Below are 48,856 nucleotides of genomic sequence, written 5' to 3' on the forward strand. Positions count from 1 at the left end.
GCCAGTCAGCTTAACTGACTGGCATTACGCTTTTAGCGGCGTTTTTTATATCCATAAATTACCAAGAGGTGTGTCTTGGCGATAATGATGGGCTAATTGTGCTTGTAATAATTCGGCGGTAGCTAACGCATCATTCAGCGCATTATGATTTTGGTACGCCGGCAATGAATAGCGCGTTCGTGAGTTAGCCAACCTAACAGAGTCTAGTTTAGTATTAAATAGCCGTCCAATTAGTCCCTGCCTTGCTTTTAATGCTCGTTTTTCTAATTCAAGGGTGTCAATCACCGCAAACTCAAGTCCTTCCCCTAACCGAGCCTTCAGTGCTTGATATAAAAAGTGTCGTTCAATTGGGGCAAAATGGACCACTATTACTTTGCCTTTAAGTGCATTTAATAACGGTGTAATAATTTCTGAAAAATCTGGCGCGTTAATTAACTCTGAATGAGTGATACCGTGAATAACAATGGACTCTTCGGCTAGTTTTTGTTGCGGCTTTACCAACCAGTGTTGACTGTCTCGACAATATATACGGCGGCTATCAAAGGGGATCAAGCCCACACTGACAATATCATCAGAACCATAATTTAGACCGGTCGTTTCAAAATCTAGTGCCACTAAAGGAACATCACTTATAGGCTTAGTTTCGTCAACAACTACATCTTGATAATAAGCTTGAATACACTGGTTTTGCGCTTCATTTTGTAGCTGTAAATACCGTTCACGCCAATCAACTTTATTCGCTACCATGCTATTTAATACCTGAGTTAGCAGAATATTTAAATTTAAGAAAGTTTTGCGCTTTATCTAAAATTGCAAAGGCTTCCTTTAAATTGCGCTGTTCAAATGGAGATAGCAGGTGCGGCTCTAAGTCGTTATCAGGTTCCTCATTGAGCTGCTCTATTTGCCAAGCTTGGTGGCGAATACGTACCATGGCTATATATTCTAAGGCGTCACGTAAATCTTGCGCTTTGCCATCCGGTAACAGTTTTGCATCAATAATATCCTCTAAACGCTCAAATGAGTTTTGTTTACGTGAGCCAACGGCAAGAGCATGAACCCTTATCACATCTGACAGAGGGGCTGTTCCGCGACGCTTCAAGTTCATTGAGCGTTTATGTTGACCATTATGTTCAAGTACAAAGTCCTTAAAAAAACCTAATGGCGGTGTGCGATTACGTGCATTGGCGGCCATATTAGCTAAAAAGCGTTTATTGTTACGCCCTTCTTTTGCAATAAAACGCTGCAGTTCTTGTGCCCATTTTACTTTTCCGTGAACACCATCTAGATCAAAGAATATCGCGCTATTGAGCAAAGCTTGCGGTTTAGGCTCTGCTATCCACCCTGCAAATTGCTGTTGCCATTGCTCTTTCGTTAAGCGCCATTTTTTAAATGAAGCCATGATTTCGCCATCACAATATTTATAGCCACATTGAGCTAATCCATCACAAACAAAATCAGCCAGCTTTTGGAAATAGTCATCATGTTTATCTTCATCAAAATTATTATCAAGAATAATAGCATTATCTTGATCTGTAACTATGAGTTGCTCATCCCGTGCCATCGAACCTAAAGCAATAAAACAGTAATTTATGGGTGGTGGGCCAAGTTGCTCCTCGGCTAAAGTTAACAAGCGTTGTTTGAACGTTCGGCCAATAACGGCCATTGCTGTGCCAATCATATGAGAGTTGGCATCTTCATTAACCATTCGTACAAATACATTTGGTAATTGCCTTGCATAATAAGCAAGATCTTCTACAGAAGGCTGCGCTAAAATCCCTCTGACAAGTAACAAGCTACTTTGGGACTCATAACGAAGAATATCAGACAAGGATATAACACCAATCGGTTTTTTCTTTACCACAACAGGGAGATGGTGAATGTTATCTCTAAGCATGGCTAAGACCGCTTCAAACACATATGCATTACTGTCGAGTAGAATCAGATCCGTTTGCATAATTTGTTGAGCGGGCTGTGCATAATCTAAACCAAGGGCAATGACTTTACTGCGTAAGTCACGGTCAGTAATAATACCCACAACTTGTCCATCATCGTCTTCAGGATCATCACTTATTGGCTTATCGACATCAGTGACTAAGACAGAAGAAACTGATTCGTCCGTCATTATTTGGGCAACATGTTGTATACTGGCATCCTTTGCTACCGTTACCACATCTCGGTGCAATAATGACTTTACTTTTGCAGTGGTCAGATCATTTCCATCTGCTTGCTCAACAATTGCTTGGTGTAATCTAACAGTACCATTGGCTTCAAAATAATCAGCAAACGCTTCATACTTATCACAGTACTCAGTAAAAATATCAATGTTAATACAATATAGCAGCGTGTCTTCAATGGCTTTGGCTGGGTAGCGAACTTTACGGTTCATTAGTAATCCCATTTGGCCGAATATACCACCGACGGTCAGGCGATTATCAAGCTCGCCATCGCGACGATACGTTTCTACAGCGCCACTGCGTATTACATATAAGTCACTGATATCATCTCCATATTCATGGATAACCGTTTCTGCGCGATAATATGAAACCTCAACTTGGCAGGCAATATGATTTAGGGCATCTTCTGGTAAGTCATCAAATGGAGCATACTCACTGAGGAAACTGGCGATATCAACGTGTTCGGCTTGCATTACACTGTCCGTTTATTAAAGCATTTTGTTGATTGTGAGCTTAATCGGCTATTTTTTCAAAGAAAAATAGCCGATCACCGGCTTAAAGTTTTTAGGCTTGCTCTAACTCCTGCGCTAACTGTTTCGTTTCATCACCACGAGGCTTAGTAAAACGCGCTAAACCAAGGTAAATAACCGGCGTTAAATACAAGGTAAATAATACCGCTAACGCTAAACCACCAAAGACAACCCAGCCTATTGCGTTACGAGCTTCGGCGCCTGCACCGCTAGACATAATAAGCGGTAATGCTCCTAGCAATGTTGAGATCAAGGTCATTGTGATTGGTCTTAATCTCACTAATGCAGCCTGTTCCACCGCCTTTCTAACTGTCATGCCTTGATCCCGTAACTGATCAGCAAACTCAACAAGTAAAATCGCATTTTTTGCGATAAGCCCTATCAGCATAACTAAGCCAATTTGTGAATAAATGTTGAGGGAAGTGCCTGTTAAATACAAGGCAAGTATCGCTGAAGTAATACCAAATGGCACCGTTATCATCACCACAACAGCACTATTTACATTTTCAAATTGCGCTGCTAATACTAAAAATACAATTAAGAAGGCCAGCACATAGGTCATGAGCACTTCATTAGAGGTTTCTTCAAAAGTTAATGCTTCACCTTTGAAAGCAAGACTAATTCCGCTAGGTAATGATTGCTCTGAAATATCACGTAATTGCGTAACAAGCTCAGCAATACTCATATCCGTTGGCAGTTCCATATCAAGCTCAATGGCACGGCGTTGAGCATGACGCTCAAGCTCTGCTGCAACCCCTTCTTCTGTTATATGCGCAACACTGCTTAACGGAACTAATTGGTTGTTTCTCGCACTGACATATAAATTGGCTAAATCACTTGGATCACGAATCGTCTGGTTTTGCGCTTGCAATATAATAGGCACAGATTGATCGCCAATATTTAAATCAGCAATATCATCCCCATTAATAGCAGCACGTAATGTTATGGCAATATCACTCAGTGCAACCCCAAGCTCTTCTGCTCGTCGTCTATCGATGTTCACCCTTAATTGTGGTTGCGATGGTTGATAAGAAACACGTACTGAGCCTACAGCTGGTAATGCTTGCTCAATCTGTGCGGCAAAGTCTTGCGCAGCAGCAAAAATACGTTTGTAATCTTGCCCCAATAAAGCAAGCTCAATGCCCCCACCTTGACCACGTAGATTTAAGCTATTAGAGCCATTAGGCCGACCAGCAGCGCCAGGAATAGCACCGAGTGGTTCACGAATTTTATCGATAATTTCTTGCTGTGTAAAATGACGCTCATCCCAATGTTTTAATGGAACAGTTATAAAAACAATATTTGGATCCCATTGACCCACCACTGTATAAATAGATTCAATCTCACCACTTTCAACATAAGGGAGTAGAATATCTTCCATTTGAATAGCTTGGCGGTCCATAAAGTTAAGGCCGACGCCATCTGGACCTCGAGAGAAGATTCTGATTTTTCCGCGATCTTCACTTGGCAATAATTCATTGTCTAAATTTAGATAGAGTGCACCAGAGCCTGCTGCGACCAATAAGGATGCAACAAACGTCAACCATGCGTGATCAAGCACCCAGTGAATAGTTTTAGAGTAAATACTCGCAAGCCAATGACCAAATTTTGCAAATGGGTGCCAGCCCCCCTGCTTTAATTTAAGTTTAGAAGTCAGCGCAGGCACTAAAGATAACGCAACAAAACTAGAAATGATCACTGCGCCGGCTAACACACCACCAAACTCTCTAAATAAACGCCCTGCTGTAGAAGGTAAAAACGCAATCGGCACGAACACCGCCGCCAATACGGCTGTTGTTGCAATAACAGCAAAAAATACTTCTCGCGTTCCAACCACAGCCGCTGCACGACGGCCAAGACCTAAACCCCGTTGCCTCTGAATATTTTCACTGACCACAATGGCATCATCCACAATCAAACCAGTAGCTAGCACAAGGGCTAATAAAGTAAGAATATTAATTGAAAAACCAAGCGCCCAAATTAATGCTAAAGAGCCCACTAAAGCAACAGGAATGGCAAAAGCAGGTACTAAGGTTGCACGCCATGAGCCAATGAATACCCATAAGGTAATCACCACCAACAAAATGGTTAATATTAATGAACTGATCACTTCGTCTACAGAACTACGAATAAACTGCGCGTCGTCAGAGGTGAGAGTAAATTCAAGTTCAGGAAATCGAACTTTCATTTTTTCAAGCAACCTAAGGACTTCATCTGAAATTTCAATAGTATTTGATTGTGCCTGTCGGATGACTTCCATCCCTATTACTGGCTTGCCATTTAAACGTACCATAGAGCGTGGATCAGCAGGACCAAAATACACCGCGGCTATATCACCAATGCGAGTATCTTCTCGTATTATGATATCTGCAACTTGTTCCGCCGTAATAGAGGTTGCATCTGCGCGTACAATAACTTGCTGATCCGTAGATTTTAAACTCCCGGCAGGTACATCAAACGGCGCTTGGCGCAGGACTTCAGCAACATCAGGGACGGTTAAATTAAAACTGGTGAGTTTTAGTGGGTCTAAACGAACACTTAGAACCCGTTGACGGTCACCATTTAATCGCACATCAGCTACACCTGGTATGGTTAAAAATTGTGGCGCTAAATCAACCTCGACCAATTCTGTTAAAGCTTCAAGGGGTAAGGATTCGCTCGAAACCGTTAACGATACAACAGCTTCGGCGTCGTTATCTGCTTTAATAATTGATACCCGCTCGACTTCTTCAGGGAGCTCTCGCTGTACACGTGCAACAGACTCACGCGTTTCATTTGCTGCATCATCTAAATTGATACCCGGTCTAAATTCAACAACAATACGTGCGTTACCTTCCTCACTTTGCGCACGAATGGTTTTAACCCCACTGACTCGGGCAACAGCCCCTTCAAGCTTACCTGTAACCTCAGTATCTACGGTCTCAGGTGAGCCCCCCGGAAACGAAGCAGAGACAGTGATCCTAGGGGTATCAACATCTGGTAACTCCCTGACTTCAACACCTGCAATTGCAGCTATACCGGCAATTATAATTAATAAATTAAGGACAACAATTAAAACAGGCCGACGTATTGCCATTGAAGGCAAATCTTGCATCATAGGTTGCTGTTTCATAGCTACTCCTGAGTGTGTGCAAGTGGCGATTGAAAACTAAGCGCTTGTTGTGCTCGTAAACGCTGTACACCTTCAACAACTAAAATATCGTCTTTCCCAAGTGACCCTGATACTAATAAGCGCCCTGCAAGACGTTGTTCAATTTTAACATCTACCCGTGTTGCTTTATCATCAACGCTTGTCCATACATAGGGTCCTGTTGCGCCCCACAATAAAGCGGCTTCTGGTACAGCAGCAAAACTTTGTCCTAACACCTCAATGTGAACACGAAAGCTCATACCAGGTAAAAACTCATTATTTGAATTATCTAGTTTTACTTTGACCCGTAGAGTACGTGTTTGCGGGTCAATTCGAGAATCTAAGTACGCAATTTCAGCATCCACTGACTGGCTGCTTTGCCATGGTAAAACATGCACACTGCCCTTGTTTCTTAACATACTAATAGCAGATTCAGGTGCATTAAAATTAATATACAATGCGCGAGTATCATCAATAGTAGCGATTGCTGTTTGCGGTGTGATCCGATCACCGACCTCAATATCAGTAAGGCCCATAATGCCATCAAAAGGGGCACGTACTTGACGGTCTTCAAACTCGGTTTCGGCTTGAGTAACAGTCACTTTAGCAAGTTCAGTTATTGTTTTAGCATCGTCTAAATCACTTTGAGGTACAGCTCCTTTTGCATGACTTTGCATTAGGCGAGTTTGAATACGTTGGCTATCTGCTAATTTTATTCTCGCTTCTTCAAGCGCAGCTTTTTGTCGACGAGAATCAAGCTCCAATAAGACATCTCCAGCAGACACTTTGTCGCCGGGTTTGAAATGAACCGCGGTGACTTTATCACCAACAGCTGGATACAGCGTAACAGAACGAATTGCTTCGGCATTTCCGACAGCTTGAACTTGTTCTTTTGCACGCTCCATTGTAACGTGTTCTACAATTACGTTAGCGCTATTCGCTTGAGTACTTACCCCAGTTAACGTACACAAAACACTAAATAAAAGAACTCGAAATTTCAAAAGATCACCTAATTAATTATTATTTCCATTATTCTACGAAGTGTAACAGCTCTGTGATCAATAAATAGATTAGTACGATTAAATGGCAAAACAATGAGGTGAAATAATAAGTTGATTTATTTAGGTACGGTTTATAAACGGGTTTTATTTATAAAAGGAATAAATGAAAAAGTAAACAAGAGTGCTAACCGGGGAATAAAACCAGCATGTGAAAAGCTGACCATTAAAAAGGCTCACTAATTAGCGAGCCTTTGATTAAAGAAAAACTAGGTTATTACCAACCTGTTTTTTCTTTAAGTGCTTTACCGATATCAGCAAGTGAACGTACAGTTTGTACGCCAGCAGCTTCTAGTGCAGCAAATTTTTCATCAGCAGTACCTTTACCGCCTGCGATGATTGCGCCAGCGTGACCCATACGCTTACCTTCTGGTGCAGTAACACCAGCAATGTAAGAAACAACAGGCTTAGTTACGTTAGCTTTGATGTACTCTGCAGCTTCTTCTTCTGCAGTACCACCGATTTCACCAATCATTACAATTGCTTCAGTTTGTGGATCTTTTTCGAACATTTCTAAAACGTCGATAAAGTTAGTACCAGGAATTGGGTCACCACCAATACCAACACATGTAGACTGACCAAAACCAGCATCAGTAGTTTGCTTAACCGCTTCATACGTTAAAGTACCAGAGCGAGAAACAATACCTACTTTACCAGGCTTGTGAATGTGACCAGGCATGATACCAATCTTAGTTTCACCAGGAGTGATAACACCTGGGCAGTTAGGACCGATCATGCGTGTGCCAGTTGCGTCAAGCTTAACTTTAACGTCAACCATATCTAGCGTTGGGATACCTTCAGTGATACAAACAATCAGCTCGATGCCAGCATCGATAGCTTCTAAGATTGCATCTTTACAGAAAGGTGCTGGTACATAGATTACTGAAGCTGTCGCGCCAGTTTCTTGTACTGCGTCACGTACAGTGTTAAATACTGGAAGACCAAGGTGCGTTTGACCGCCTTTACCTGGGCTTACACCACCAACCATTTGTGTACCATACTCAAGCGCTTGCTCAGAGTGGAAAGTACCTTGGCCACCAGTGAAACCTTGACAGATAACTTTTGTATCTTTATTGATTAATACAGACATTACTTGCCCTCCGCAGCAGCTACAACTTTCTCAGCAGCATCTGTTAGTGATTCAGCAGCGATGATATCAAGACCTGAGTTCTTAAGAACGTCACGACCAAGTTCAGCGTTAGTACCTTCTAAACGTACAACAACAGGAACGTTAACACCAACTTCTTTAACTGCACCAATGATACCTTCAGCAATCATGTCACAACGTACGATACCACCAAAGATGTTAACTAAAACAGCTTTAACATTGTCGTCAGAAAGAATGATTTTGAATGCTTCAGACACACGCTCTTTAGTCGCGCCGCCACCAACATCTAGGAAGTTAGCTGGCTTGCCGCCGTGTAGGTTTACGATGTCCATAGTACCCATCGCTAAGCCTGCACCGTTAACCATACAACCTACGTTACCATCTAATGCTACGTAGTTAAGCTCAAAGCTTGCTGCATGTGCTTCACGAGCATCTTCTTGAGATGGATCGTGGAACTCACGGATTTTTGGTTGACGGTAAAGTGCATTACCATCGATACCGATTTTGCCGTCAAGACAGTGAAGATTACCTTCGTCTGTGATTACTAACGGGTTGATTTCTAAAAGTGCGAAATCGAAATCGTTGAACATGTTGCCAAGACCCATAAAGATCTTAACGAACTGTTTCATTTGTGTTGGGTTAAGACCCAATTTGAAACCTAGTTCACGTGCTTGATAAGCTTGAGGACCAACTAATGGATCGATCTCAGCTTTATGGATAAGCTCTGGTGTTTCTTCTGCAACAGTTTCAATTTCAACACCGCCTTCTGTAGACGCCATGAAAACAACTTTGCGAGAAGCACGGTCAACTACTGCACCTAGGTACAATTCGTTGGCGATATCAGTGCAGCTTTCTACTAAAATTTTAGCAACAGGCTGACCATTCTCGTCTGTTTGGTAAGTAACTAAGTTTTTACCTAACCAGTTTGCAGCAAACTCTTTTACTTCGTCGATAGTCTTAACTAGCTTTACACCGCCAGCTTTACCACGTCCACCTGCGTGAACCTGAGTTTTAACAACCCACATATCGCCGCCAATTTTTTCAGCAGCTGCTGCAGCTTCTTCAGGTGTATCGCAAGCGAAACCTTGAGAAACTGGTAAACCATATTCGGCAAAAAGTTGTTTTGCCTGATACTCATGCAAATTCATGATGCTTTATCCAATTTTTTATACTAAAAGAGCTGAATATTTATGCAAATACACAGCTATCCCAAATTGCGCACTTAGTATAGATCCCAAGGCTTAACATGAAAACCCCAGTAAGACCAAAGGCGCAAAAAAAAAGCTGTGAATGTTGATTCACAGCTTAGATTTTATACAACTAGATTAAACATCTAGCAATAAGCGAGTTGGATCTTCAAGTAACTCTTTAATTGTCACTAAGAAGCCAACAGATTCTTTACCATCAATTTGGCGGTGATCATAAGACAGCGCCAAATACATCATTGGAAGAATTTCAACTTTACCATTTACAGCCATAGGACGGTCTTGGATTTTGTGCATACCCAAAATTGACGACTGCGGTAAGTTGATAATAGGTGTAGAAAGTAATGAACCAAATACACCACCATTAGTGATTGTGAAGTTACCACCGGTCATATCGTCAAGTGATAGCTTACCGTCACGACCTTTAAGTGCTAGTTCACGAATACCTTTTTCAATTTCAGCAACAGACAGCTTATCGCAATCTTTAAGTACTGGCGTCACTAAACCACGCGGCGTAGAAACAGCAATGCTGATATCAAAATAGTTGTGGTATACGATATCATCGCCATCAATTGAAGCATTTACTTCAGGGAAACGCTTAAGCGCTTCAGTTACCGCTTTTACATAAAAAGACATGAAACCTAAACGGATACCGTGGCGCTTTTCGAATACTTCTTGATACTGCTTACGAAGGTCCATGATTGGCTTCATATTAACTTCGTTAAATGTCGTTAACATTGCAGTAGAGTTTTTCGCTTCAAGAAGACGATTAGCAATGGTTTTACGTAAACGCGTCATTGGTACTCGTTTTTGCGTACGATCACCCATTGGTGCAGCTGGAGCAGAAGCTTCAGATTTCTTAGCCGCTGGTGCAGGTGCTTTTAAGAAGGTATCAACGTCTTCTTTAGTTACACGGCCGTTTTTGCCAGTGCCTTTGATTTTAGACGCATCTAGGCCTTTTTCAGCAATTAAACGACGAACAGATGGTGTTAATACATCTGAGCTGTCGCTAGAATCTGCAGCAGGTGCAGATTCTTCTTTTGCTGCAGGCGCTGCTGGAGCGCCACCGGCTTTAACTTTACCAATTACTTGCTCACCAAGTACTGTATCGCCTTCATCATGGATGATCTCACCCATAACACCGTCTTCTTGAGCAACAACTTCAAGAACAACTTTATCAGTTTCAATGTCAACTAAGTTTTGGTCGCGAGAAACCACGTCACCTGGTTGAACGTGCCAAGTAGCTACTGTCGCGTCTGCGACTGATTCTGGAAGTACAGGTACTTTAATGTCCACTTCTTTACCTTCTGATGCTGGAGCTGATGGCGCCTCTTTTGGCGCGCTTTCTTGTTTATCCGAAGCAGGTGCGTCGGCTTTAGCTTCGTCATTTGGTGCTGCTGCTTCAGCATCACCTATTAGACCGATAACTTGGTCGCCAAGTACCGTAGCACCTTCTTCTTGTGAAATTTCAGTGATCACACCGTCATTAGGTGCAACAACTTCTAAAACAACTTTATCTGTTTCAATATCTACTAAGTTTTGGTCACGGCTTACTTTGTCGCCAACACTCGCATGCCATGTTGCAACGGAAGCATCAGCAACCGACTCAGGAAGAACAGGAACTTTAATTTCTGTGCTCATTGCTTATCCTTTATTTTCAATAGTAAGCGCATCTGCAACGAGCGCTTGTTGTTCTTTAGTATGCACTGACATGTAACCACATGCCGGCGATGCTGACGCTTTACGCCCTGCGTATTTAAGCTTAGCACCCTGAGGAATTGCTTCTACAAAGTGATGTTGAGAACAATACCAAGCACCTTGGTTTTGCGGCTCTTCTTGACACCAAACAAAATCTTTCACATGTTGGTAACGCGACATAATCGCATCCATTTCATCATGTGGGAACGGGTATAACTGCTCAACACGTACAATGGCAATGTTATCAATTTCTTGCTTACGACGCTCTTGCAGTAATTCGTAATAAACTTTACCACTACAAAATACAACGCGTTCTACCTTAGCCGCATCAATATCATCGATTTCGTCAATCATATTGTGATACACACCTTCAGCAAGATCTTCTAAGCTAGAAGTCGCTAATGGATGACGTAATAAAGACTTAGGTGTCATAACAATCAATGGACGACGCAGTGGTCTCACTGATTGACGACGAAGCATGGCATATACTTGTGCTGGTGTTGAAGGCACACACACTTGCATGTTGTGATCAGCACACAGCTGTAAGAAACGCTCAAGACGCGCCGAGCTATGCTCAGGACCTTGACCTTCATAACCATGTGGGAGCAAGATTGTAAGACCACATAAACGGCCCCATTTTTGCTCGCCAGAACTTAAGAATTGGTCAAATACGACTTGTGCACCGTTGGCGAAATCACCAAACTGTGCTTCCCATAGTACTAATGACGTTGGCTCTGCTGTTGCATAACCGTACTCAAACGCCACTACTGCTTCTTCTGATAACACAGAATCGAATACTTGGAACGTACCTTGGTCTTCACTTAAGTGTTGTAACGGCGTGTAAGTTGCACCATCACTTTGGCTATGAACTACAGCATGACGATGGAAGAAAGTTCCGCGCCCTGAGTCTTGACCCGTTAAGCGTATATCGGTACCTTCACTTGCAATCGTCGCATACGCAAGTGTTTCAGCCATACCCCAATCTAATGCTTTTTCACCTGCTGCCATTAATTTACGATCGTCGTAAATCTTTTTAACACGTGATTGTGCTTTATATTGCTCTGGGTAGTTAGCTACTTTTTCGCCTAGTTCTTTTAATTTTTCAACTGAAACACTGGCGTCGTAATCAACACTCCATTCATGACCTACATATTTAGCCCAATCAGATGAATGTGACGTTTCAGGTTGAATCTCTTCAACAACACAATTGCCATCGTCTAAACCATTACGGTAGTCATCAGCAAGTGCTTTAATTTCACTTTCAGTAAACGAGCCTTCAGCCATGAGTTGATCGGCATAGATCAAACGTGGGACTGGGTGTTTTTTTATTTTTTGGTACATGATCGGTTGAGTCGCATTTGGCTCATCCGCTTCGTTATGGCCATGACGGCGATAACATACTAAGTCAATAACCACATCACGTTTAAATTTATTTCTAAAATCAAGGGCGATTTGCGTTACAAATGCAACCGCTTCAGGATCATCAGAGTTTACGTGGAAGATTGGTGACTGAACCATTTTTGCGATGTCGGTACAGTAATCTGTAGAACGCACATCGTCTTGTTTACTTGTTGTAAAACCAACTTGGTTATTTACAACAATACGAATACTACCACCACAACTAAACGCATTAGTTTGCGATAAGTTGAAGGTTTCTTGTACCACACCTTGACCAGCAACAGCCGAATCACCATGAATTGTGATCGGTAATGCTTTTGACCCCGTAGAATCATTTAAACGGTCTAAACGAGCACGTACAGACCCCATAACAACTGGGTTTACGATTTCAAGGTGAGACGGGTTAAATGCAAGCGCCATGTGAACATTGCCACCAGAAGTCGCAAAGTCAGACGAATAACCCATGTGGTATTTAACATCACCAGAGCTTAGCGTCTCTTTGTGCTTACCAGCAAACTCATCAAATAACTCTGATGGGTTTTTACCAAGTACGTTAACAAGCACATTTAAGCGACCACGGTGAGCCATACCAATAACGGCTTCTTGTTGGCCACTTTCACCTGCACGGTGAATAAGCTCTTTAAGCATTGGAACTAGCGCATCACCACCTTCAAGTGAGAAACGTTTTGCACCCGGGAACTTAGCACCTAAATACTTTTCAAGACCATCTGCTGCGGTAAGACCTTTAAGTATACGCAACTTTTCTTCTTTACTGAATGTTGGTCGTGATTGCACTGATTCTAAGCGTTGTTGTAACCAACGTTTTTCTTCAGTTGATGTGATGTGCATATACTCAGCACCTACAGAACCACAATATGTAGTTTTGAGTGCTTGATATAAATCACCTAAAGGCATGGTATCGCGCCCTACGGCAAACGATCCCACGTTAAATTCACGGTCAAAATCAGCTTTAGATAAGTCATGGTATTCTAATTCTAGGTCTCGAACGCGTTCACGCTGCCAAATACCTAATGGGTCTAGGTTGGCATTTTGGTGACCACGGAAACGGAAAGCATTTATAAGCTGGAGCACTTTAACCTGTTTAGGGTCACCGCTTCCACCTTCTGCTACCACTACTTCTCTATGCTTGTTTTTAGCAAGCGCCGCAAACTGTGAACGAACTTCTGAATGCTTTACGTCAACATCCACACCATCTACTTTTGGTAATTGTTCGAACACTTCTCGCCATTCTTCTGGCACAGAAGTCGCATCGTCTAAATACGCTTCATAAAGCTCTTCTACATAAGCAACGTTACCGCCGTTTAAATGTGAAGATTCTAGCCATGCCTTCATCACACCTTCGTGCATTTATAAGCCCTTTTCTTTAGCGCAGAAATTAATTGTTATATAACAAGATGGCTAATCTGAATTAGCCATCTTACATTTATACAATACTATTAAACCGAACGGTTTAGTAACATTGATTTGATTTGTCCAATTGCTTTAGTCGGGTTAAGACCTTTAGGACAAACGCTAACACAGTTCATGATACTGTGACAACGGAACACGCTGAACGCATCGTCTAAATCTGCTAAACGTTCTTCAGTTGCTGTATCTCGGCTATCAGCCAAGAAACGGTAAGCATGAAGAAGGCCAGCTGGACCTATGAACTTGTCTGGATTCCACCAGAACGAAGGACACGACGTTGAACAACATGCACACAAAATACACTCGTAAAGACCATCTAACTTATCACGCTCTTCGATTGTTTGAAGACGCTCACCCGCCGCTGGCGTGTCGTTAATTAGATAAGGTTTTACTTTTTCGTATTGAGTGTAGAACTGACTCATGTCAATAACAAGGTCACGTACCACAGGTAAACCCGGAAGCGGTCGAATTACAATTTTACCTTTGCCATTTTTTTGTAGCGTAGATAAAGGAGTAATACATGCTAAACCATTTTTACCATTCATGTTGACGCCATCAGAACCACACACACCTTCACGGCATGAACGACGGAAAGAAAGTGTTGGATCTTGCTCTTTTAAAAGTAAAAGTGCATCCAATACCATCATGTCGTGGCCTTCTTCCGTTTGCAAAGTATATTCTTGCATTCGTGGGGCATTATCAACATCTGGATTGTAACGATAAACAGAAAATTGTACTTGTGCCATCGTCTCGCTCCTAGTATGTACGTGCTTTAGGTGGAAATGCTTCGCGCAGTTTAGGCGCATAGTTTACATCACGCTTGCTCATTTCATCCGTATTAGGGTTGAAGATTGAGTGACATAACCAGTTCGTGTCATCACGATCTGGGAAGTCAAAGCGAGAGTGTGCACCACGGCTTTCTGTACGGAAGTTTGCAGCTACTGCAGTTGAGTAAGCTGTTTCCATAAGGTTATCTAGCTCAAGACATTCGATACGCGCAGTATTGAAATCTGATGATTTATCATCAAGACGCGCATGCTGTAAGCGTTCACGAATTTCTTTAAGCTCTTGTAGACCCGACGCCATAGAGTCACCTTCACGGAATACCGAGAAGTTAAGCTGCATACACTGTTGTAGGTCTTTCTTAATTTGTACTGGGTCTTCACCTTGACCTGGCGTTGAGTTTTCCCAACGATTAAAACGTGCAAGTGACGCTTCTAGATCAGATTCTGAGGCATCTTTTGATACTTCAACATCATTTAGGTAAGTACCAAGGAAGTTACCTGCAGCACGACCAAATACCACTAAATCAAGTAATGAGTTACCACCTAAGCGGTTTGCACCATGTACAGATACACAGGCAATCTCACCAACTGCAAATAAGCCTTCAACTACTTTCTCGTTACCATTAGCATCGATTTGTAGTGCTTGACCATTTACGTTAGTTGGCACGCCACCCATCATATAGTGACAAGTAGGAATTACTGGAATTGGCTCTTTAGCTGGGTCAACATGTGCGAATGTTTTAGCAAGGTCACACACGCCTGGAAGGCGTAAATTAAGCGTTTCTTCACCTAGGTGATCAAGCTTAAGTTTAATATGAGGACCCCAAGGACCATCACAACCACGACCTTCACGAATCTCTGTCATCATTGAACGGGCAACAACATCACGTGACGCTAAATCTTTGGCATTCGGTGCATAACGTTCCATGAAACGTTCGCCATCTTTATTTAAAAGATAACCACCTTCACCACGACAACCTTCAGTTACAAGTGTACCGGCACCAGCAATACCCGTCGGGTGGAACTGCCACATTTCCATGTCTTGCATAGAAATACCAGCACGAGTCGCCATACCAACACCGTCACCAGTGTTAATGTGTGCATTAGTGGTTGATGCGAAGATACGACCTGCACCACCTGTAGCTAATACAACTGCTTTAGACTTGAAGTAAACAACTTCACCGGTCTCTATTTCAATTGCAGTACAACCAACAACATTACCTTCGTCATTTTTAACTAAATCTAGCGCATACCACTCAGAGAATACGTTAGTTTTGTTTTTAACATTTTGTTGGTAAAGAAGGTGTAATAATGCGTGACCAGTACGGTCAGCTGCTGCAGCAGTACGTGCAGCTTGTTCACCACCGAAGTTTTTCGATTGACCACCGAAAGGACGTTGGTAAACACGGCCATTTTCAAAACGAGAAAATGGTAGACCCATATTTTCAAGTTCAGTAATAGCTTCAGGGCCTGTATTACACATATATTCGATAGCGTCTTGGTCACCGATGAAATCGGAACCTTTAACAGTATCGTACATGTGCCATTCCCAGTTATCTTCGTGTGAGTTACCCAAAGCAACTGTGATACCACCTTGTGCAGACACAGTGTGAGAACGCGTTGGGAAAACTTTAGAGATAAGTGCACAGGTTTTGCCTGATTCAGTGATTGCAAGTGCAGCGCGCATACCCGCACCACCTGCGCCAATCACGACGGCATCAAATTCACGAACAGAATATTTCACTTAAACACCCCATAAAACGATTAGACCAATAGCTACGTACGCTGCTGCCATAAGGTTTAAAATAAACCCTAAAACTGCACGCAACTTTGCGCATTTAACATAGTCTGTTAGTACTTGCCAAAGGCCAATACGGGTGTGAACCATTATGCAAACCAGGGTGATGAGAGTAAACCCTTTCATTGCTAGGTTTGAAAACAGGCCTTGCCATGCTTCGTAAGTGACTTCAGGCGTCGCTAAAAAATAGCCAATAATAAAAATCGCATACGCGGTAATTACTAGTGCCGTGGTACGTAATGAGACAAAATCTTGTACACCATCACGTTTAAGAGTTGCTTGATTTAAAACCATATCCAAACTCCTGCTAGTACAGAAGCAACAACGCCAAGTGCCATAGCAATTTTAGCGCTGAAGTTACCTGATTCAAGTTCTTCCCAATGTCCCATATCCATAATGATATGACGAATACCGCCGATAAGGTGGTATGCCAATACAGAAATGGTGCCCCAAGCTATAAATTTGGCAATGAATCCGCTAAACAGACCCTTGACGAATTCAAAACCTTCAGCAGAAGAAAGAGACTCAGACCAAGCCCAAATGACAAACGTTAAAGCAAAAAATAATGCAACACCGGTGACGCGGTGAAAAATTGATGCTTTAGCCGTTGCCGGCATAGATATAGTTGTTAGATCTAGATTTACAGGTCTTTGCTTTTTCACAGTTACTTGCCCATCTTGCCCACATAGGGGCTCATCTACTTGTTTTTCTAAAACCCATTAAAAAATAATTTTTTTAATGGAACTATCTAAGTAAACACTTTTAATACGAGTAAAGTTCACATTTATGCAAAAATTACATGTAAAAATAACATTTACCTACAGACAATACGGTATAAAACCTTTGATAGTATATATAGCCAAAGGTCTTTTTACAATTCTTGTTTAGTTAGAGACGTTTGCGAATTAGCCAATGGTATAATATTTAATCCTAGCAGAATATTTATTATACATTTGTGCATAATGTTTATAAAAATTGACTTTAACCCCCTCTTTCACGTTAAAATGAAAAGAATGTGCTTAAACAGATTCAGAACATAACAATCAGAGTTGTTATCTTAATAGGAGATAAATAGATGGCGGATAAAAAAGCCACAGTCCATATTGATGGTCTAGATCCAATCGAACTTCCGATTTACCAAGGTACTGCAGGTCAAGATGTCATTGACGTACGTACCCTAGGTTCACATGGCCACTTCACTTATGACCCAGGTTTCATGTCGACCGGTTCTTGCGAATCTTCAATCACATACATTGATGGTGGCAAAGGTATCTTGCTTCACCGTGGTTACCCGATTGAACAGTTAGCTGAAGGTTCAGATTACATTGAGCTATGTTACTTACTATTAAACGGTGAGTTACCAACTAAAGACCAATACACTGAATTTGCAAAACAAATTACTCACAGCACCATGCTTGATGAGAAAATTGCAAATTTCTTCCAAGGCTTCCGTTTTGATGCACACCCAATGGCAATGCTTTGTGGTGTTGTTGGTGCTTTGTCTTCTTTCTACCATGAAGATCTTGACATTACTGATGCAAATCAGCGTAAAACAAGCGCAATTAAATTAGTTGCAAAACTACCTACTATTGCTGCTATGGCTTACAAAACAAACATTGGTCAACCATTTGTTTACCCACGTAACGACCTAAGCTACGCTGAAAACTTCTTACACATGATGTTCTCTGTACCAGCTGAAGAATACAAAGTTAACCCAGTAACAGCTAAAGCAATGGATAAAATCTTCATGCTTCACGCTGACCACGAACAAAATGCGTCAACGTCGACTGTTCGACTTGCTGGTTCTTCAGGTGCTAACCCGTATGCATGTATCGCTGCAGGTATTGCATCTCTTTGGGGCCCTGCACACGGCGGCGCTAATGAAGCATGTTTAAACATGTTAGAAGAAATTGGTTCAGTTGATCGTATTGACGAATACGTAGCTAAAGCAAAAGATAAAGCGGACCCGTTCCGCTTAATGGGCTTTGGTCACCGTGTTTATAAAAACTTCGATCCACGTGCTACAGTAATGCGTCAAACGTGTCACGAAGTATTAGAAGAGCTTAACATTCAAGATCCACTGCTTGATATTGCTATGAAGCTTGAGCAAATTGCCCTTGAAGACCCATACTTTGTTGAGAAGAAACTTTACCCTAACGTAGATTTCTACTCAGGTATCATCTTAAAAGCAATCGGTATTCCTACAAGCATGTTCACTGTAATTTTTGCAATGGCACGTACTGTAGGTTGGATCACGCACTGGGACGAGATGCTTTCTCAACCTGGTCATAAGATCAGCCGCCCACGTCAGCTTTATACTGGTCACACACACCGTGATTACGTATCTACAGACAAGCGTTAATTTTTATTAATGCTAAAAAGGTCGCTTTTGCGACCTTTTTTGTGTTTAATAGTTGAGAATTATATTAAAGCTATTACAATCCCTGCTACTTTTTATTGTTTGGTTTTTCTATGTTTGCTGTTGAAAAAATTCGTGCTGATTTTCCCATTTTAACGCAACAAGTAAACAATCAACCCTTAGTTTATTTAGACTCTGCTGCAACGTCACAAAAGCCCCAGTCAGTCATTACAGCGACGGAACTTTTTTACTCACAGCAAAATGCCAATGTTCATAGAGGTCGCCATTCACTGAGTGAACAAGCAACCACAGCCTACGAACAAACGCGTGATAAAGTTGCTCAATATTTCAATGTGCAAAGCCGCGAAATTGTTTGGACTAAAGGCGCCACAGAAGCACTTAATCTCATTGCCAATGGCTTAATTGAGCAACTTGATAAAAATTCAAGTATCGTAATTACCCCGCTTGAGCATCATGCAAACATAGTCCCATGGCAACAATTAGCACTTAAAACCGGTGCAAAATTACACGTATTACCGCTTGAAGCAGATGCAACATTGAATATTGCAGCCTGTGTTGAATTTTTAAAAAAAGTAAAGCCAAGTGTACTTACACTCACTCATGCATCAAATGCTCTGGGAAATATAACAAACCTAAGCCCGCTACTCAGTGCTGTGAAAGAATTTAACACCATCACTGTTGTTGATGGTGCTCAAGGTGCCATGCACCTACAGCCTGATTTAAATAAGCTCGACTGTGACTTTTATGTATTTTCTGCTCACAAAATGCTAGGCCCAACCGGCGTTGGTGGCTTGTATGGTAAATATGAGCGTTTAAATGCCTTACAGCCCTATCAAACTGGTGGTGAAATGATAGAAACGGTGAGTCTTTTGCAAAGCACATTTCGCAATGCACCTGCTAAATTTGAAGCCGGTACACCTAATATTGCAGGTGTAATCGGTTTTTCTGCCGCAATAGATTACCTCGCTGCGCTTGATAAGAATGCAGCCTACGACTATGAACAACGGCTATTTAACTATGCGGTTAGTAAATTAAATGATATCAATGGCATCACAATTTACAGTAATTTAGAACATAATATTGGCACCATTTGTTTTAATTACAAAGACGAACACCCATTTGATATTGCGACCTTACTTGATGGATTTGGTGTTGCCGTTCGCAGCGGCCACCATTGTACCCAACCTTTAATGGCACATTTAGGTATCAACGGCAGTGTACGAGCAAGCTTTTGCTTTTATAATACTCACCAAGATATTGATATTTTCATCAACGCACTGCACGAATGCATCGCTTTATTAGATTAAAAGTAGATAAGCAATGAATAAAACGTTTAAAGAACTCGCTCATACACTAAATAATTCCCCCGCATGGCAACAAAAATACCGTGAAATCATGCTACTTGGTAAACAATTACCGACAATGCCTGACGTTTTAAAAACATCAGATGCACTTGTACCCGGCTGTGAAAGTAAAGTTTGGCTGTATTTAGAGTTTGATCTGCAAGAAAACTGTTTAGTTATTATTGGGGATTCAGATACACGTATTGTAAAAGGACTGCTTGCGCTCATATTATCTTTATATAATGGCTTAACACCGAGTCAAGTGTTAGCCATTAATGCATTTGAAGAGTTTGAAAAGCTTGGTTTAATAAGCCACTTAAGCCCTTCACGAGGTAATGGTATCAAAGCCATTGTCGAACGTATTCAAGCAATGGCTGAACAAAAGTCGCTTTAAGCTTTAGCGAATCGCTGCTTTTTATCTAGATATTTACGAACCGCTTTGGCTGCTACAAAAAAGCCAAAGCTTCCTGTGATCATAGTCACTGAACCAAAACCGTTATTACAATCCATATTCATCGAACCATCTGCGTTTTGTTTTGCGTGGCACACACTGCCATCTGAACCTGGGTAAACTAATTGCTCTGTAGAATAAACACAATCAATATTAAATTTACGCTTAGGGTTGCTACTAAAGTTGTACTGTTTACGTAAAATATAGCGAACTTTAGCAAGCAGCGGATCTTGGGTTGATTTTGCTACATCACCAAATGTTATTTGACTTGGATCCGTTTGCCCGCCTGCACCACCGGTAGTGATTATAGGCAGTTTATTACGCTTACAATGAGCAATAAGTGCCGCTTTTTCTTTGACTGCATCAATACAATCAATTACATAATCAAAACCTTGGATATGCTCGCGAATATTATCCACTGTAATAAAATCATCAATGACTTCAATTTCACATTCAGGGTTAATAAGCTGACAGCGTGCTTTCATTGCATCAACTTTAGCCTCACCAACAGTGCCTGTTAGCGCATGAATTTGGCGATTTACATTAGTTGCACATATATCATCAAGGTCTATCAGCGTTAGTTTACCAACACCTGTTCGTGCTAATGCTTCTGCAGTCCAACTGCCGACACCACCGATACCAATAACACAAAAGTGCGCATTTTGAAGCCATGCGAATTGTTGATGTCCATATAAGCGTTTTATTCCACCAAAACGAATATCTGTTACAGAGTCTGTCATTTACCAATCCAAGTTCCATGGCTGTTGCCATGTGTGAAAGTTATCATGTTTAATTAATTGCCCATAAAGGGCGTCGCTATTTGGTTTGCAAATAAACTTAAATCGCTCATTTTTCCAGGTAAAGCACAATGCATAAGCATGTAAATAGGTACGCTGGGATTCAGTACCACCATACAATGCATCACCTAAAATCGGTGCTGCAATACTTTTCAATGCAACGCGCAATTGATGTGTCTTACCTGAGTACGGCTTTAAAATATACCCGCGTAAATTAGCTGCAACACTAAATGAATAAAACCGTGTGATTGCTGGGTTAGTATGGGTTTTTAAAAGCTTAAAGCTACTGCGGCGAGACTTAGCCATATCCCCTTTTATCCAGCCTTGTTTTTTCTTTGGCTTAGTGTCTGACAAAGCCAAATAAAACTTATCAACCTCATGCGCGGTAAAAAGTCGAGTAAACTGGGCTGCAGCTTGGCTGCTTCGTGCTAATATAATTAACCCTGAGGTAACTTTATCTAACCGATGGACGGCAAATAACTTTTCACCCAGTTGCTGCTCAGCTAAAACCACAAAACCAGGCCCTTCTTCGCTATGGAAGTTGAGCCCTGCCGGTTTTTCAATAACATAAAAGTCATTATGTTCAGCAATAACTGTTAAAGGTAACGACTTATTCACTCAAAGAATTACTTTTTAAATAGTGCACTACGCGAGCTAAATCTTCAGGGGTGTCGACACCTGCATGAGGTGCTACGTGTGCTTGCTCAATTTTAATCTGATGACCATGATAAAGTACACGTAACTGCTCTAAAGACTCTAATTGTTCAAGCGGTGAAGGGCTAAGTTCAATGTACTGTTTAATAAACCCTGCGCGATAAGCATATATACCGACATGACGTTGATAGTTTGCTTTATCTACAAAAGCTTTATTAGCTGAATTCATCATGTTAGCCCGATCAAAAGGAATGCTGGCACGGGAAAAATAAAGCGCATTTTTATGAACATCACTCACAACTTTTACAGCATTTGGGTTAAATACTTCTTCAATGTCTTCAATTGCAACACTCAATGTAGCCATTGGTGCAGCCGAATTAGCTAACAATGCTGCAACTTGGCTAACATTTTCGCCTGCAAGTAATGGCTCATCACCCTGTACATTCACAACGATGGTCTCATCGCTGAGATTAAGTAAATCCATTACTTCTGCTAAACGCTCTGTGCCAGAGTGATGATCTTCACGTGTCATCAACACATCACTGGTAAACGTGTTGACTACCTCGAAAACTTTCTGATGATCGGTTGCAATAACCACCTTACTTGCACCAGATGCAAGTGCCTTTTCATACACGTGCTGGATCATCGGCTTACCACAAATATCGGCAAGGGGTTTGCCTGGCAGTCGAGTCGATGCGTAACGCGCTGGAATGACGACTACGAATTCCACTTTTCTACCTCTTCTTGACTTAACTCCCTCGCTTCGTTTTCAAGCAATACTGGAATGTCATCAACAACTGGGTAAGCTAACTTTGCTGCCGTGCTGATTAATTCGTTGTTTTCTTTGTCTAGGCGTAATTTACCCTTACACACTGGGCAAGCGATAATTTCAAGTAATTTTGTATCAAAGGCCATCGAGGATCCCTTTTTCTTTAAGTAATTGATTGAGTTTATTAATTACCGCGCTTGATGGCTTTGCATCAACGGGTAAAAAGTACCAATTTGGTTTAGCAAAAGCACGGCATTTTACCGCATCTTTCTCTGTCATAATGACAATGTCATCGTTATATTTTTCAAAATCAGCGGGGCTATAAGCATAGTGATCACGATAATGAGTCGTAGAAAGTAACTTAACACCCGAGGATTGCAGTGTATTTTCAAACCGAGTAGGGTTGCCAATTGCACTTATTGCATGCGCGCTATGTAATTGATTTTTAGTTTTTTCACCGGTTGCCACATTTATTAACGCCGAAGCCTGTAATTGATAATTAAAGTTATCATCACCTCCGTTTTCTACGACTAAATCAACCGATTTTAAACGTTTTGTAGTTTCTCGCAGTGGGCCTGCTGGCATCAAAAATCCATTGCCAAAACGGCGCTCGCTATCCACTATGCAACACTCTATGTCACGAGCCATTTTATAATGCTGCATGCCGTCATCGGAGATAATGACATCTAAATCGTATTTTGCATTTAACAGCTTTATATTGGCTTTTCGATCAGGGCCCACAACAACTGGACAACCTAATCGGCGCTGAATAAGTACAGGCTCATCCCCGGCTTGCGCTGTCGTAATTGAACTATCAACAATTAATGGATAAATATCAGAACAGCCACCGTAACCACGGCTAATAACAGCAACGTTTAAATCGTGTTGTTGCAAATATTGAGCAAGCCAAATAACAAACGGTGTTTTACCATTACCACCCACACTAATATTACCCACTACAATGACCGGTACTTCGCCTTTGAATTGCTCCAATAGACCAACTTTGTAGCATAAGCTACGCAGAGTTGAAATCAACCAATAAAGTCCGCTCAATGGCAAAAGTAGTAAGGTTAAAAAGCTAAAGCTTTTATACCAGCTTTGTTCTATTTTACTCACCCTTGCTCACCAAACTGCATTTTGCATAGAGCAGCATAAGTGCCGTCATTTTCAAGCAGTGCCTGATGATCGCCACTTTCGATAACTTGGCCATTATCAATCACGTAAATACGGTCACTTTTTTCGATTGTTGATAGGCGATGGGCAATTACTATTGATGTTTTATCTTTCATTAATTGATCGAGCGCTTGTTGTATCAGCTTTTCAGATTCAGTATCAAGGGCTGATGTAGCTTCATCTAAAATCAAAATAGGTGCATCTTTCAAGATTGCACGGGCAATAGCGATACGCTGGCGTTGCCCGCCAGAGAGCATCACCCCATTTTCACCCACCATGGTATTTAGACCTTCAGGTAAATCTTTTACAAATTCCCATACATGGGCTTGTTTAGCAACCGCTAGCAGTTCATCGTCAGCTAACTCTCTTGAAATGCCATAGCTGATATTATTGGCGATGGTATCGTTAAATAAAACAACCTGTTGCGACACCAAGGCAAACTGCCTTCGTAAATCAGCAAGTTTATAGTCGCTCAGTGCAATACCGTCTAATAATATTTCGCTAGGTGCTTGTAAGTCATAATAACGCGGTAGTAAATTGGAGATAGTTGATTTGCCCGAGCCTGAACGGCCAACTAAAGCAATACTTTCTCCGGCTTTAATGGTTAGTGATAAATCGCGTAACACGGGCTCTTCTTTCGTTGGGTAATTAAAAGTCACATTTTTAACTTCGATTAACCCTGTTACTTTATCAACAGTGACTGAACCGGTATCTTTTTCTACTTCTTCGTCCAGTACTAAAAAAATACTTTGTGCAGCAGAAATACCGCGTTGTAAATCACTATTGACGTTAGCGAGTTGCTTAAGTGGACGTAACAACATCATCATTGATGAAATAAGCACAACAAAATCACCAGAGCTGATGGTGTCGATCATCGATGGCATAGAAACAACAAATAAAATAACGGCCATAGCACTGGCAGCTAAAATTTGAATCACTGAGACACTCAGCGCTTTTGTAGCATCCATTTTAATGCGTTGCTGGCGATTGTGGTTATTGATAGTAGCAAACTGATCAATTTCTTGCTTTTGACCGCCAAAGCCATGTATTACTTTATGGCCACTGAGCATTTGTTCTGAGCTGCGGGTCACTTGCCCCATCGCTGATTGTATATTTTTAGATATGTGACGAAAGCGTTTTGACACCACACTGACAATAATCGCCACTAATGGAATAATGATCAAAAATATTAAAGACAACTTCCAACTGGTGTAGAACATCACTGTAAGTAAAAACACCACAAATGCGCCTTCACGCACCACGATTAACATAGCTTTAGTAATCGCTTGTTGTACTTGCTCAGTATCAAAAGTGATTTTAGATATTAAATCGCCAGTAGAATTTTTGTCATGAAAAGAGACAGGTAAATGCAGGATATGCTCAAATAATTGTTGTCGTAATGAACGCACCACTTGCGAGCCTACATAACTCAAGCAATATGATGACATGTAATTGAAAAACCCACGACCAAACACAAGTGCAACCACAACAAATGGTGCATATTTTAGTACGTCACTATTACGTTCATTTAAGCCCTGATCAATAAAAGGTTTCATTAGTTGAATAAATAAAGCATCCATGGCTGAATAGCCAATCATGCCCACCACAGCTAAAATTGCGATACTCTTATAATCACCCACGTAGGTTAATAAGCGCTTGTAGATTTGCGATGTAGTTTGATCCATAACACTCTCTAATTCATAGTCTGGGACTATTGTAGCCTCCAGCAACACAAAACTAAACTCAATCTTTTAGAAACCAATAACTTTGTGCGCGTGCGTATTCAATTTTGTATTCATTTTGATAAAATTTGATACTAATTTGGCCATGTATAGCTGTTGAATACTGCTGAGCGTGTTTTTTTTGATAGCGTTTTACAACCTCTTCATGGGGTAAACCCCACTGCCCTTTATAAGATGTTGAATGCAATACAACCTGTGGGCTTACAGCATTCACAAATTCGTCGCTTGATGATGTTTTACTTCCGTGATGAGGGCTTAACAATATGGTGCTTTTTAAATGTTCGTTTTGCTTGATTAATTCATGTTCACGTTGCATTGTAATATCTCCAGGTAACAACACACTGAATGCGCCATCTGATATATGGATCACACATGAGTTATCATTATCCGAAGTAAAATTCCCTAAGTTTTTGCTCACTGTAAAATCTAAACCTTGAAACCTAAACTGTTTAGCTAAACACCCTTGCTCAGGCCCGTTGGGTTGTAATAAATTAAACGTTTCTAAATACCCCTGTGCTAACCATGGCTTTAGTCCCCCTGCATGATCTTTATCCATATGGCTTACCACAGAATGCTCAACGGTAATTGCGTTGTTTTGAATGTGGGGTAACAAATACGAATGGACACGAGTATATTGGTTAAAATAGATAGGCCCTAAATCATAAACAAAGCCTTTAGCATTTTTACTTATCAAGACCATAGTGCCGTGGCCCACATCAAACACATCGAGTTGCCAAGTAGGCTTTACTTGCAAAAGAGTATCAACTAGCGCTAGAAACAAAGGAATTAACGCCAATATTTTTTTTGTAGGTAAGAGATAGAAAATAATCCCACTAAGATAAAATGTCTGCACTAACACCAAACTCAAGGTATGCGAACTAAGCCAGCGGTATTCATTTGGGACATTCAAAAGAGCGCTGAAACAGAGGTTTAATAAGCTATCTAAAATTTGAATTATTGGCTCAATGCTGATGAAAATACTAAGCGAGGTAAACAGTACTAAACATGGCATGATCACAAAACTCAATAAAGGGATCGCAATCAAGTTAACTGCTAAACCGATTAAGCTAACTCCATTAAAAAAATATAAAGATAATGGTAGTAAACCTATAAACAGCGCACATTGTATAACAGTTAAATTTCTCAATAATGCGAAAAAACCACCACGAAAACTCGATAACTTATTTAAGATTAAAAAAATAATCGCAACGGCACAAAATGAAAAATATAGCCCAGGATTTAGCAAGCTAAATGGATCAATTGCTAAAGTAAGTACCAGTGCATATAATAGACTCTGCCACTTTAAAGCTTGCTTAGAATAAAAATAGACGAGCAAATAACACCCCAACATAATTAACGCACGCGTGGCTGAAACTAGAAAGTCACTTAAATACACATAACAAAACGCTAAAATGAACCCTCCTGTGCTATAAATGAGTGAAAGATTAACGGTTTGATTTATAAAAGTTATAAAAACATGCACTATGTGCTTGGTGATAAAATATCCAATGCCAAACATCAGACCAATATGCAAACCAGAAATAGCTAACAAATGACTTAAACCAAACTGTTGTATGGTTTGTTTTTGTTCATACGACATTAACGCTCTATCCCCAGTCAATAGAGCATAATAAAGCCAACTCATCTGAGTATCATCGTAAGTGGCTTTAATAAAATGACGATATGCTTGAATGCTACTGACTTTATTCGGTTTTATTATTTGTAAAGATGAGGAAGCTTGTTTTGCCTTAAAAAATAACCGCTGACTAAACGAGTAACGCTCTCTATCAAAGCCATGAAAATTTTTTTGACTGCGGAACTTAGTTAATTTAAGCCGAGTCGTTATTCTGTCACCTATAGCGATGTCTGCACCGGTTTTTAGACTCACTAATGCCTGTGGAGCTTTAAAGCTAATTATGTTTCGTGGGTTATGAAGTTTCGCTTTTAAATAATAGTTATCACGCTTAGAAATAATCTCAACAACATCAAATGTCACGATTCTTGATTGATTTTCAGTCACACTGGAATAAGAAATTGCATAAAAACATGAAAAATGTACCCAAACAGCTAAAATCCCGCAAATAAAACCTAACAATACGGGCAAAAACGGCTTAAAATACACGCTCGTTATCACTATAGATAATGTTAAGAGAGTAAATACAAGGGTCTGATAATAAAAAACGGTTGTAACGCAGCCAATAACAAACCCAATGCTTAACCACACTGATGTAAATGGTTGCTTTAAATGGCTAAGAAAACGATCCAACGGTTTTTACCCGATCACAATACGATTAAACAGCATAAATTTTTACAAATTTTTGGCCGTTTACTCCACGATGCAAACCTATGGCACCTAAATCGACGTTCCGCGCGAGGCGCATTTTCTGTCGGTTTATTCTTTGCTTTCATCCCTGTTCCTTTTCAGATGGTTTTAGCCGCAGCGCTCGCTATTCCTTTAAGGGTCAATCTGCCTATATCTGTTGCCGTTGTTTGGATCACCAACCCATTAACAATGCCGCCTATTTTTTATTGTTCATACTTAGTTGGTACCATTGCACTTGGACAGCCTGAGCAACACTTTGCTTTTGAACCAAGTTGGCAATGGTTCATCGAAAGCCTTACCACTATTGGCCCTGCGTTTTTATTGGGTTCTGTGATATGTGCAACAGCCGCTTCGGTAATAGGCTACTTTGGCATTGATTTACTTTGGCGACGCTCAGTACGTAAAGCATGGCTAAATCGTCACATAAAAGACTAAGTTAATAAATTATAGTCAAACGCTACGTTTGTACCAAATATAGAACAAATCAAAAAAGCCAGCTAAATTAGCTGGCTTTTTAGTAGACTCCGCGATGCTAGAGCTTTAAAACTGATTAACGTACTTTAGCGTCAATCTCGACTAAATCAGTTAAATGACAGATTTCACCACCATGGGTTTTAATGCCATGCTCACCAAAATAATCACGCTGAGCTTGGACTAAGTGCCCATTGCTTGGGGTTGTTAGTGTTGAAAAATAAGTCTGTGTAGAACTTAACACTGGGAATGCTAAGCCTGTCATCATTGCTTGACCGGTGATTTTACGTAATGAAACAGCTTCATTTTCAAGTGTATCAATAAACTCGACACCTTGTGCGATATTATCTAAGTAATCGGCACGAATAATACAACCAGCACGCCATGTCTGTAGCGTTTTCGATAAATCGACTTTCCACTGATGCGCACGTGATGCTCCTTTGATTAACGCAAGACCTTGGCGATAAGCCAATAAACTAGCCAGTAGAAATGCATCTTTAAGCTCATCTAAATCAAGTTTAACCTCAGTGGTAGATTTTGCAGCGTAAGTCATTTCTTTTGCAGCATGAGTATCACAGGTGTTAGTTAAGTGACGAGCTTGCACAGCCGCTACTAACGATGGAACGGCAATACCAAGCTCTAGAGCGTTTTGTGCAGTCCAAAGACCTGTGCCTTTAGCACCGACTTTATTGTCAATTAAATCAACTAATGACTCATCATTGTCTGTTTCTAAAGATAAAATATGGCTAGAAATGGATAATAAATAGCTGTTTAAGTCGCCTTCTGCCCACTGCTCAAAAATAGCTGCTACTTCTTTTGGTGAACGGTTCGTTCCTAAACGAAGTAACTGATACATTTCAGCGATAAGTTGCATCAAAGCATATTCAATACCATTATGAACCATCTTCACAAAGTGTCCGCTTGCTGATTGACCTACTCGAGCAAAACATGACTCACCTTTGTAACTGGCAGCCACTTTTTCAAACCATGGCTCGACACGCTCCCAACCGCCCTCTGATCCACTGGCCATCATTGCTGGCCCATGACGTGCACCTTCGGCACCGCCAGAAATCCCCATAGTGGCAAACTCAAATTTGTTTTGATACTTTAATTTACGAGTTATGCCATCTTTGTAGTTACTGTTACCACAATCAACAATAATATCGTTACAATCAACGCCAGCTTCTACTAGTTCAGTACACACTTTATCAACCAGTTCACCAGCAGGTACTAACAGTAAAATTGAACGAGGTGCTGTTAACCTTTTAACCATGTCATTTAAATCAGACACAATATGCAGACGGTCCGCCATGCCTTGAGATTTAGCACAACTTAATAACTCTTCGCCCGCATCGGGGTTTTTATCATAAGCTACGAGTGTCAGCCCTTTTTCTATCAGGTTTAGAGCCAGATTTTTACCCATAACGCCTAACCCTACTAATGCAACTTGCATTTAGTGTCCTCCTCGGTAACAACTATTGGTTAGTAAATGAAAATAATACCGCGCGCATTATACCCAAGCCGCTCAAAAATGCGAGCCTGAGTTAAAGTAACCGCTCTAAATACACGCCTAGGTATTATATCAAACAACGCGCATCACAGGGATTATTTAACATCAATTAGAACATTGACTGACGCTGACACCGGTGTCATAATGTCGTAATATTAATTTTGTATAAATATTGGCAGCAATTAAATAACACTTTGTTTATATAATGTGTTCACACTGCCTTAAAACCCCATATTTGTGTATAAACACAAATATTTAAAAACGAATATAACCGTCAACCTGCTTACCTTGTAAGCCTACAGGAGAATTTGATGCTTAGACGCACAAAAATAGTCGCTACCCTTGGACCTGCAACCGATCGTGATAACAACCTAGAAAAAATAATCCGTGCTGGTGCAAACGTAGTGCGTTTGAACTTCTCACATGGCGTAGCCCAAGATCATAAAGACCGAGCACAAGCTGTTCGTGATATCGCAAAAAATTTAGGCAAGCACATCGCAATTTTAGCCGATTTACAAGGCCCTAAAATTCGTGTATCTACCTTCAAAGAAGGTAAAGTAACTTTAGATGTAGGTGCTAAGTTTATCCTTGATGCAAAAATGGAAAAAGGCCAAGGCGATGTAAATGCCGTTGGTATCGACTATAAAGAATTGCCACAAGATGTATCACCTGGCGATCTACTTTTATTAAACGATGGTTTAATTCAATTAACAGTAGAAAGTGTTGAAGGCCACCTAGTACACACTTCGGTTACTGTTGGCGGTGTTTTATCGAATAATAAAGGTATCAACCGTTTAGGTGGTGGTTTAACAGCCCCTGCATTTACTGAAAAAGATAAAGAAGATTTACTTACAGCTGCTGAAATAGATGTTGATTACATCGCCGTATCATTCCCACGCAGTGGTGATGACATGCGTTATGTACGCTCACTTGCAGAAGCTGCTGGTTCTAAAGCACAATTACTTGCTAAAATTGAACGTGCTGAAGCTGTTGAAACCGTTGAAGCCGTTGATGACATCGTACTTGCTTCAGATGCAGTTATGGTTGCACGTGGTGATTTAGGGGTTGAAATTGGTGATGCTGCGCTTATGGGTAAGCAAAAGCTGATTATACGTCGTGCCCGTTCGTTAAACCGTACTGTTGTGACAGCAACACAAATGATGGAATCAATGATTGATAACCCAATGCCAACGCGTGCTGAGGTTATGGATGTTGCAAACGCTGTACTTGATGGCACTGATGCGGTGATGCTTTCAGCTGAAACTGCTGCCGGTGATTACCCTGAAGAAACCGTTGCAACAATGGCACGTGTTTGTTTAGGTGCTGAATCACAAAAAGAGACCCATGTATCAAAACACCGTTTAGACAGTCGTTTTTCATCAAACGCTGAATCAATCGCACTATCTGCAATGTACGCTGCTAATCACTTAGATTCAGTGAAAGCAATCGTAACATTAACAGAGTCAGGCAGCACAGCTAAACTTATGTCACGTATTAGCTCTGGTTTGCCAATTTTCTCACTGTCTCGTCATGCAAGTACATTAGGACAAACAGCACTTTACCGTGGTGTATACCCAGTGTTCTTCGATTCGACACAATGTGAAAAAGATAACATGGTAAAAGATGCGCTAAATACGTTAGTGGCTGCCGGTTCATTAAAATCAGGTGATACAGTGATCATCACTCATGGTGATGCAATGGAAACTGTTGGTGCAACTAACACCATGAAGATAGTCACAGTGGCTTAATTCAACTATTAGTTCAAATCAAAAAACGCGAGCACACAAATGCCCGCGTTTTTTATTAACTAAAAATCGCCTATAAACTAACTTGCTTTGAGCAATACTAGCTTGCTAATGCAGCTTTCACTTTGTCGCGATAACTTCGGCTCACTTTTAGCTCTTGCCCGTTATCTAACACTAACAGGTACTCACCACTTACTTGGGTGACCAATTTACTGATCTGCTTTGTACTAACAATAGCACTGCGGTGAACCCGCACAAATAATTGTGGATCTAACTCTTGCTCTAACTCTTTCATGGTCTTACGTAGTATGTGAGTCTGGCCATCTTGGCAGTGCAAACACATATAATCACCCGCCGCATCAACCCATTGAATAGTCGCTACAGGAACACGAATAATTTCACCCTGCTCTTTTACAGCTAATGATTCTGGGTAACGTTTATCTGACAAGGTATCGCCAGTTGCTAATTTTTTTAAGATCTCTTCGCAATTGTTACCGGTTATTCCCGCTACAAAACTCGCTAATTTCTTTTTATGGGCGTTGTCTTGCTGCGTTTTTAAGTAGGTATGCACTTTTTCTACCGCCTGTTTTAGTCTGTTGTCATCGACTGGTTTAAGAATATAATCTAAAGCATGTATTTCAAATGCTTTGACCGCGAACTGATCAAATGCCGTAACGAATACAATAGCAGGTAATGCTCTTACACTTTCACTGAGTGCGCGTGCAACCTCAAAACCATTCATACCTGGCATTTGAATATCTAAAAAAACTAAATCTATTTGCCCTGCTTGGCATTCATCAATGGCTTCTTGGCCTGAACTGCACAGCTTAACGACTTCTATCTCGTCAAACTCTTCAAGCCTTACCGCTAAACCTCTACGGGCTAACGGTTCATCATCGACAATCAGGGTTTTAATCTTGCTCATTTCTTAACAGCCTTTTCAAACGGAACGCGCAGATTCACTTTTAATCCACTTGGCGTATTGTGTGATAACACAAACGAATAGTTATTCTCATACAAGGTTTTCAAACGGTCTTTGGTGTTTGCAACACCCACCCCCTGTGAATTAACCAGTTGACCATTGAGTAGCTCAGTACCTGGTCCATTATCGCCTACTTCCAATAATAATTCATTAGCAAAAACTTGTGCTTTGATGTCAATTTCACCGCCCTCAGATAAGTGAGCTATGGCATATTTAATTGCATTTTCGATGATCGGTTGCAATATCAAACTTGGCACCAATGCATTCTTTGCTTCATCGCTGATATCTATATTTACTTTCAAACGCTCATCAAAACGTACTCGCTCTATCTCAAGATACAGCATTAACGCATGTAATTCTTGCTCGAGGGGGACTTTTTTAATCGGGTCGGTATTGAGTGTATAACGTAAAAAGTCACTCAATTTTGATACCATCAAGTTGGCATCTTTATTTTCTTTTACCAATATAAGTGTAGATATAGCATTGAGCGTATTAAACAAAAAGTGAGGATTAAGCTGATAGCGCAGCATTTTTAATTGTGCTTCGTGGGCCATTGTGGTGGCTTTTAATGCTTTTTGGCGCTCACTTTGTAGTAACTGATAATATTTAATGCCAAAATATAAACCACTCCAACATAAAATGATGTAAACCGAATCAAGTCCTTGTTGGAAATAATAAAACCACTCATTGGGTCTATAGCCATGGCGGTATATTTCCCATAAGTTAAACTTTTGCACAACCGCCCACAATGTACCAGTAACATAAGATGCACTAAATACCACTAACATGAGTATCCAAGGAGATGCATTCCATGCCTTGCGATACATATAACGAAGTGGCACAGTCATTAAACAACCCGCGTACGCATTTAGCACAATAACAAAAACGTATATATCGCGCATTTCAAATACTTTGGAGCCAATGTAATTTACCAGCGCATAACCAATCCAACCGGCTACTTGTAATACCCAGAAAAAACGTTGACGGTTATCGACTAATGATTGCCAATTCAAAATTTATCTTTACCTCAATTATTTGTATTTATTATATCGGTTTAGCAAGGTGATGATCACTACTTCTTGTCTTGCTTTTCAAGAGGCTTACCGCAAAAGTACTTTCTTACAGGCACAAAAAAAGGAGCCTCAGGCTCCTTTTCACTACTTATATGTAAAAGCTTAAGCTGCCGCTAGGCCTTCTTTTGCTTTTGCAACAAGCGCTGCGAATGCAACTTGGTCATAAACAGCGATATCTGCAAGGATCTTACGATCGATTTCTACAGAAGTCTTTTTAAGACCATTGATAAAACGGCTGTAAGACAGACCATTTTGACGTGAAGCAGCATTGATACGTGCAATCCATAATTGACGGAAAGTACGTTTCTTAGCACGACGGTCACGGTAAGCGTATTGACCCGCTTTTGTAACAGCCTGGAAAGCTACGCGGTAAACACGTGAACGTGCTCCGTAGTAACCTTTTGCTTGTTTTAAAACTTTTTTGTGACGTGCACGTGCGACAACGCCGCGTTTAACTCTTGCCATTTCTAAAAACCCCTATTAAGCGAATGGTAACATACGTGAAACTAGACCATGGTCATTTTTATGAACCATCATCTTAGGACGTAGGTGTAACTTACGCTTAGAAGTTTTCTTAGTCAGAATGTGACGAAGATGCGCTTGTTTACGCTTGAAACCACCAGAAGCAGTTTTCTTGAAACGCTTAGCAGCGCCTCTGTGACTTTTTAGCTTATAAGCCATTGCAATAACTCCAAATGTATTGCTTTAAAATTAGTAAGCAGGCGTGAGATATATTGCTATAGCTCCACTTTTAGGCCTAACTTACTGCCATATTCCGGTGAAAACTCAACATAAATGCCGCAGTTTTACTTTAAAACCGGTTAACTCAGGTGAATACTTGCATATTACTTGTAGACCTGAGCTAAATTCGGTGCGTATTTTAGCTCGTTTATTACTTTTTTGCAATAGGAGACATCATCATAACCATTTGACGTCCCTCAACACGATTTGGGAAAGACTCAACTTGTGCAAGTTCTTCTAAATCAGCTTTAATACGGTTTAGTAGTTCAATACCAATTTCTTGGTGCGCCATTTCACGGCCACGGAAACGAATAGTGATTTTAGCTTTATCACCCGCTTCTAAGAACTTACGTAAGTTACGAAGCTTAACCTGATAATCACCTTCATCCGTACCAGGACGGAATTTGATTTCTTTTATCTGGATTTGCTTTTGTTTCTTCTTCTGTTCTTTTAGTTCTTTGCTTTTTTCAAAGATGAACTTACCGTAATCCATGACCTTACACACAGGCGGCTCAGCATTTGGGCTGATCTCTACTAGATCAACACCTGCTTCATCAGCCATAGCTTGCGCATCTCTTAATGTTTGAATGCCAGCTTGCTCGCCGTCGATGTCGATTAAACGAACTTCTTTAGCTGTAATTTCATCGTTGATACGATTTTTTTGAGCTGTTTGTTGCCCTTTCTTGCCGCCTCTAATGGTACGTTCCTCCAAGAATATCAAATAATAAGTGTGCAGTTAGCAGTTGTGTTAATGCCCTGCACACCGGATTTTTATTGTCGATTTTTAATTTCTTCACTAATTTTAGCGACGAAATCATCAACGTTAAATTTGCCCAAGTCTTCACCTGTGCGGGTACGTACTGCTACTTCTTGTTGTTCAACTTCTTTATCGCCAACAACAAGTAAGTAAGGAATACGTTTTAATGTATGTTCTCGGATTTTAAAGCCAATCTTCTCATTTCTCAAGTCAGCAGCGGCTCTAATTCCAAGTTTATTTAATTTTTGTACAATTTCGTGCACATAATCAGCTTGTTTATCGGTGATATTCATAATCACCACTTGCTTAGGCGCAAGCCACGTTGGGAATAAACCTGCATATTCTTCGGTCAAAATACCAATAAAGCGTTCAATTGACCCTAAAATAGCACGGTGAATCATTACGGGTGTGCGACGTTCGTTGTTTTCAGCAACATAGGTAGCACCTAAACGACCCGGTAATGCAAAATCTAGTTGCACTGTACCACACTGCCACGCTCTGTCTAAGCAATCGTACAAAGTAAATTCAATTTTAGGGCCGTAGAAGGCACCTTCACCCGGTAAATAATCAAATTCAATGTCATTTGCTTTAAGTGCATCAGCCAGCGCTTGCTCGGCTTTATCCCAAATTTCGTCTTCGCCGATACGCTTTTCAGGGCGAGTCGAAAGCTTAACAGCTATTTTTTCAAAGCCAAACGTTTCGTACGTGTCATAAACCATTTTGATACATGATGATACTTCATCCATCACTTGGTCTTCTGTACAGAAAACGTGGGCATCATCTTGGGTAAAACCACGAACACGCATTAGTCCGTGTAATGCACCTGACGGTTCATTACGGTGACAACAACCAAACTCTGCCATACGCAGTGGTAAGTCGCGGTAAGATTTTAAACCTTGATTAAAAATCTGCACATGACCTGGGCAGTTCATTGGCTTGATTGCATACTCACGCTTTTCAGACTCAGTTGTAAACATCGCATCTGAATATTTATCCCAGTGACCTGATTTTTCCCATAACGAGCGGTCCATCATCATTGGACCTTTTACTTCTTCGTACTGGTACTCACGTAGTTTTTCACGTACAAACTCTTCAAGCTCACGGTAAATGCTCCAACCATCGTTGTGCCAAAATACCATGCCTGGTGCTTCTTCTTGCCAGTGCCATAAATCAAGTGCTTTACCAATACGGCGGTGATCACGTTTTTCAGCTTCTTCTAAGCGCTTTAAATATGCTTTGAGTTGTTTTTTATCGCCCCAAGCGGTGCCATAAATACGTTGTAGCATTTTGTTTTCTGAATCACCACGCCAATAAGCACCTGCCACTTTCATAATTTTGAAGTGTTGGCAGAATTTCATATTTGGTACGTGTGGGCCACGGCACATATCAACATATTCTTCATGATGATACAGACCTGGGCGGTCATCTTTGGCGATATTCTCGTCTAAGATTTCAATTTTGTATGTTTCGCCGCGCGCTTCAAATGCATCGCGCGCTTCTTGCCAGCTGACGGTTTTTTTCACTACGTCGTAGTTTGTTTTAGCAAGTTGTAACATGCGCTTTTCAATGGCATCTAAGTCTTCTTGACTTAGTGAGTGTTCCATATCGATATCATAGTAAAAACCATTATCGATTGTTGGGCCAATTGCCATTTTTGCTTCAGGGAATAACTGTTTAACAGCATGACCTATTAAGTGAGCACATGAGTGACGAATGATCTCTAACCCATCGTCATCTTTAGCGGTGATAATTTCTAAGCGTGAATCTTCAGAAATTAAATCGCATGCATCAACACGCTCACCATTAACACGACCAGCAATGGTCGCTTTAGCAAGGCCGGGGCCGATATCGTTGGCTACATCAAGAGTACTAACTGGGTTTTCAAAACTACGCTGACTGCCGTCAGGGAGGGTAATAACTGGCATTATAAATCCTTTGTACAGTGGTGACGCCTACAATGCATCACATGTATTTAAATAAATTAAAAATAAGTAACTCCACAACGCTTTTACGAATAAGCATTGTTATCGTTAACCATTTACGGTTAATGCACCTGTTGAGTCTTGCTAAGTGCGGCACTATTGTCGCGCCTGAAACAGTGAAATACAAGTATTTACCCCGACAAATTGACAAATAAGCCGCGCATTTCATACTTAGACTAATTTTTGCTGTGAGAAATCATTATGAGTTGTCAAAAATCGATACGTATCGCAAGCCTCAATTTATTACAGCAAACAGTGGGTATGATGCAATCGCAAATTTCTCGCTCATTAGAGGCATCAATTATCTATTACGATGCTCTTAAAACTCAGCGAGAGCAAAACGGTGCAACAATCGTTACCGGTGACTTTAATGACTCTATAGATAGCCCTGCTCTATCATTTATGACACAAGGCTTTCACCCTATTAGTTGCGAGCCATGTAAAGAGTTAGCACAACCTATTGTTGGCTTAACCGATGCATTTAGTTTAAGTGAGCAACATCAGCAAAACAAAGCCCGAGCACCGAGTCACTATTATCGTGGCAGAGCAAACGTACTTGATTACATTCTTTTATCTGGCCACTTTAATAACCAATGTGCACTATCAAAAATAACCTCATTGAACTATTTAAGTTTTAATGATCACTTAAAGCCAGACCAAATGGCAGAAGATATTTGCTCAAGCGACCATGGTGGAATTGGCATCGAAATCATTTATTAAATGCACTGCTTTTAATAAAGTTAATTGATATAATGACAGTAACTAGATTTTTAGAGAAAAACTAATGAGAACATGCGGTGTAGAAATAACAGGTAGCGACGTGCTCCTGTGTATTTTAAGTAAAGACAACGACGTATTTGATATTCGCGATGTACGTCAAACACGCTTTACCCTTGGTAATGGCAATGACACAGAGATCATGCGTAAATTTCAGTTTGATTTTGCTAAATTAATGCAAGATTATCAAATTGATTCTGTCGCCATTCGTGAGCGCCAGCCAAAAGGTAAGTTCGCAGGTAGTGCAAAAGGTTTCAAAATGGAAACTGCTATCCAGCTAATTGAAAACCTTGACGTGCAAGTTTTTAGCCCGACCACAATTAAAGAGCAACTTAAACGTAACCCAGTGCCTATTGATTTTGAAGATACTGGCCTTAAAAAATACCAAGAAAATGCATTTATTAACGCCTATGTTTATATTATGCGTAAAACATACCGTAGTGATGATGTATAAAAAAATAGCTAACTAATTTTTACAACCTAGACATTAAAACGCGAGAGAATAAACCACTTCCAGAGTGTTTTGTTCCTCGCGTTTTTTATTTTTAACAAATAATAATAGAGACATTGGTCTTAACTTACTTTCATTTGTCGACAATTTATGCTTTTCTAACATTGTACACTCTCACACGATGACATGGAGCACACACATGCAAGTAAGTAAAACCGCCACTGAACTTGGCTCAGTTACACAGAACAGTTTACCATTACAACAAAGCTACTATAAAGGATCACAGTCGTCCCCTTTAATTAATCAAACAATTGGTGACTACCTTGACAGTATTGTCGACAATAACCCAGAACACCCAGCTATCATTGTAAGCCACCAAAATGTTCGACTCAGCTATAAAGAATACCAGCAGCAGATTAATCAGTTAGCACAAGGTTTACTGGCTTTAGGTGTAAAACCGGGTGACAGAGTTGGTATTTGGTCTCCTAACAACCTTGAATGGTCTTTAACCCAATTTGCTACAGCGAAAATTGGCGCAATCATGGTGTGCATCAATCCGGCATTTCGACCCAACGAGTTACAATATGCGCTCAATACAGTCGAGTGTTCAACGCTTATCACAGCGTCTAGTTTTAAAGCGAGCAATTACCTTGCAATGCTTAACGAACTCATCCCTGAGCTTGAGGACACCGAAGCCGGAAAAACAAATAGCCATAACCTGCCTCATCTTAAAAATATAATTCGTATTGGCAACGTGTCAGCGCCGGGTATGTTCAGTTTTGCAGATGTTTTATCAATGCCGACCTCTGCGCATAAATATGAACTAGACGCTATTGCTGCAACTCTTAATGCTGATCAGGATATCAATATACAATTTACATCAGGCACAACAGGTAACCCTAAAGGGGCCACTCTTACGCACAAAAATATTCTTAACAATGGTTTTTTAATGGCCGAAGCGATGAAGCTAACAGCAAAAGACAAACTTTGTATTCCAGTGCCTTTGTATCACTGCTTTGGTATGGTGTTGGGTAATTTAGTTTGTATTAGTAAAGGTGCCACCGCAGTCTTTCCAAGTGATTCATTTGATGCAAAAACCACACTCGATATTGTTGAAAAAGAACGCTGCACAGCACTGCATGGTGTGCCAACTATGTTTATTGCAGAACTGGAGCATAAAGACTTTGCTAATTACGACCTGTCTAGCTTACGCACTGGTGTTATGGCTGGGTCAACCTGCCCTGAGCAGGTCATGCGTAAAGTACACACATTAATGCATATGGAAGAGGTAGTGATTGGCTATGGTCAAACAGAATGTAGCCCTATAAACAATGTCACCGAAACAGACTCTCCGATAGAAAAACAAGTAAGTACAGTAGGCCGCGCCTTAGCCCACACTGAAGTTAAAATTATTAATGAAGTCGGTGAAATTCAACAAATTGGCCTCCCAGGTGAAGTATGCAGTAGAGGCGCAGGAATTATGCGTTGCTACTGGAACGATGAAGAAAAAACCGCCGCGACTATTGATAATGAAGGCTGGTTACACTCTGGCGATTTAGGGGTCATGGATGAAGAAGGCTTTGTTACCATTGTAGGACGAATTAAAGACATGATTATTCGGGGTGGTGAAAATATTTACCCGCGGGAAATCGAGGAAGTACTCTATACGTACCCAGGTATACAAGACGCCGCTATATTTGGCATTAGTGATGAAAAATATGGTGAAGAAGTCTGTGCCTGGATCCAACCAAGTGAAGGAGCTGTGCTTAATGAAGAGGCTATTCGTTTATTTTTAAAAGACAAACTAGCCTACTTCAAAATTCCCAAGCATATCCGCTTTGTCGATGAGTATCCAATGACAGTAACTGGGAAACTACAAAAATTTAAAATGCGCGAGCAAATGCAACAAGACATAAAAGAAACTGCTTTTTCTTAAGAATGCTCCTGCTAGATTAGGCATTAGGGTTATATAATTATTTCAGCCTTTTATGCTTTATAGAGGAGCTTTAATTAGCTCCTTAAATTTTTATATTCGATAAACCGAAACCCTCTCGCCGCATTAAACTTATAAATAACGATATACCGCAGTCTAATAAAGTCGCTATGCTGGTAATTACTATTTCATATATTAAATGTTAAAACCAAGTACAAAAAGTATCACGCCCATGTATATTGCTATTGCGCAGATAGCTTCTGTAGAGAGCTCGCGAGCACATATATCACGGGAGCCTTCAAATACACCATTAAGAACTTTACCAAGACCACCCGTAAAGCGGTAATTGTTTAAATCCACATTACCATTTTCATCACTGAGCAAACGCAAATAACCGAAAAGAATACTAAGGCATGCTAAAACAAGAATAACTAACCTGAACGTTTCCATAAACTGACCACCAATAAATGATAACTAGCTAATAAGACACAGTACTTACATAACTTACATAGATAACCCGCCTCGCGACTGGAGCATAATCAACTGTAGCAAACACATTAGGTATTTATAGCTCAATTTTTTCAACTCAAAAGTTATCGCTTCTGAGCTTATTTCTAAGCTAAAAGGCTAAACCTGATTTAAAGCTGTTCCATGGGCTGTTGAGCAAAACACCAAGTTTCGTCATCGATTTGCTTAAAGCCAATTTTAGTTAACAATTGTATAGATTTGCAGTTAGCAGCTGCGACTCGGGCAAAAATTGTCGCAATAGGGTTTTCCAACCAATTAACGTAACCCTGCTTATTGATCAGGTTAATTAAAACCTCATACATATAGCCTTGATCCCAATATTGGTGCGATAATTCAAAACCTAACCAAGCTTGTGTATCATTTATATCATAAAAACCAACACTGCCCATGAGGCAATCACCTAAGTTATTTGAAATAGCTAAACGCAAACCTGTTTGATTGTAATAACTTGATATGTCATTTTGGATAATTTGCTTAACCTCCTCTCTGCTAAGAGGCAACGCGTAATCGTTATATTTTGCGACTTGGGGTTGCGTTAAAATAGCTAAAAGTGCTGGAGCATGTTTATGGGCAATTAAACTAAGAGAGACTCGTTCTAAAAGTACAGGATTTTGCATAGTAAAAAGGGTTAATAAACTTTATCAAAGCTAATTATTACCTTAAGATAGCCAACTAACAAGTATTAAGGTAACTACTATGAGTGAAGAATTTAAAGTTATTCAACCAACAACAACTGTATACTGCCCAAAAAGAGGTGAAGGCTGGACACTAACAGGCATTACCAGTATCGACGAATTCACTTCGGTGATGTTTGACGGTGTACGTTACACCCTCCCTGCAAGAGAAATTATTGAAGTACTGTTACCAAACCAAGCAGCAAGAGAGCTCAACAAAGCTTCTAACTAATTCACTGAGCACATGTTGAGACATTAGCTATCGTGTAATTTCAGTCATTTTTCTACTCCAATATGTGCTTTGGATACACATCCAATACTCTTGGTTAATAATCAGCGAAAAGATTCCTCCCCTTTTGATTCAAGGTAAATTGTAGTTTTATTAATACCTTTATCAGTGTTTAGACGCATATTGCTAACCAAGTAAGTGATCACAATGACAACAATAAATACCCACAGCGTAGTAATTGTGAGTGCGGTACGTACCACCATCGGTAGCTTTGGTGGAAGTCTTAAAGATTTCACGCCAGCTTAACTAGGCACGCGATGCGCAAAAGAAGCCATAATCAGAGCTAAACTATCACCTGTTCAAATTGGTGCTTGTATTTGGGCAAAGTGATCCACAATGGGCTAAAGGACGCGTATCTATCAAGAGTTATAGGCTTAGATTCAGGGCTATCAATTAGCAGCCATAATGGCAACAGGGTCAAGGCCCGATGTTGGCTCATCAAGTAAATATAGGGGCTTCGCGTAAAATGGCTAATGCAATTGAGGTTTTTTTCCTCATGCCTTTAGAGTAAGTTTCCATATGACGCTCCCACGTACCTTCTTGCATGGCTACGCGGTTAAATTCGGGTATAAAATTGCCAGCTATGGCAAATACGCTGTTTTTCCGCGTACAAAATCTAGTGCTTGTGTAACCTCTTTACCCGCTACTTTTGCTGAGCCTTACGTGGGTTTATTAAAACCCAATAACGTTTTTAACGTAGTTGATTTACCCGCCCCTTTCCCCCCAAGTAACGCGTAAATTTCACCCGAGCCCACAGTAAAGTTTAAGTTTTTTAAAATAGCGTTGTTTTTAATGCTAAAACTTAGCGAATTCACTTCAATAATGGCTTCGCTTTTAGCGGTTAGAGCATTATTTAATTCAGAATTATTGATATTTTAGGGCGTTGAGATTTTATTGGTGATGTTTGATTAATTGCTGTAGGTGTTGACACATTCACACTCCACTAAGGGGAAATTAGAATACAACGAACGTTATACCATATCAGAAAACAATTAAAACACTATAACATTGCCAACTTAATAGATAAGTCATATTTATATGATGAATGCTAATTAAATAAAGTTGCTTAGCTAATTTGTTTTTAAAAGATTGGCCAAAGCAAGTATGCCAGGCTCTAATGGGCAATCTTTTCTGTACACAATAGAAAGCTCTACATGCTTAGGCCCAAAGTTAACAGGCCTTATACACAATGATTTTTCGTATCGGCTACCTACCACCATATTTTTGCCAATTATTGTGTAACCTAAGCCCGCAGATACACACCCTAAAACACCATCAGCGCTACTCATGATCATTAATTCATCATTTACTCGCCCTGATTTTTGCTGCCAAACAAGGGCATGTTTTCTATAGCCACACCCCTCGTCTCTTACAAATAATACAGGGTAATGATCGCCATCTAGCGGTGTAACCATAACTAGCTCTTCATACACCACAGGAATGACTTCAAGGTTTTCGTGTTTTGGTGCATTACCTATTGCGGCGCAATCAACCTTGTTATTTAAAACGGCAAATACAAGTCGCTCGCTCGTATCTGTAAAAATTTTAGCTCTAATATGAGCGTAATTATCTTTAAGTTGCTTTAAAGCTAAAGGCATGTGTACAGCTGCAAAGGTTTCTGGCATGCCAATTCGTAACTCATAACTGCCCTTGTTACTTAAAATTGCTGATGTTGCCTGATACTCGAGCTGCAATATTTTATCTGCGTAATCACAAAGCTGTTTACCGCTTGGTGTTAGCTCAAGCTTGCGTCCAGTTAGCGTAAATAGTTTTGTATTTAGCTCTTGCTCAAGCTTTTTAATGCGATTAGTAATGTTTGATTGCACAGTATTAAGTTTTTCAGCAGCACCTTTAATACCGCCCTCATCAACAATAGCTTTAAACGTTTTAAGTATTAATATTTCCATAGGGTTCTTACATTAATTTTAAATAAGCCACTAAACACTTCTCTTTTTGAGAATCTTTAATTCTTAATAATTCAATTTTTTATACTAGCAGAGCCACGTATTCTTAGCGAATAACAACCGTAAACTTAAAGTAGAACAAACAAATGACCATCACAAAAACACGTGCTTACCTTGCGGGCATTTGCAGCATAATAGTCACCGTTGGCGTGGCTAGATTTTCGTATAGCTTACTCATCCCCATAATGCAAAGCGGTGCAGGTTTAACCGAGCTAGGCTCTGGCTGGTTAGCCACCTCCAACTTTATGGGTTATATGTTTGGCGTTTTTATAGCTGCAAACATGCATAACTTAAATCACAAATATAACTTGCATCGTATTTACCTTATTTTGAGTGTTATTACCTCTGCGGCAATGGTAATAACAAGTAATGTATACGTATGGGCACTACTTCGTTTTATTGCAGGTACTTGTGGCGCCGGTGGGTTTATTATTGCCTCAGGCCTTATTTTAAAATGGCTAGTTAACAATAATCACCGCGCAGAGCTTGGGATACACTTTGCTGGTGCGGGTATAAGTATTGTTGCTACATCATTGCTAGTAGAGCATATGCTCGCCATAGCGAGTAACTGGCAGCAACAATGGGTAGCCTTAGCCGTTATGGCGGCTGTAATTGCAATACCCGCATGGCTATGGATGCCTCACCCAAGCGCCCAACAGCAAATAAAGCTCACTAAAAAAGACAATCCACCAACTAAAACCTTTAAATTATTAATAATGCTGGCCTATTTTTGTGCAGGATACGGCTACGCAGTTAGCTCTACATTTATCGTTGATATAGTAGAGCGTGTTGATAGCCTAAAAGGACAAGGTAGCTTTGCTTTTTTATTATTAGGGATAGCAGCAATTCCCGCAGCATTAATTTGGGATCGGATAGCTAGGCGTACAGGCTTTATTAAAGCTTTAATAGCTGCATACACCTTGCAAGCAATTGGTATTGTGCTCCCAACTCTAAGTAATACATTACCTGTAATTATAATAAGCGTATTGCTGTTTGGAGGTACCTTTATAGCCTGTGTAAGTCTTGTATTAACCATGGCAGGTAACTTTTACCCCAATAACCCGGCAAGGTTTATGGGCACGATGACCCTAGCCTACGGCGCCGCACAAATAATAGCCCCCATTCCCAGCGGATACCTTTTAACGTATTTTGGTAACTATAATATGGCACTTTATTTATCGGCATTCATAGTAATGATTGGTACGTTGTTTTTGCTTAGGCTTTTAAAATGTTCTAAGTAATTAATTTATAATTACATAACAACTCAAACTATGTTTTGATAAGTAAATAGGTATAAAAATAATAAGAGACAAAAAATGACAAAGTTTAATAACAATAGTGTAGTTATCCTAAGCGCAGTACGCACCGCTATCGGTAGCTTTGGAGGGAGTCTTAAAAATTTCACTCCTGCAGAACTTGGCACACTTTGCGCTAAAGAAGCATTAGCCAGAGCAAATATATCACCAACTCAAGTGGGCTCATGTGTAATAGGTAAAGTTATTCATAATGGCCCTAAAGATGCTTACCTATCCAGAGTCATTGGCCTTGATGCAGGATTACCAATTAGTAGTCATGCGGTAACACTCAACCGTTTATGTGGCTCAGGTTTAGAAGCCATTATACAAGCAGCCCAACAAATTCAACTAGGTGACGTAGATGCAGCTTTAGCAGGCGGAGCAGAAAGCATGAGTAGCTCAGCCTACACACTAGAGAGTAACCGCTGGGGCCAAAAAATGGGGAATAGCACAGTGCTTGATGAGCTAACCACTACATTACAAGATCCATGGGATAACAGCTCAATGGGGATCACCGCCGAAAACATTGCAGAAAAATATAACATTACCCGCAACCAACAAGACGCTTACGCAGCGCAAAGTCATCATAAAGCAGCTAAAGCGATAGCCAAAGGACACTTTAAAGAGCAAATAGTCCCTATTGAGATAAAAACGCGAAATAATGTCCATGTGTTTGATACCGACGAGCACGTACGCGCTGATACCTCAAGTGAAAAGCTTGCCACACTAAAACCGTATTTCAAACACGATGGTACAGTGACTGCAGCTACCTCATCAGGCATCAATGATGGCGCAGCCATATTAGTACTTATGTCAGAGCATAAAGCCATTCAACAAGGTTTAAAGCCGCTTGGGCGTTTAATTGGTTATGCAAGAGCAGGCGTAGAGCCAACTTTAATGGGCATAGGCCCTATTCCTGCGGTACAACAAGTCATGAAAAAAACTGGCTTAACCATTGAGCAAATGGATGTCATTGAATCAAACGAAGCCTTTGCAGCACAAGCGCTTTGCGTAGCTAATGAGCTTAATTTTCCTGCTGATAAAGTAAACCCAAATGGCGGTGCAATTGCACTTGGCCACCCAGTTGGTGCAACCGGGGCAATATTATCTACCAAATGCCTGTACGAGCTTAAACGTATTAATGGTAAATATGGGTTAGTCACTATGTGCATAGGTGGTGGCCAAGGAATAGCCGCTATTTTTGAAGCATTATAAATCATTAGCCAACTATAACTTCATTATTGTGTCACTTTTGAGCCAACAGCGTGAAATGATGGCTCATAAAGTCATCGCTTTAATTTGAAGCCTAGATTTGACTTTGCAGTTTATCTATTGGGTATATTCACACGTAAGTTTGACCAGTTCTGGTAAGTACCAACAGAATATAACAGACCGATAAATAAGCATATTGATGAACTGACTAGCCAAAAAACAATGCTATTTTCGGGGAACATAGGCATTAATATAATAAATGAAACACCACGTAAAATATAAATAGATGAAATAAGAACTAAAGCGGTTCTAACCAGTGGAAGTTTACCGATAACCCTTGCGCCAGATAACCCGTAAACAGACCAAGTGAAAAGGATTAAAACTAATACGGATGTAACGATGGCTGGATATGATTCACCAGCTTCTGCCATTTTAGCCATTTGCTCACCCGCACCAAAAAAACGGTACCAATCACCACCAAATATAATGCACCCCAAATGAGCTAAAGCAGCAATTGCGCTAAAGGATGCGCCAAACATAAGAGGTTTATTAATATTTGAATCGATCACTATACATCCTGTATATGCCTAACAAGCTGATAGAATAACTCGTTTTTAATTTATTTTTATTGATGCATCAACCATAGCTGAGTTCCCATTTTCGTGCAATCGGTTACTTCAATATCATGTAAAATATAAAAAGAGGATTTAGTGCTGGTCTAATTGGTGTTTTGAAGGTATTTCGGTGGTTTTAGTGACTTATTTTAGATTATAAGGCCTAGCTTTTTTAATGCATCGTGTATTGCCGTTTTTCTATATTATGAACAAAACAATACCGTTGACGCATAATAAAACTGGCTGTCAGTGACTAACCATTGCATGTGGTATCACAGAGTAAACAATGCGCTAGGCAATGACTATTTAGCTTCAAAAGGCTTAGTGTCATTGAGAGATATTTGGATCAATATTCATTACGGGAGATGAACCGCCCATTGCACTTCATGTTAATAAAAAGCGCATGATGGGTGGTGTGGGGGCTGGAGGAGACCTCCGGCTACCCGATTAGCTTTTAGGATACACAGATATTAAGAACAGCTTTCATTTTTGAATAATCACAATGTACGCCTAAAATATTTGCCTCAATCCAGTCATCAACACTTACAGCATCGAAAGATATCTCAAACCCAGAATTAATAACTAAATGTTCAAAAAAAATACGCTGAGCACGACCGTTACCTTCCCTAAAAGGGTGAATCATATTTAGATCACAATAATATTCAGATAACTTTGTAATGAACTCGCTGTATTCTAGATCCACTAAATAGTTATCTTGCGACAACTTGTTTAATAACTTATTAGATTCATTTTCGATAAATGAAACATTACAAAATCTAGTATACCCTTTAGTAATATCGACCTCTCTGAGTTTTCCTGACCACTCGTATAAATCTGTAAAAAGAGCATGGTGAATGTTGCAAAGGTAAGCTAAATCATATGGGGGCTCTTTGAATTCAATCGCTGCAGCGGCAACAAAGGATAAGTCTCTTTCCGCTTCAGAGAGTAATTTTTCATCTTGAATTGACAACTTATTCTTAAGTAAATTAGTTCCGGGGTAACAATATGGATCATCCCCAACACCATATTTATCAAGCATTGACTAATTGTGCTCTTTTTGCGTAATACTTTAATAACTCATTTCGTTTATCTTGGAGCTGCTTCTTATTCGCACTTAAATCAGGTTTTTTAGATGATATCCCCTCCAAACGAAGACTTTCATTATAGTTTTTGAGTTTAACTGAGTTTGAATATTCAATTTTATCAGATAGTGATAATAATTTACGTTTCCTCTGATGTTTTGATGAGATTCGGCGGGCCTTAGCTTTTGCTAAATCCAACTTATATAAGCGCTCAATAATTGAAGAGCCTGTCTCGAACGCACCCCAAGACTCTATAAAGAGATAAAAAGAGTTATTCTCTCTTCTTTTTTTAATACATATACCTAGATTTGAGTGCAAATCTTTAAGAACTGATTGAACTTTCCTTTCTGAAATACCTGTAGAATTAACTATAACCTTGGTATTAACATATTTAAATTGTACTAGAGCTGCTAAAACTTCAAATTCGTATTTCATAGAAAACATTCTCCTGCATATATATGCGCCTTTAAATCTAGTTTACTATAATTTGGCAAAGATAGCAGCTTGGATCAAAAAGAAAGCTAACGAGCCTGTAGAATTACTCGTCTTTTAATTTATTATTTTGATGCATTAACCATAGCCGAGTTCCTATTTTGATTCAATTAGTTACTTCGATTTTACGTAAAATATAAAAAGAGGATTTGGTGTTGCTTTAATGGGCGTTTTGAAAGGTATAACAGGTGTTTGAGTGGCTTATTTGAGGTAATAAGGACTTAACTTTCTTAATACAGCCTGTTTTGCAGCTTTTCTATATTATGAACCAGGCAATACAGTTTACAGTTGCCGCGGAATGAAGTGAATACATGCACTTTCGTTTTCCCGCGTAAAGTCA

Annotated in this window: 43 protein-coding genes and 1 pseudogene; 11 read left to right on the forward strand and 33 right to left on the reverse strand. The window is 40.2% G+C overall.

Going from position 1 to position 48,856, the window contains the following annotated elements:
- Window positions 1-45: 45 nt before the first annotated feature.
- From B5G52_RS18585 to sdhC, 12 genes are all read right to left on the reverse strand, one after another.
- Entirely contained in the window at window positions 46-747 is a 702-nt protein-coding gene (locus B5G52_RS18585; protein ID WP_087534147.1) for a 3'-5' exonuclease, read from the reverse strand.
- A 1-nt stretch (window position 748) separates the two neighbouring features.
- Window positions 749-2,647: a DUF294 nucleotidyltransferase-like domain-containing protein gene (locus B5G52_RS18590; RefSeq protein ID WP_087534148.1), complete on the reverse strand. Its 1,899-nt coding sequence runs from the start codon at window positions 2,645-2,647 to the stop codon at window positions 749-751.
- 91 nt (window positions 2,648-2,738) lie between these two features.
- Complete coding sequence (locus tag B5G52_RS18595; RefSeq protein WP_087534149.1) at window positions 2,739-5,816, reverse strand: efflux RND transporter permease subunit; 3,078 nt, start codon at window positions 5,814-5,816, stop codon at window positions 2,739-2,741.
- Between the two features lie 2 nt (window positions 5,817-5,818).
- Window positions 5,819-6,835 carry an efflux RND transporter periplasmic adaptor subunit gene (locus tag B5G52_RS18600; RefSeq protein WP_176372584.1) on the reverse strand — a complete coding sequence of 339 codons (1,017 nt, stop codon included), beginning with the start codon at window positions 6,833-6,835 and terminating at the stop codon, window positions 5,819-5,821.
- A 274-nt stretch (window positions 6,836-7,109) separates the two neighbouring features.
- Entirely contained in the window at window positions 7,110-7,982 is an 873-nt protein-coding gene (gene sucD, locus B5G52_RS18605; protein WP_087534150.1) for a succinate--CoA ligase subunit alpha, read from the reverse strand.
- The gene (sucC, locus tag B5G52_RS18610) at window positions 7,982-9,148 is read right to left on the reverse strand and encodes an ADP-forming succinate--CoA ligase subunit beta (protein ID WP_087534151.1); all 1,167 of its coding nucleotides are present in this window, start codon (window positions 9,146-9,148) and stop codon (window positions 7,982-7,984) included. Before sucC ends, sucD begins: the two co-directional genes overlap by 1 nt.
- Before the next feature lie 177 nt (window positions 9,149-9,325).
- Window positions 9,326-10,846, reverse strand: a complete 1,521-nt coding sequence (gene odhB / locus B5G52_RS18615) for a 2-oxoglutarate dehydrogenase complex dihydrolipoyllysine-residue succinyltransferase (RefSeq protein ID WP_087534152.1) — start codon at window positions 10,844-10,846, stop codon at window positions 9,326-9,328.
- Window positions 10,847-10,849: 3 nt separating this feature from the next.
- Entirely contained in the window at window positions 10,850-13,669 is a 2,820-nt protein-coding gene (locus tag B5G52_RS18620) for a 2-oxoglutarate dehydrogenase E1 component (RefSeq protein ID WP_087534153.1), read from the reverse strand.
- Window positions 13,670-13,758: 89 nt separating this feature from the next.
- A complete protein-coding gene (locus B5G52_RS18625) occupies window positions 13,759-14,475 on the reverse strand; it encodes a succinate dehydrogenase iron-sulfur subunit (RefSeq protein WP_087534154.1) in 717 nt (238 codons plus the stop codon).
- Window positions 14,476-14,485: 10 nt separating this feature from the next.
- On the reverse strand, window positions 14,486-16,258 hold the full coding sequence (gene sdhA / locus B5G52_RS18630; protein WP_087534155.1) for a succinate dehydrogenase flavoprotein subunit: 1,773 nt from the start codon (window positions 16,256-16,258) through the stop codon (window positions 14,486-14,488).
- Window positions 16,259-16,606, reverse strand: a complete 348-nt coding sequence (gene sdhD / locus B5G52_RS18635; protein WP_087534156.1) for a succinate dehydrogenase, hydrophobic membrane anchor protein — start codon at window positions 16,604-16,606, stop codon at window positions 16,259-16,261. It abuts the gene before it with no gap.
- Window positions 16,597-16,974: a succinate dehydrogenase, cytochrome b556 subunit gene (sdhC, locus tag B5G52_RS18640; RefSeq protein ID WP_087534157.1), complete on the reverse strand. Its 378-nt coding sequence runs from the start codon at window positions 16,972-16,974 to the stop codon at window positions 16,597-16,599. The genes sdhD and sdhC overlap by 10 nt, the downstream gene beginning before the upstream one ends.
- 413 nt (window positions 16,975-17,387) lie before the next feature.
- Here sdhC and B5G52_RS18645 point away from each other — a divergent pair, with 413 nt between their 5' ends.
- From B5G52_RS18645 to B5G52_RS18655, 3 genes are all read left to right on the forward strand, one after another.
- Window positions 17,388-18,674: a citrate synthase gene (locus tag B5G52_RS18645; protein WP_087534158.1), complete on the forward strand. Its 1,287-nt coding sequence runs from the start codon at window positions 17,388-17,390 to the stop codon at window positions 18,672-18,674.
- A 110-nt stretch (window positions 18,675-18,784) separates the two neighbouring features.
- Complete coding sequence (locus B5G52_RS18650; protein WP_087534159.1) at window positions 18,785-19,999, forward strand: SufS family cysteine desulfurase; 1,215 nt, start codon at window positions 18,785-18,787, stop codon at window positions 19,997-19,999.
- A gap of 13 nt (window positions 20,000-20,012) precedes the next feature.
- A complete protein-coding gene (locus B5G52_RS18655) occupies window positions 20,013-20,429 on the forward strand; it encodes a SufE family protein (protein WP_087534160.1) in 417 nt (138 codons plus the stop codon).
- Here the strand turns inward: B5G52_RS18655 and tcdA are convergent.
- Genes tcdA through B5G52_RS18690 form a run of 7 tightly spaced genes read right to left on the reverse strand, consistent with a single transcriptional unit; the run spans window position 20,426 to window position 27,845 of the window.
- A complete protein-coding gene (tcdA, locus tag B5G52_RS18660) occupies window positions 20,426-21,226 on the reverse strand; it encodes a tRNA cyclic N6-threonylcarbamoyladenosine(37) synthase TcdA (RefSeq protein ID WP_087534161.1) in 801 nt (266 codons plus the stop codon). The genes B5G52_RS18655 and tcdA overlap by 4 nt on opposite strands.
- Window positions 21,227-21,901: a TIGR01621 family pseudouridine synthase gene (locus tag B5G52_RS18665; RefSeq protein WP_087534162.1), complete on the reverse strand. Its 675-nt coding sequence runs from the start codon at window positions 21,899-21,901 to the stop codon at window positions 21,227-21,229.
- Window positions 21,894-22,667, reverse strand: coding sequence for a 3-deoxy-manno-octulosonate cytidylyltransferase (gene kdsB, locus B5G52_RS18670; protein WP_087534163.1), 774 nt, complete (start codon window positions 22,665-22,667; stop codon window positions 21,894-21,896). The genes B5G52_RS18665 and kdsB overlap by 8 nt, the downstream gene beginning before the upstream one ends.
- Window positions 22,655-22,852, reverse strand: a complete 198-nt coding sequence (locus B5G52_RS18675; RefSeq protein ID WP_087534164.1) for a Trm112 family protein — start codon at window positions 22,850-22,852, stop codon at window positions 22,655-22,657. Before B5G52_RS18675 ends, kdsB begins: the two co-directional genes overlap by 13 nt.
- Window positions 22,842-23,822, reverse strand: a complete 981-nt coding sequence (gene lpxK, locus B5G52_RS18680) for a tetraacyldisaccharide 4'-kinase (RefSeq protein WP_087534165.1) — start codon at window positions 23,820-23,822, stop codon at window positions 22,842-22,844. The genes B5G52_RS18675 and lpxK overlap by 11 nt, the downstream gene beginning before the upstream one ends.
- Window positions 23,819-25,564 carry a lipid A export permease/ATP-binding protein MsbA gene (gene msbA, locus B5G52_RS18685; protein ID WP_087534166.1) on the reverse strand — a complete coding sequence of 582 codons (1,746 nt, stop codon included), beginning with the start codon at window positions 25,562-25,564 and terminating at the stop codon, window positions 23,819-23,821. The genes lpxK and msbA overlap by 4 nt, the downstream gene beginning before the upstream one ends.
- 58 nt (window positions 25,565-25,622) lie before the next feature.
- Entirely contained in the window at window positions 25,623-27,845 is a 2,223-nt protein-coding gene (locus tag B5G52_RS18690) for a DNA internalization-related competence protein ComEC/Rec2 (protein ID WP_254911249.1), read from the reverse strand.
- 21 nt (window positions 27,846-27,866) lie between these two features.
- Here B5G52_RS18690 and B5G52_RS18695 point away from each other — a divergent pair, with 21 nt between their 5' ends.
- Window positions 27,867-28,379, forward strand: a complete 513-nt coding sequence (locus tag B5G52_RS18695) for a DUF2062 domain-containing protein (RefSeq protein ID WP_087534185.1) — start codon at window positions 27,867-27,869, stop codon at window positions 28,377-28,379.
- A gap of 115 nt (window positions 28,380-28,494) precedes the next feature.
- Here B5G52_RS18695 and gndA read toward each other — a convergent pair whose 3' ends face one another.
- Complete coding sequence (gene gndA / locus B5G52_RS18700) at window positions 28,495-29,868, reverse strand: NADP-dependent phosphogluconate dehydrogenase (protein ID WP_087534168.1); 1,374 nt, start codon at window positions 29,866-29,868, stop codon at window positions 28,495-28,497.
- Window positions 29,869-30,236: 368 nt separating this feature from the next.
- Here gndA and pyk point away from each other — a divergent pair, with 368 nt between their 5' ends.
- Complete coding sequence (gene pyk / locus B5G52_RS18705) at window positions 30,237-31,673, forward strand: pyruvate kinase (protein ID WP_087534169.1); 1,437 nt, start codon at window positions 30,237-30,239, stop codon at window positions 31,671-31,673.
- A gap of 97 nt (window positions 31,674-31,770) precedes the next feature.
- Here the strand turns inward: pyk and B5G52_RS18710 are convergent, their stop codons facing one another.
- From B5G52_RS18710 to thrS, 6 genes are all read right to left on the reverse strand, one after another.
- Complete coding sequence (locus B5G52_RS18710; protein ID WP_087534170.1) at window positions 31,771-32,595, reverse strand: LytTR family DNA-binding domain-containing protein; 825 nt, start codon at window positions 32,593-32,595, stop codon at window positions 31,771-31,773.
- Entirely contained in the window at window positions 32,592-33,665 is a 1,074-nt protein-coding gene (locus tag B5G52_RS18715) for a sensor histidine kinase (RefSeq protein WP_087534171.1), read from the reverse strand. Before B5G52_RS18715 ends, B5G52_RS18710 begins: the two co-directional genes overlap by 4 nt.
- 162 nt (window positions 33,666-33,827) lie before the next feature.
- A complete protein-coding gene (gene rplT / locus B5G52_RS18720) occupies window positions 33,828-34,190 on the reverse strand; it encodes a 50S ribosomal protein L20 (RefSeq protein ID WP_008110477.1) in 363 nt (120 codons plus the stop codon).
- Between the two features lie 15 nt (window positions 34,191-34,205).
- Window positions 34,206-34,406 carry a 50S ribosomal protein L35 gene (gene rpmI / locus B5G52_RS18725; RefSeq protein WP_004587840.1) on the reverse strand — a complete coding sequence of 67 codons (201 nt, stop codon included), beginning with the start codon at window positions 34,404-34,406 and terminating at the stop codon, window positions 34,206-34,208.
- 211 nt (window positions 34,407-34,617) lie between these two features.
- Entirely contained in the window at window positions 34,618-35,178 is a 561-nt protein-coding gene (infC, locus tag B5G52_RS18730; protein ID WP_087534172.1) for a translation initiation factor IF-3, read from the reverse strand.
- A 59-nt stretch (window positions 35,179-35,237) separates the two neighbouring features.
- The gene (gene thrS, locus B5G52_RS18735; protein ID WP_087534173.1) at window positions 35,238-37,148 is read right to left on the reverse strand and encodes a threonine--tRNA ligase; all 1,911 of its coding nucleotides are present in this window, start codon (window positions 37,146-37,148) and stop codon (window positions 35,238-35,240) included.
- Between the two features lie 258 nt (window positions 37,149-37,406).
- On the opposite strand from thrS, the gene B5G52_RS18740 reads away from it, so the two are divergent.
- From B5G52_RS18740 to B5G52_RS18750, 3 genes are all read left to right on the forward strand, one after another.
- Window positions 37,407-37,925 carry an endonuclease/exonuclease/phosphatase family protein gene (locus B5G52_RS18740; RefSeq protein WP_176372585.1) on the forward strand — a complete coding sequence of 173 codons (519 nt, stop codon included), beginning with the start codon at window positions 37,407-37,409 and terminating at the stop codon, window positions 37,923-37,925.
- A 64-nt stretch (window positions 37,926-37,989) separates the two neighbouring features.
- Window positions 37,990-38,436, forward strand: a complete 447-nt coding sequence (locus B5G52_RS18745) for a DUF3010 family protein (protein WP_087534174.1) — start codon at window positions 37,990-37,992, stop codon at window positions 38,434-38,436.
- Between the two features lie 196 nt (window positions 38,437-38,632).
- Window positions 38,633-40,369 carry an AMP-binding protein gene (locus B5G52_RS18750; RefSeq protein ID WP_087534175.1) on the forward strand — a complete coding sequence of 579 codons (1,737 nt, stop codon included), beginning with the start codon at window positions 38,633-38,635 and terminating at the stop codon, window positions 40,367-40,369.
- Between the two features lie 192 nt (window positions 40,370-40,561).
- On the opposite strand, the gene B5G52_RS18755 is transcribed toward B5G52_RS18750, so the two are convergent.
- Both B5G52_RS18755 and B5G52_RS18760 read right to left on the reverse strand, forming a co-directional pair.
- Window positions 40,562-40,816: a MetJ regulator of methionine regulon gene (locus B5G52_RS18755; protein ID WP_087534176.1), complete on the reverse strand. Its 255-nt coding sequence runs from the start codon at window positions 40,814-40,816 to the stop codon at window positions 40,562-40,564.
- A 188-nt stretch (window positions 40,817-41,004) separates the two neighbouring features.
- Complete coding sequence (locus B5G52_RS18760; RefSeq protein WP_087534177.1) at window positions 41,005-41,511, reverse strand: GNAT family N-acetyltransferase; 507 nt, start codon at window positions 41,509-41,511, stop codon at window positions 41,005-41,007.
- Window positions 41,512-41,590: 79 nt separating this feature from the next.
- Here B5G52_RS18760 and B5G52_RS18765 point away from each other — a divergent pair, with 79 nt between their 5' ends.
- Entirely contained in the window at window positions 41,591-41,800 is a 210-nt protein-coding gene (locus B5G52_RS18765; RefSeq protein ID WP_087534178.1) for a hypothetical protein, read from the forward strand.
- Window positions 41,801-42,261: 461 nt separating this feature from the next.
- On the opposite strand, the pseudogene B5G52_RS22570 reads toward B5G52_RS18765, so the two are convergent.
- Window positions 42,262-42,788 (reverse strand): annotated as a pseudogene (locus tag B5G52_RS22570) (ATP-binding cassette domain-containing protein); the annotation flags it as partial.
- 139 nt (window positions 42,789-42,927) lie between these two features.
- Window positions 42,928-43,764, reverse strand: a complete 837-nt coding sequence (locus tag B5G52_RS18775) for a LysR family transcriptional regulator (protein WP_087534179.1) — start codon at window positions 43,762-43,764, stop codon at window positions 42,928-42,930.
- A 143-nt stretch (window positions 43,765-43,907) separates the two neighbouring features.
- On the opposite strand from B5G52_RS18775, the gene B5G52_RS18780 reads away from it, so the two are divergent.
- A complete protein-coding gene (locus tag B5G52_RS18780) occupies window positions 43,908-45,062 on the forward strand; it encodes a YbfB/YjiJ family MFS transporter (RefSeq protein WP_087534180.1) in 1,155 nt (384 codons plus the stop codon).
- Between the two features lie 75 nt (window positions 45,063-45,137).
- The gene (gene bktB, locus B5G52_RS18785) at window positions 45,138-46,331 is read left to right on the forward strand and encodes a beta-ketothiolase BktB (RefSeq protein ID WP_087534181.1); all 1,194 of its coding nucleotides are present in this window, start codon (window positions 45,138-45,140) and stop codon (window positions 46,329-46,331) included.
- Between the two features lie 110 nt (window positions 46,332-46,441).
- Here the strand turns inward: bktB and B5G52_RS18790 are convergent, their stop codons facing one another.
- From B5G52_RS18790 to B5G52_RS18800, 3 genes are all read right to left on the reverse strand, one after another.
- Window positions 46,442-46,867, reverse strand: a complete 426-nt coding sequence (locus B5G52_RS18790) for a hypothetical protein (RefSeq protein WP_176372586.1) — start codon at window positions 46,865-46,867, stop codon at window positions 46,442-46,444.
- A 529-nt stretch (window positions 46,868-47,396) separates the two neighbouring features.
- Window positions 47,397-47,981 carry a putative adenosine monophosphate-protein transferase Fic gene (locus B5G52_RS18795; RefSeq protein ID WP_087534182.1) on the reverse strand — a complete coding sequence of 195 codons (585 nt, stop codon included), beginning with the start codon at window positions 47,979-47,981 and terminating at the stop codon, window positions 47,397-47,399.
- Window positions 47,974-48,459 carry a YhfG family protein gene (locus tag B5G52_RS18800; RefSeq protein ID WP_087534183.1) on the reverse strand — a complete coding sequence of 162 codons (486 nt, stop codon included), beginning with the start codon at window positions 48,457-48,459 and terminating at the stop codon, window positions 47,974-47,976. Before B5G52_RS18800 ends, B5G52_RS18795 begins: the two co-directional genes overlap by 8 nt.
- Window positions 48,460-48,856: the final 397 nt, after the last annotated feature.

This window comes from Pseudoalteromonas sp. A601 (genome assembly GCF_002165575.1).
Taxonomy (GTDB): domain Bacteria; phylum Pseudomonadota; class Gammaproteobacteria; order Enterobacterales; family Alteromonadaceae; genus Pseudoalteromonas.

Bases quoted from the DNA above. Each gene is read 5' to 3' on its own strand.
- B5G52_RS18585 (WP_087534147.1), bottom strand. From the start codon at position 747: ATGGTAGCGAATAAAGTTGATTGGCGTGAACGGTATTTACAGCTACAA.
- B5G52_RS18590 (WP_087534148.1), bottom strand. From the start codon at position 2,647: ATGCAAGCCGAACACGTTGATATCGCCAGTTTCCTCAGTGAGTATGCT.
- B5G52_RS18595 (WP_087534149.1), bottom strand. From the start codon at position 5,816: ATGAAACAGCAACCTATGATGCAAGATTTGCCTTCAATGGCAATACGT.
- sucD (WP_087534150.1), bottom strand. From the start codon at position 7,982: ATGTCTGTATTAATCAATAAAGATACAAAAGTTATCTGTCAAGGTTTC.
- sucC (WP_087534151.1), bottom strand. From the start codon at position 9,148: ATGAATTTGCATGAGTATCAGGCAAAACAACTTTTTGCCGAATATGGT.
- odhB (WP_087534152.1), bottom strand. From the start codon at position 10,846: ATGAGCACAGAAATTAAAGTTCCTGTTCTTCCTGAGTCGGTTGCTGAT.
- B5G52_RS18620 (WP_087534153.1), bottom strand. From the start codon at position 13,669: ATGCACGAAGGTGTGATGAAGGCATGGCTAGAATCTTCACATTTAAAC.
- B5G52_RS18625 (WP_087534154.1), bottom strand. From the start codon at position 14,475: ATGGCACAAGTACAATTTTCTGTTTATCGTTACAATCCAGATGTTGAT.
- sdhD (WP_087534156.1), bottom strand. From the start codon at position 16,606: ATGGTTTTAAATCAAGCAACTCTTAAACGTGATGGTGTACAAGATTTT.
- B5G52_RS18645 (WP_087534158.1), top strand. From the start codon at position 17,388: ATGGCGGATAAAAAAGCCACAGTCCATATTGATGGTCTAGATCCAATC.
- B5G52_RS18650 (WP_087534159.1), top strand. From the start codon at position 18,785: ATGTTTGCTGTTGAAAAAATTCGTGCTGATTTTCCCATTTTAACGCAA.
- B5G52_RS18655 (WP_087534160.1), top strand. From the start codon at position 20,013: ATGAATAAAACGTTTAAAGAACTCGCTCATACACTAAATAATTCCCCC.
- tcdA (WP_087534161.1), bottom strand. From the start codon at position 21,226: ATGACAGACTCTGTAACAGATATTCGTTTTGGTGGAATAAAACGCTTA.
- B5G52_RS18675 (WP_087534164.1), bottom strand. From the start codon at position 22,852: ATGGCCTTTGATACAAAATTACTTGAAATTATCGCTTGCCCAGTGTGT.
- msbA (WP_087534166.1), bottom strand. From the start codon at position 25,564: ATGGATCAAACTACATCGCAAATCTACAAGCGCTTATTAACCTACGTG.
- B5G52_RS18695 (WP_087534185.1), top strand. From the start codon at position 27,867: ATGGCTAAGAAAACGATCCAACGGTTTTTACCCGATCACAATACGATT.
- gndA (WP_087534168.1), bottom strand. From the start codon at position 29,868: ATGCAAGTTGCATTAGTAGGGTTAGGCGTTATGGGTAAAAATCTGGCT.
- pyk (WP_087534169.1), top strand. From the start codon at position 30,237: ATGCTTAGACGCACAAAAATAGTCGCTACCCTTGGACCTGCAACCGAT.
- B5G52_RS18710 (WP_087534170.1), bottom strand. From the start codon at position 32,595: ATGAGCAAGATTAAAACCCTGATTGTCGATGATGAACCGTTAGCCCGT.
- rplT (WP_008110477.1), bottom strand. From the start codon at position 34,190: ATGGCAAGAGTTAAACGCGGCGTTGTCGCACGTGCACGTCACAAAAAA.
- rpmI (WP_004587840.1), bottom strand. From the start codon at position 34,406: ATGGCTTATAAGCTAAAAAGTCACAGAGGCGCTGCTAAGCGTTTCAAG.
- thrS (WP_087534173.1), bottom strand. From the start codon at position 37,148: ATGCCAGTTATTACCCTCCCTGACGGCAGTCAGCGTAGTTTTGAAAAC.
- B5G52_RS18740 (WP_176372585.1), top strand. From the start codon at position 37,407: ATGAGTTGTCAAAAATCGATACGTATCGCAAGCCTCAATTTATTACAG.
- B5G52_RS18745 (WP_087534174.1), top strand. From the start codon at position 37,990: ATGAGAACATGCGGTGTAGAAATAACAGGTAGCGACGTGCTCCTGTGT.
- B5G52_RS18750 (WP_087534175.1), top strand. From the start codon at position 38,633: ATGCAAGTAAGTAAAACCGCCACTGAACTTGGCTCAGTTACACAGAAC.
- B5G52_RS18755 (WP_087534176.1), bottom strand. From the start codon at position 40,816: ATGGAAACGTTCAGGTTAGTTATTCTTGTTTTAGCATGCCTTAGTATT.
- B5G52_RS18760 (WP_087534177.1), bottom strand. From the start codon at position 41,511: ATGCAAAATCCTGTACTTTTAGAACGAGTCTCTCTTAGTTTAATTGCC.
- B5G52_RS18765 (WP_087534178.1), top strand. From the start codon at position 41,591: ATGAGTGAAGAATTTAAAGTTATTCAACCAACAACAACTGTATACTGC.
- B5G52_RS18775 (WP_087534179.1), bottom strand. From the start codon at position 43,764: ATGGAAATATTAATACTTAAAACGTTTAAAGCTATTGTTGATGAGGGC.
- B5G52_RS18780 (WP_087534180.1), top strand. From the start codon at position 43,908: ATGACCATCACAAAAACACGTGCTTACCTTGCGGGCATTTGCAGCATA.
- bktB (WP_087534181.1), top strand. From the start codon at position 45,138: ATGACAAAGTTTAATAACAATAGTGTAGTTATCCTAAGCGCAGTACGC.
- B5G52_RS18790 (WP_176372586.1), bottom strand. From the start codon at position 46,867: ATGTTTGGCGCATCCTTTAGCGCAATTGCTGCTTTAGCTCATTTGGGG.
- B5G52_RS18795 (WP_087534182.1), bottom strand. From the start codon at position 47,981: ATGCTTGATAAATATGGTGTTGGGGATGATCCATATTGTTACCCCGGA.
- B5G52_RS18800 (WP_087534183.1), bottom strand. From the start codon at position 48,459: ATGAAATACGAATTTGAAGTTTTAGCAGCTCTAGTACAATTTAAATAT.